49 protein-coding genes, 1 tRNA gene, 4 pseudogenes, 1 riboswitch and 1 other annotated feature (1 of these 56 running past the window's edge) are annotated in these 57671 nt (G+C 59.6%); of the genes and pseudogenes, 25 read left to right on the forward strand and 29 right to left on the reverse strand.

Annotated elements, in window-relative coordinates:
• The first annotated feature begins 50 nt into the window (after positions 1 to 50).
• Positions 51 to 127: transfer RNA gene (locus GVK95_RS11240), tRNA-Met, on the forward strand.
• 384 nt (positions 128 to 511) lie between these two features.
• On the opposite strand, the gene GVK95_RS11245 is transcribed toward GVK95_RS11240, so the two are convergent.
• A complete protein-coding gene (locus GVK95_RS11245; RefSeq protein ID WP_159949559.1) occupies positions 512 to 1150 on the reverse strand; it encodes a hypothetical protein in 639 nt (212 codons plus the stop codon).
• A 40-nt stretch (positions 1151 to 1190) separates the two neighbouring features.
• On the opposite strand from GVK95_RS11245, the pseudogene GVK95_RS11250 reads away from it, so the two are divergent.
• Positions 1191 to 1466, forward strand: a pseudogene (locus GVK95_RS11250) (helix-turn-helix domain-containing protein); the annotation flags it as partial.
• 468 nt (positions 1467 to 1934) lie between these two features.
• Here GVK95_RS11250 and GVK95_RS11255 read toward each other — a convergent pair.
• The gene (locus GVK95_RS11255; RefSeq protein ID WP_159949561.1) at positions 1935 to 2681 is read right to left on the reverse strand and encodes a glucose 1-dehydrogenase; all 747 of its coding nucleotides are present in this window, start codon (positions 2679 to 2681) and stop codon (positions 1935 to 1937) included.
• Between the two features lie 99 nt (positions 2682 to 2780).
• Here GVK95_RS11255 and GVK95_RS11260 point away from each other — a divergent pair, with 99 nt between their 5' ends.
• The 8 genes and pseudogenes from GVK95_RS11260 to GVK95_RS11295 form a co-directional block, all read left to right on the forward strand.
• A complete protein-coding gene (locus GVK95_RS11260) occupies positions 2781 to 3146 on the forward strand; it encodes a helix-turn-helix domain-containing protein (RefSeq protein WP_159949563.1) in 366 nt (121 codons plus the stop codon).
• A 314-nt stretch (positions 3147 to 3460) separates the two neighbouring features.
• Positions 3461 to 3945: pseudogene (locus GVK95_RS11265) on the forward strand (transposase); the annotation flags it as partial.
• Between the two features lie 168 nt (positions 3946 to 4113).
• The gene (locus tag GVK95_RS11270) at positions 4114 to 7173 is read left to right on the forward strand and encodes an AAA family ATPase (protein ID WP_159949565.1); all 3060 of its coding nucleotides are present in this window, start codon (positions 4114 to 4116) and stop codon (positions 7171 to 7173) included.
• A gap of 43 nt (positions 7174 to 7216) precedes the next feature.
• Entirely contained in the window at positions 7217 to 8395 is a 1179-nt protein-coding gene (locus GVK95_RS11275; RefSeq protein WP_159950259.1) for a YcaO-like family protein, read from the forward strand.
• A gap of 8 nt (positions 8396 to 8403) precedes the next feature.
• On the forward strand, positions 8404 to 9171 hold the full coding sequence (locus tag GVK95_RS11280) for a TfuA-like protein (RefSeq protein WP_159949567.1): 768 nt from the start codon (positions 8404 to 8406) through the stop codon (positions 9169 to 9171).
• A gap of 35 nt (positions 9172 to 9206) precedes the next feature.
• Positions 9207 to 10391, forward strand: coding sequence for a hypothetical protein (locus GVK95_RS11285; protein ID WP_159949569.1), 1185 nt, complete (start codon positions 9207 to 9209; stop codon positions 10389 to 10391).
• Between the two features lie 17 nt (positions 10392 to 10408).
• Positions 10409 to 11104, forward strand: a complete 696-nt coding sequence (locus tag GVK95_RS11290) for a hypothetical protein (protein WP_159949571.1) — start codon at positions 10409 to 10411, stop codon at positions 11102 to 11104.
• Positions 11105 to 11452: 348 nt separating this feature from the next.
• Positions 11453 to 11838: pseudogene (locus GVK95_RS11295) on the forward strand (transposase); the annotation flags it as partial.
• Positions 11734 to 11822: a sequence feature (AL1L pseudoknot), on the forward strand. Its footprint overlaps the pseudogene before it by 89 nt.
• Positions 11839 to 11970: 132 nt before the next feature.
• On the opposite strand, the gene GVK95_RS11300 reads toward GVK95_RS11295, so the two are convergent.
• The 6 genes from GVK95_RS11300 to GVK95_RS11325 are packed head-to-tail and all read right to left on the reverse strand — an operon-like array spanning position 11971 to position 18107.
• A complete protein-coding gene (locus GVK95_RS11300) occupies positions 11971 to 12495 on the reverse strand; it encodes a hypothetical protein (protein ID WP_159949573.1) in 525 nt (174 codons plus the stop codon).
• Positions 12488 to 13798: a hypothetical protein gene (locus GVK95_RS11305; RefSeq protein ID WP_159949575.1), complete on the reverse strand. Its 1311-nt coding sequence runs from the start codon at positions 13796 to 13798 to the stop codon at positions 12488 to 12490. The genes GVK95_RS11300 and GVK95_RS11305 overlap by 8 nt, the downstream gene beginning before the upstream one ends.
• Complete coding sequence (locus GVK95_RS11310) at positions 13795 to 14556, reverse strand: ABC transporter ATP-binding protein (protein ID WP_159949577.1); 762 nt, start codon at positions 14554 to 14556, stop codon at positions 13795 to 13797. Before GVK95_RS11310 ends, GVK95_RS11305 begins: the two co-directional genes overlap by 4 nt.
• Positions 14553 to 15605 carry an iron ABC transporter permease gene (locus GVK95_RS11315; protein ID WP_159949579.1) on the reverse strand — a complete coding sequence of 351 codons (1053 nt, stop codon included), beginning with the start codon at positions 15603 to 15605 and terminating at the stop codon, positions 14553 to 14555. Before GVK95_RS11315 ends, GVK95_RS11310 begins: the two co-directional genes overlap by 4 nt.
• A 1-nt stretch (position 15606) precedes the next feature.
• Positions 15607 to 16692: an ABC transporter substrate-binding protein gene (locus GVK95_RS11320; RefSeq protein ID WP_159949581.1), complete on the reverse strand. Its 1086-nt coding sequence runs from the start codon at positions 16690 to 16692 to the stop codon at positions 15607 to 15609.
• A 50-nt stretch (positions 16693 to 16742) separates the two neighbouring features.
• Positions 16743 to 18107 carry a hypothetical protein gene (locus tag GVK95_RS11325; protein WP_159949583.1) on the reverse strand — a complete coding sequence of 455 codons (1365 nt, stop codon included), beginning with the start codon at positions 18105 to 18107 and terminating at the stop codon, positions 16743 to 16745.
• A 106-nt stretch (positions 18108 to 18213) separates the two neighbouring features.
• Here GVK95_RS11325 and GVK95_RS11330 point away from each other — a divergent pair, with 106 nt between their 5' ends.
• From GVK95_RS11330 to GVK95_RS11340, 3 genes are read left to right on the forward strand one after another with little or no spacing between them, the layout of a single operon-like run.
• On the forward strand, positions 18214 to 19278 hold the full coding sequence (locus GVK95_RS11330) for an ABC transporter substrate-binding protein (RefSeq protein WP_159949585.1): 1065 nt from the start codon (positions 18214 to 18216) through the stop codon (positions 19276 to 19278).
• 5 nt (positions 19279 to 19283) lie between these two features.
• Positions 19284 to 20342, forward strand: coding sequence for an iron ABC transporter permease (locus tag GVK95_RS11335; protein WP_244618750.1), 1059 nt, complete (start codon positions 19284 to 19286; stop codon positions 20340 to 20342).
• On the forward strand, positions 20335 to 21075 hold the full coding sequence (locus GVK95_RS11340) for an ABC transporter ATP-binding protein (RefSeq protein ID WP_159949589.1): 741 nt from the start codon (positions 20335 to 20337) through the stop codon (positions 21073 to 21075). Before GVK95_RS11335 ends, GVK95_RS11340 begins: the two co-directional genes overlap by 8 nt.
• A gap of 277 nt (positions 21076 to 21352) precedes the next feature.
• On the opposite strand, the gene GVK95_RS11345 is transcribed toward GVK95_RS11340, so the two are convergent.
• The 8 genes and pseudogenes from GVK95_RS11345 to GVK95_RS11380 all read right to left on the reverse strand — a co-directional run bounded on the left by GVK95_RS11345 (position 21353) and on the right by GVK95_RS11380 (position 30844).
• Entirely contained in the window at positions 21353 to 22804 is a 1452-nt protein-coding gene (locus tag GVK95_RS11345) for a M20 family metallopeptidase (RefSeq protein WP_159949591.1), read from the reverse strand.
• Positions 22805 to 22913: 109 nt separating this feature from the next.
• Positions 22914 to 24458: an ABC transporter substrate-binding protein gene (locus tag GVK95_RS11350; protein WP_159949593.1), complete on the reverse strand. Its 1545-nt coding sequence runs from the start codon at positions 24456 to 24458 to the stop codon at positions 22914 to 22916.
• Positions 24459 to 24495: 37 nt separating this feature from the next.
• On the reverse strand, positions 24496 to 25371 hold the full coding sequence (locus GVK95_RS11355; protein WP_159949595.1) for a serine hydrolase: 876 nt from the start codon (positions 25369 to 25371) through the stop codon (positions 24496 to 24498).
• Between the two features lie 2 nt (positions 25372 to 25373).
• Positions 25374 to 27002 (reverse strand): ABC transporter ATP-binding protein, encoded by a 1629-nt coding sequence (locus GVK95_RS11360; RefSeq protein WP_159949597.1) that lies wholly within the window; start codon positions 27000 to 27002, stop codon positions 25374 to 25376.
• Entirely contained in the window at positions 26999 to 27817 is an 819-nt protein-coding gene (locus GVK95_RS11365) for an ABC transporter permease (protein ID WP_159949599.1), read from the reverse strand. Before GVK95_RS11365 ends, GVK95_RS11360 begins: the two co-directional genes overlap by 4 nt.
• Entirely contained in the window at positions 27814 to 28758 is a 945-nt protein-coding gene (locus tag GVK95_RS11370; protein ID WP_159949601.1) for an ABC transporter permease, read from the reverse strand. The genes GVK95_RS11365 and GVK95_RS11370 overlap by 4 nt, the downstream gene beginning before the upstream one ends.
• 178 nt (positions 28759 to 28936) lie before the next feature.
• Positions 28937 to 29842: a LysR family transcriptional regulator gene (locus GVK95_RS11375; protein ID WP_159950262.1), complete on the reverse strand. Its 906-nt coding sequence runs from the start codon at positions 29840 to 29842 to the stop codon at positions 28937 to 28939.
• 55 nt (positions 29843 to 29897) lie between these two features.
• Positions 29898 to 30844, reverse strand: a pseudogene (locus GVK95_RS11380) (LysR family transcriptional regulator).
• Between the two features lie 71 nt (positions 30845 to 30915).
• Between GVK95_RS11380 and GVK95_RS11385 the strand changes: the two are divergent.
• Positions 30916 to 32337 carry an MmgE/PrpD family protein gene (locus GVK95_RS11385; protein WP_159949605.1) on the forward strand — a complete coding sequence of 474 codons (1422 nt, stop codon included), beginning with the start codon at positions 30916 to 30918 and terminating at the stop codon, positions 32335 to 32337.
• A 138-nt stretch (positions 32338 to 32475) separates the two neighbouring features.
• Entirely contained in the window at positions 32476 to 33099 is a 624-nt protein-coding gene (locus tag GVK95_RS11390; RefSeq protein WP_159949607.1) for a pyridoxamine 5'-phosphate oxidase family protein, read from the forward strand.
• 125 nt (positions 33100 to 33224) lie between these two features.
• Here the strand turns inward: GVK95_RS11390 and GVK95_RS11395 are convergent, their stop codons facing one another.
• The 5 genes from GVK95_RS11395 to thiC are packed head-to-tail and all read right to left on the reverse strand — an operon-like array spanning position 33225 to position 37697.
• The gene (locus GVK95_RS11395) at positions 33225 to 33848 is read right to left on the reverse strand and encodes a thiamine phosphate synthase (protein WP_159949609.1); all 624 of its coding nucleotides are present in this window, start codon (positions 33846 to 33848) and stop codon (positions 33225 to 33227) included.
• Entirely contained in the window at positions 33845 to 34621 is a 777-nt protein-coding gene (locus GVK95_RS11400; RefSeq protein ID WP_159949611.1) for a thiazole synthase, read from the reverse strand. Before GVK95_RS11400 ends, GVK95_RS11395 begins: the two co-directional genes overlap by 4 nt.
• 1 nt (position 34622) lies before the next feature.
• Positions 34623 to 34820 (reverse strand): sulfur carrier protein ThiS, encoded by a 198-nt coding sequence (thiS, locus tag GVK95_RS11405; protein WP_159949613.1) that lies wholly within the window; start codon positions 34818 to 34820, stop codon positions 34623 to 34625.
• The gene (thiO, locus tag GVK95_RS11410) at positions 34817 to 35863 is read right to left on the reverse strand and encodes a glycine oxidase ThiO (RefSeq protein ID WP_159949615.1); all 1047 of its coding nucleotides are present in this window, start codon (positions 35861 to 35863) and stop codon (positions 34817 to 34819) included. Before thiO ends, thiS begins: the two co-directional genes overlap by 4 nt.
• Position 35864: 1 nt before the next feature.
• Positions 35865 to 37697 (reverse strand): phosphomethylpyrimidine synthase ThiC, encoded by a 1833-nt coding sequence (gene thiC, locus GVK95_RS11415; RefSeq protein ID WP_159949617.1) that lies wholly within the window; start codon positions 37695 to 37697, stop codon positions 35865 to 35867.
• A 93-nt stretch (positions 37698 to 37790) separates the two neighbouring features.
• Positions 37791 to 37914: riboswitch (TPP riboswitch) on the reverse strand.
• A 142-nt stretch (positions 37915 to 38056) separates the two neighbouring features.
• Between thiC and GVK95_RS11420 the strand changes: the two genes are divergently transcribed.
• The 10 genes from GVK95_RS11420 to GVK95_RS11465 all read left to right on the forward strand — a co-directional run bounded on the left by GVK95_RS11420 (position 38057) and on the right by GVK95_RS11465 (position 47938).
• A complete protein-coding gene (locus GVK95_RS11420; RefSeq protein WP_159949638.1) occupies positions 38057 to 39205 on the forward strand; it encodes an HPP family protein in 1149 nt (382 codons plus the stop codon).
• A 122-nt stretch (positions 39206 to 39327) separates the two neighbouring features.
• Positions 39328 to 40074 carry a FadR/GntR family transcriptional regulator gene (locus GVK95_RS11425; RefSeq protein WP_159949640.1) on the forward strand — a complete coding sequence of 249 codons (747 nt, stop codon included), beginning with the start codon at positions 39328 to 39330 and terminating at the stop codon, positions 40072 to 40074.
• A 36-nt stretch (positions 40075 to 40110) separates the two neighbouring features.
• Positions 40111 to 41085 (forward strand): sialic acid TRAP transporter substrate-binding protein SiaP, encoded by a 975-nt coding sequence (locus GVK95_RS11430; protein ID WP_159949642.1) that lies wholly within the window; start codon positions 40111 to 40113, stop codon positions 41083 to 41085.
• A gap of 61 nt (positions 41086 to 41146) precedes the next feature.
• On the forward strand, positions 41147 to 41719 hold the full coding sequence (locus tag GVK95_RS11435) for a TRAP transporter small permease (RefSeq protein ID WP_159949644.1): 573 nt from the start codon (positions 41147 to 41149) through the stop codon (positions 41717 to 41719).
• A 3-nt stretch (positions 41720 to 41722) separates the two neighbouring features.
• Positions 41723 to 43129, forward strand: coding sequence for a TRAP transporter large permease (locus GVK95_RS11440; protein ID WP_159949646.1), 1407 nt, complete (start codon positions 41723 to 41725; stop codon positions 43127 to 43129).
• Between the two features lie 13 nt (positions 43130 to 43142).
• The gene (locus GVK95_RS11445) at positions 43143 to 44186 is read left to right on the forward strand and encodes an L-idonate 5-dehydrogenase (RefSeq protein ID WP_159950265.1); all 1044 of its coding nucleotides are present in this window, start codon (positions 43143 to 43145) and stop codon (positions 44184 to 44186) included.
• An 11-nt stretch (positions 44187 to 44197) separates the two neighbouring features.
• Positions 44198 to 45394: a mannonate dehydratase gene (gene uxuA, locus GVK95_RS11450; RefSeq protein ID WP_159949649.1), complete on the forward strand. Its 1197-nt coding sequence runs from the start codon at positions 44198 to 44200 to the stop codon at positions 45392 to 45394.
• A 2-nt stretch (positions 45395 to 45396) separates the two neighbouring features.
• Entirely contained in the window at positions 45397 to 46806 is a 1410-nt protein-coding gene (locus GVK95_RS11455; protein WP_159949651.1) for a mannitol dehydrogenase family protein, read from the forward strand.
• A 222-nt stretch (positions 46807 to 47028) separates the two neighbouring features.
• Entirely contained in the window at positions 47029 to 47505 is a 477-nt protein-coding gene (locus GVK95_RS11460) for a chemotaxis protein CheW (protein WP_113142433.1), read from the forward strand.
• A gap of 223 nt (positions 47506 to 47728) precedes the next feature.
• On the forward strand, positions 47729 to 47938 hold the full coding sequence (locus GVK95_RS11465) for a hypothetical protein (RefSeq protein ID WP_159949653.1): 210 nt from the start codon (positions 47729 to 47731) through the stop codon (positions 47936 to 47938).
• Positions 47939 to 47949: 11 nt separating this feature from the next.
• On the opposite strand, the gene GVK95_RS11470 is transcribed toward GVK95_RS11465, so the two are convergent.
• The 8 genes in view from GVK95_RS11470 to GVK95_RS11505 are tightly spaced (at most 27 nt apart) and all read right to left on the reverse strand, a layout consistent with a single transcriptional unit that may run on beyond the window.
• The gene (locus GVK95_RS11470) at positions 47950 to 49038 is read right to left on the reverse strand and encodes an alginate lyase family protein (RefSeq protein WP_159949655.1); all 1089 of its coding nucleotides are present in this window, start codon (positions 49036 to 49038) and stop codon (positions 47950 to 47952) included.
• 4 nt (positions 49039 to 49042) lie between these two features.
• Entirely contained in the window at positions 49043 to 51790 is a 2748-nt protein-coding gene (locus tag GVK95_RS11475; protein WP_159949657.1) for a tetratricopeptide repeat protein, read from the reverse strand.
• 27 nt (positions 51791 to 51817) lie between these two features.
• Positions 51818 to 52453, reverse strand: coding sequence for an alginate O-acetyltransferase AlgF (locus GVK95_RS11480; RefSeq protein ID WP_159949659.1), 636 nt, complete (start codon positions 52451 to 52453; stop codon positions 51818 to 51820).
• Positions 52450 to 53814 carry an alginate biosynthesis protein gene (locus tag GVK95_RS11485; protein WP_159949661.1) on the reverse strand — a complete coding sequence of 455 codons (1365 nt, stop codon included), beginning with the start codon at positions 53812 to 53814 and terminating at the stop codon, positions 52450 to 52452. Before GVK95_RS11485 ends, GVK95_RS11480 begins: the two co-directional genes overlap by 4 nt.
• The gene (locus tag GVK95_RS11490) at positions 53811 to 54596 is read right to left on the reverse strand and encodes a hypothetical protein (protein WP_244618751.1); all 786 of its coding nucleotides are present in this window, start codon (positions 54594 to 54596) and stop codon (positions 53811 to 53813) included. The genes GVK95_RS11485 and GVK95_RS11490 overlap by 4 nt, the downstream gene beginning before the upstream one ends.
• Positions 54577 to 55725, reverse strand: a complete 1149-nt coding sequence (locus tag GVK95_RS11495; RefSeq protein WP_159949663.1) for an alginate O-acetyltransferase — start codon at positions 55723 to 55725, stop codon at positions 54577 to 54579. The genes GVK95_RS11490 and GVK95_RS11495 overlap by 20 nt, the downstream gene beginning before the upstream one ends.
• Positions 55726 to 55738: 13 nt before the next feature.
• Positions 55739 to 57187, reverse strand: coding sequence for an MBOAT family protein (locus GVK95_RS11500; RefSeq protein WP_159949665.1), 1449 nt, complete (start codon positions 57185 to 57187; stop codon positions 55739 to 55741).
• 5 nt (positions 57188 to 57192) lie between these two features.
• Positions 57193 to 57671, reverse strand: partial view of a right-handed parallel beta-helix repeat-containing protein gene (locus tag GVK95_RS11505; protein WP_159949667.1) — the 3' portion only. 1027 nt of this gene lie beyond the right edge of the window; 479 of the gene's 1506 nt are visible here — the last part of the coding sequence; the start codon falls outside the window, past its right edge; its stop codon occupies positions 57193 to 57195.

Genomic DNA, 57671 nt, shown 5'->3' on the forward strand with positions numbered 1-57671 from the left:
CGCCAACGCAAAAACGTTGGCGTGTCGCGCAAACCAAAGTTTGCGCTTGGCGCGGGGTGGAGCAGCCCGGTAGCTCGTCAGGCTCATAACCTGAAGGCCGCAGGTTCAAATCCTGCCCCCGCAACCAGTTCATGCATAAATCGCTCATCACACCGATATAACAAGCTTAACCGCCAATCTTCCTCACCGCCTCTGTAACTCAGGGGCGGTTTTTGCGTTTAAGGGCATGACTTGAGACCCAATCTCCCTCCAGCTTACGACCGAACAGACACGCTGCTTCGGTAATCCTCCCGGCAAATAACGGGCTTCAAAAGTTGAATTTTCTCAATAAGAAACTCGTATTGTTGTATGTTTGATACATCGCTAGCCTGGGTCGCAGGTTCAAACTGGTTCAAGGCGAAACCCTACCCGTCAGTTCGGAGGGAGATCCGCCTGTCCGTATCCACGCGCTCGCGAAACGACGTAGGCGTTGGGCGCATCCACCCAGGCGAAGTGACCGCAATCGATGACCTCATGCCGGCAGTTCGGCAGTATGCGCTGGAGGAGGTCTCCATTTGACGGCGGCACGAGCGGGTCGACTTGTCCTGAGATGAACCAGCACCGGCGTGACGACTCTCTCGGCGAGCGCCGGGAGTTTTGGCAGGTCCGTCGGATAGGCGCGCACAAAGGCCGCCGCCTCAGCGAAGCGTCCATTTGCAGAGGAGAGGCGATAGTCCTCCATCACATCCTGAGGCGTCGGAACTGTTATGAGCGCCTGGATCATGCCGACAATCGGTTCAGCATCGGGACCGACGTCGAGTGCGTCTTCCGGGGCCTCAATGTTTCCTCGGTGTTGCTCGCCGAGAAGGTCCATGCCGGTCCCACCGCTCCCGACCGTGAGGGTTGCAAAACGCTCAGGTTGCTCGGTGGCTGCGAACAGGAACGCTGTCGTGCCGATGTCGGGACCGATGGCATGGCAGCGCTGGATGCCAAGTTCGCCGAAAAGCCTGAGGATGAAGCCGCCCATGCCTTCGGGAGTCAGGGCGCCGCGACTTGCGTCCGACATACCGAAGCCAGGCAGGTCGATCGCAACGAGCGGACCGAGTTCGGCAAGTTGAGGCCAGATCAGTCGGAACGCGTAAACGCTCTCTGGCCAAGGGCTGGTCAGCACGATCGGCATGCCTTTGTTGGCGCCACCACGGACGAGCCTGGAGGTCGCGCATCTGTCGCCGCGCCAATTCAGCCGAGCGGTTTAGTCCGAGACCGGGCAATCACCAGCCAAAGCATTCGAGAATATGCGCCTTGAGGCGGCTCGGGCAATATTGGAAGACACGAGCCATCCCATTGATCTGGTTGCTCAGCAAACGAGCTTCGCAGATCGCGATCGCATGCGGCGCGCGTTCATGCGGGCTTACGGTCAGCCGCCGCAAGTTATCAGACGCGCGGCCAATACTGGAATTGCAGCGGCGTGGGCAGATCAGAGATAATTGGCACTCAGGTCGTCACCGAAAACCGGACAATGAGGTAGGTCCTCATTTGATGATCAATTCGCAGCGCACCAACGATCTGATGCCGCCGACAACTTCAGTTTTATGCGCCTGTTGGAAGCAGGGCACGATCATGCGTCTTTGCTGGCCTGACCCTGCGCTTCTCGGCGCAGGAACGCCCAGTCAATCTGTTCTGCCATGGCAGGACCCAGTACTAACCCATTTCACTCGGTTCATATTCTACCCGAGGCGGAAACTGAAAGTCGTCGATCCCGGAAGCCTGTATTGGCTGATGATGTGTATCATAACTCAGCTTTATCGGTCGAACATGGACTGCAAGCTGTCGGGGAGGGGCATGTATTCCGCAAACACCTGACGGAGCCTGGCAGAGCATGCAGCATACCTTTGCCTGGAGCTCAGGGAAACGGCCCCAAGCAGGAAAGCCCGGAGCCGGAATTCCGTCGGTCGTCAGACTTGTGCGGCTCCGCCGTCAACGAACACCTCGCTGCCTGTCATGAAGCTGCTTTCGTCCGAGGCGAGGAAGAGTGCCACCGCCGCCGTCTCCTCGGGGTTTCCGACGCGACCCAGCGGTATCTGCGCGGCCAAACTCGCCAGCAACGCGTCGTCCTCTCCGGCATTTACCAAGCCCCTGACACCGGGCGTGTCGGTGGCGCCGGGAGAGAGCACGTTCACCCGAATGCCTGTCCCTCTCAGGTCCAATGCCCAGCTCCGGGCCAAATTGCGGACTGCAGCCTTTGTCGCGCTATAGACGCTGAATGCAGGCGTTCCCCTCGATCCCGTGGTCGAGCCGGTGAGAATCACGGATCCCCCGGCCTGCATGAGCGGCAGGGCCTTTTGCACTGTAAACAGCGTTCCCTTCACGTTGACGTTGAACGTCAGATCAAACGACGCCTCGTCGATAGCGCCAAGCGGCGCCATATTTCCGAGCCCGGCATTGGCGAAGAGAACGTCAATGCGTCCGCTCTTCGCACGGACCGCCGAAAACAGCCGGCCAAGGTCATCCAGACGCGAAACGTCACCCTGCACGGCAGTCACGCCGGCGCCGATCTCCTCCACCGCCCTGTCCAGCTCTTCCTGACGACGGCCGGTAATGAAAACCTCCGCGCCTTCCGCTACAAACCGTTTGGCCGTCGCCAGACCAATGCCACTGTTGCCACCGGTTACAACGGCGATTTTTCCTGCAAGCTTACCCATCTCTATCTCCTATAAAATGATGACCGCCCGAAGATAGAGACTTGCTTTTCGTCCTTCCAGTATGCACCTTTTGGTAAGTATCTAATTGGAGTATCCAAAATGGAAAAACCGGGCTTTGTCTGCGGACTGGACGCAGCCTTGGCTGTCATGGGCGGCAAATGGAAACCTTTGATCCTGTTCCACCTTGCCCACGAAGCCCGACGCTATGGTGGCCTGAGGCGCGCCATCGGCAATGTCAGTGACAAGATGCTCATTCAGCAACTCAAGGAACTGGAAGCTGACGGGATCGTCGAGCGATTCGACTTCAAGGAAATCCCGCCGAAAGTCGAGTATTCCCTGACACCATTCGGCCAGACGCTTGCTGGAGCCTTGAAGCCGCTCTGCGCCTGGGGAGTGGACCATATGACCGAAGTCGAAAAGCTCATGCTACGCCGCCACGCTTCTGACATGGAGAGAGTGGCCTGACCGTCAGAATAATCCAGTTTCGAGCATGATGAAGCCGTTCAAGGCGCGGTCCAGCCGCTCGTTCGGGTTAAGGGGGACAGGCAGATCGATCCGCCACCCTTGATCGGATATTGATCGCGCGACGTTGCCCTTGCTGAGCGCTGCGACCGTGGATGAACGGCCGCAGATCCTCACTTGCTGTCGGCGGTCTAATGGAGTTTCCGTAGAGTATTTGTTACTTCCTATGGTGCTCCCGCTTTGATCCCCAAAAACTGGATCGTTTTTGATTGGAGTTTTCCGCGCTAAATTCCCGGCTGGGAACAGGAGCGGAAACGATGAAAGCATCGAACTTTTCGAACGCCCAGAAGGCGTTCATTCTGAAACAGGGTGATGACGGCGTGCTTGTGGCTGAGATTTGCCGAAAGGCAGGCATCAGCCAGGCGACCTACTTTAATTGGCGCAAGGAATACGCGGGTCTGCTGCCCGAGGAGATGCGCCGACTAAAGGCGCTTAAGGATGAGAATTCCAGGCTGAAGAAGATTGTCGCCGATCTGGCGCTGGATCGGGAGATGCTCCAGGACGTCATCCGGCGAAAGCTCTGAGGCCTGCCCGCAAGCGTAAGCTGATCGACGGGATGCTGGTGGATTGGGGGATATCGATCCGGCGGGCCTGCAAGGTCCTGATGTTCGACAACCTGAGCTATCACCACAAATCCCGAAGAACCGGGCAGGTCCCTCTCGAAAGACGGATCAGGGAGATATGCGAGATGCGGGTGTGCTATGGATATCGCCGAGTGCATGTCCACTTGCGCCGTGATGGCCATCAATTTACGGCGAGATTGCCGCCCGACTTGAAATGACCTTGGCTCTTGGCTCAGAGCAAAGTTGCAATAGGATTCCTGGGAGCGGCGGGGAACCACTACGCTAGTGCCCGTCACATATGCTATATATTCTGCATCCGAAATACACGCGAGCCGTAGGAGTGGCGGATGCTCGAAAGTCGGGTCAACAAACTACGACAACCGGCGAAACCTTCACGTCGCAAGGCGCGCCCCTTCGAACATGCTGGCGAGCGGCGGATGGTAACCGCCCTCTGTTTCGATCTCGTCGGGTCTACGGGACTTCTCCAGCGCCTCGACATAGAAGACTATCAGGAATTGATGGCCGCATTTCAGAATGCAGCGAAACAGTCAATAACATTTCATTCCGGCGTCATGCTACTCGAGGCCGGCGATGGCGGCGTGGCACTGTTCCCGGATGCCCTGGGCGCGAAGGATGCGGCATCGCTCGCCATTCGCTCCGGTCTTGGGATCGTCGAAGGCTGCGCGCGCGTTGGTCGGGACATTTTGCGTGACGACTTGCATGTGCGCGTCGGGATCGCGACATCCGTGGCGCTTATTCAAGAGACGCAGAACGGGCCGGTTGCCGCCGCGGCACTGGCAATAGCCACCCGTCTGCAAGAGATTGCCCCACCGGATGCCGTTTTTGTTTCGGAAGAGACACGTGACCTGGCTGGCAGGTCGCATGCTTTCGTTTTCGAAGGCGACAGGGTTCTCAAGGGCTTCACGCTGCCGGCAAAGGTGTGGCGTGCACTTGGACACAAGATCGAGGTCAACCGGTTCTACGCGTTCGGTCGTCTTGGTGGTCCGTTCATTGGCCGCGAAAGCGAGTTGAGCACGATCGCCGCCTGCTGGGAAAGAGTCCCCGTGACGGGTGGCGAGATACTCCTGCTCGAGGGAGATGCCGGCATTGGAAAGTCGCGCCTTTTGCGGGAGGTCCGAAAGATCACTCGCAACCAGCGATCAGGGCTGTTTTTCTTTCAGTGCCTGCCAGGGGGACATCGGGCGACGCTGCATCCTTTGTTGAACACTTTTACCGGCGCAGCATCCGGACAAAACGACCAGCCGGGTCTGTCGGCTTCTGCCGTGGCCGCCGCTTTCGAACGAAACGGAATTCGCGACGTCGAAGCGATTGAAACATTTTCACATTTGCTGGGTGCCGTTGGACGAAATCACGCGCTTGCCGATATCGGCCCCAAAGCCATTCGGGAAAGGGCGCGTCGCGCCGTGTTTCGCGTGCTCGCAGCCTTGTGTGCGAACGGGCCCATGGTCCTTGCAGTTGAAGACATCCACTGGATCGATCCAACCTCGAAGGATTTGCTGGTCGAAGCCGCTCGGCTTGTGCGCCAATTTCCGATTCTCCTCGTTGCGACCTCCCGTCTCGGGTTTGGGACGGATTGGCTAGATGCAGCCAACCCCACGCGTCTGATCCTGCTCCCGCTTGATCGTGACGAAACCCGGCAGGCAATAGAGGCACGATGGCCTGAGCAGCGGCAGGCTATGCTTCCCGGACTTTACGACGTCATCGAGAGGATATCCGGCGGTGTTCCTCTCTTCATCGAGCAAATTGGCCAATGGGTTTCGGAGAACGTTGACGCCGACACGATGAACCTGTCGGAGAACGTTACACCCAGCAATGTGTCAGCATTCGAGGAAATATTGAATGCGCGCCTCAACGATCTGGGCACTGCGAGGGACGTGGCGCGAGCGGGAGCCGTTGCGGGCAATCGGTTCACGCTGTCGCTCCTTCGCGCGCTGTTGCCAGGATTGGGTAAGACCTCGTTGGCCAAAGCCGCTGATACCTTGACCGACGCTGGGTTCCTAATGCGGATCAGGACGCGAGGGCACATCGCCTACGGTTTCCGGCACGCTTTGGTCCAGGAGACTATTTACAAGACGCTCTTGCGCAAGCAGCAGCAGGCCTTGCATCGGCGCCTGTTCGTTGCCGTCAGTCGAAGCCGCCAGATGGCTGCGTGGATCGACACCGGAACGCTGGCCGAACATGCGGAACGCGCGGGGCTCCACGAAAACGCCATCGATCTGTATACTGCGGCAGGGAGGGAAAGTTCGAGCCGATCGGCGATGATAGAGGCGCGTAACTATCTGGAGCACGCCTTGGCAATGTGCGACCGCTTGGGCGAAAAACACACAATCGAACCTTATCAGCTGTCCGCGCTGACTTTACTCGGTCCTATCCTGACCGGCCTTGTCGGACAGAATTCGCTCCCGGCACGCAAGCTCTATGAAATTGGCGTAACCATCGCCCGCCGGCAGCCGATGGAGGATCAATCCAGGTGGTTTCCGATCTACTGGGGTTGGTGGCTGACAGGATCGGATTTTCGCATCATGCACGATCGTGCTTTGCAGGTGCAGGCAATGCTGTCCGGGGTGGACGATCCGGAGATCAAGCTGCAAGTCAACCACTGTATCTGGGCCATTGATTTCAACCTCGGCAACCATCGAGAGACCCAGTCCGCGATCAATGCGGGAATGGCGCTTTATGAGGAGCAATCGGCTAAGACCAGCCGAACGTTGTTTGGCGGCCATGACGCGAAGGTATGCGGCCTCGGGCAACTGGCGCTTTCGCTGTGGCTCACAGGGCAATCGAAAGCCTCTGACACAGCGCTTTCGAAGATGGTCGCTTTCGCGGACCGGATATCGCATGTGCCAAGCAAGGCGCATTCGCTGGATACGGAAGCCGTGTCGGCATTTTACCGGGAGGACCATGGGCGTCTGGCCGAAATTTCCGAAAGAATGGCCAATTTCGCGAAGCTGCATGATATGCAGTCGCTGTCCGGCTTGTCGCTGCTCTTTGCCGGATGGGCTCTTGCGCATAGCGAAAGCCTCGACAGCGGGCATGCAATGTTTGGCGAGGGGCTGTCGCTCCTTAAAAGCCTTGGTACCGTGGCAGATCTGCCGATCTATCTCTACATGCACGCCACTCTGCTCGGGCTTGCTGGAAAATTTGAGCTCGCGGTCGAGGTCACCAATGACGCGATCGAAAAGGCCAGGGAGACCGGTCATGCCTATTGGCTCGCCGAGCTTTATCGTCGCCGAGCGGTTCTTCACGCGCAGCTTGCCCCAAACAACGGTTCCATTGCCGCTGACCTTCGCTCGGCTGTAGAGTTTGCTGAGCGCCAAGGTGCCAAGGCGCTTCTAACGCGGGCGAGACGTTCAATTCAGGAGCTAGGCGTTGCCGGTCAGCTTTGATCCCACGGGTCTGAAGACGAACGATCCGTCAGATATTGACGGGATGCTTGCGCGTTTTCACTGCGCCGTGGTTTCCGGCCTTGGCAACCCCCTGCCGTCACCTCCAGATCTCGAAGAGACCACGCAATGCCTGCGTGCTGTTCTACCACTCTGCCGTCGTGCGCGCATCACTCGGCTGGGCGATTTGACCGGACTTGACCGGATCGGCCTGCCGGTGGCTCAAGCCGTTCGACCCGCGGCCCTTTCTGAAGTCACGTCACTCGGACGGGGCCTGTGGATGGCGTCGGCGGCAGTGGGGGCGATTATGGAATCGCTTGAGCGGTTCTATGCAGAAGCCATCCCTTCGGAGCTTGTCTTCCATGCGACGGCAGATGAAATCAAAATCGCTGACGGCATGTTTGAAAATCTCCTGGTACCCGATCGCCGGAGCAACTGGCGGGCAATGATGATACCCTGGGTCACCGGCATCGACATAGCGGCAGGTATTCCCCATCCAGTCCCGCTAGAACTCGTTCATACCTGCTACACGGATCCCCCACTGGCCCAGGATGGCATCTTCGAGCGCACGACCACGGGTCTCGCCTGTCACATGACTGTCCTCGATGCGTTTCTGCATGGTCTGTTTGAATGTATCGAGCGGGACGCTATCGCTCGCGCGTTTGTTACGCACGGCTTCTTTGATCGAATGCGCATTTCTCTGCTGGGCCTGGGGGAGGGAGTTGATCATATACTGTCTGTTGTGGGCGAGCGCCCCATTTCTTTCGGTCTTTGGCTCGTCCCTTCGCCGGCAAATGTCCCGGTGGTCTGGTGCCAGACGATCGAGACAGGCCCTGGCGAGCCTATCCTTGCTCTTCCGACCGAGGGCTATGCCGCGGGGACGAGCGTCGCGGCTGCGGCGGTGAGTGCGATGCTTGAAGCGTTGTCGGCACGCGCGGGGGCTATATCGGGTGCGCGCGACGATCAAACCCGGAAGCACTACAAGCGCAGTACCGACGCCATCGTCGCCAAAGCCCGCCAGCTAATTCTTATGGATACGTCCGGGTTGCCGCATCCGTCAGTTGACGCGCTGGCCGTTCCGGATCTCGGCTCGCTCATCGATAGGGTACTGTCCGCCGGTATGGGACCCATTTTGGCTGTCCCGGTGGGAGCGGATGTCAAAACCGGCGTCCAGTGCATAAGAACCATTCTTCCTGGAGCCACTCCCTTTTCAATCCTGCGGTGAGTGTTCATATGGTCGATGCAAGCGCGGAAGGTCCGATCGTGGTGTTTCTTGGCCCGACGCTTCGTTTGGCCGAAGCTGAGCGGGTGCTGGATGCCATCTACGTCCAGCCGGCCGCGCAAGGCGACATTCTACTTGCTGCCCACGCATATCACCCACGGGCGATGGTCCTGATCGACGGCCAATTTGAGGACAGGCCGGCTGTCCGACACAAGGAAATCCTCTGGGCGATGGCGCAAGGGATCGTCGTGATCGGCGCGGCAAGCATGGGTGCGCTTAGGGCCGCTGAACTCAATGAATTCGGCATGATCGGTGTCGGCCTGATCTACCGGTGGTATCGGCGCTGGCGAATGGCGCCCGACGATGCAGTCGCTGTTCTCACAGGCCCGCCGGAACTTGGCTTTATCCCTTTGACGCACTCCCTGGTCGATCTCCAAAGGACGTTCACCAAACTGGCACGCCAGAATTTCTTAATCGCCGCAGAGCGCGACGTGTTGACAGAAATTGCACGAAACACGAACTTTCGAGAGCGCCGTTTCGAGGCGATCATGCGGGATGCGGGGTACCGGGAGGAGCGGGTCAACGAGCTGTACCATCATTTGGTGGGACAAAAGAGACTGGACGCGCTCCTGGCCCTGCGGAATGCACGGATCCTGGTAAATCGGGACCGTAAGGGGTTCGCGCGCAGCGCGTGGGTTGCAACGAACACCTTCGTCCGGGATCTTGAGGCTGGCGGCATTGACTCAAAATTAGTAAACTCTTATAAGTTAAATTCCTAGTTGCGAGTTCTTCAATCGGGGGGGGCATATGTGCGATGCGCCTGCTTCTGGACGATTCCCTCGACTCCTCGAGTGCGCATGTCGGCACGCGCTTCTGGATCTATCCACAGCCTCCCTTCATTCCCGGATACGAACAGCCCGATCGTGTGTGGCTGTCGATACAACGCGATGAAATCGGCGAGGGCCCCAGTGACCTTTCCATGTATATCGCCGATCCACTCTATGAAAAGCAGCCCTACGGCTTCGCGACCCTGCCGCCATTCGACGGAGCAAAGCGCCCACCGGTGAGGCCGGGGCCGGACCGTCACTTCGACAATATCGATCCAACCTCGCGTCCTTTCCTTGCCGTTCACGCTTATGCCTGCGTACGTTTCGTTCTCGACATCTGGCAGAGTTATCTGGGGAAACGCGTTCACTGGTTTTTCGACCAGACCTTTCCAAGGCTTGAAATCGTGCCATTTGTCAACTGGGACAACGCCCAGGCGGGCTACGGCTTTCTGGAACTTGGGTGCTCCGACGTCGACGGCATACGAAGGCCTTACGCGTTGAATTTCGACACGATCGCGCACGAGGTCGGGCATCTGATTATGCTGTCGGAGACGGGCGTGCCAACCGCCACATCGCCCGACAGCGACTTCTTTTCCTACTCCGAAGCCTTTTCGGACTGTGTTTCGCTGATCTCGCTGCTGCATTTCGATTCCGCGATTGACCGGCTCCTGCGGAGAACGAGAGGCAATCTGCTGCTTTACAACGAACTGAACCGCTTTGCCGAAACAAGCCCCGAGACGCAGATCCGCCTGGCAACCAATTTCCGGCAAATGTCTGCAGTGACGCGGGAGGTGCATGATCGCGCGTTGCCGTTCGTCGGTGCGATCTTCGACAGCATCGTTGCGCTTTATCATCGCGAACTGGTCGCGAAAGGTTGCGCCGACAAGCGGCTTCTGGAAGTCGACCTCCGGGACCTGGCATGGGACGAATTTGATACGTTTCGTCAGGCGACGGCGGAGGCATTCAGTGCCAGGCCATTGTATTTCAAGCAGGCGCTGACGGCCGCACGTGATGCGGTGGGCACGGCCTTGGCGGCTTCGCTGAATGCACTTGATCCGAGCATGCTGCGACTGGACCAAGCGGCAGGCGCGGTCATTGCCGCTGCGGACGGGCCTGCGGCCGAACTGCTGGCGGAGAATTTTAAGTGGCGTGAAATCATCGGATCGAGGTAAAGGCAAAGGAGAGTGCGATGAGCGACTGTAGCAGTCATCCCGGTGTGGGGCCGATTCTGGAAGGTCTGTCCGAGCCGGATTATCTGTCTTATAATCCGAGTGAAGTGCGCCTCTACGGCAGGCCCGCCATCCATCGGCCAATTTTTAAGCTTTCGGATGAGACTATCAGCAGTCAAATCTCTGAAAAATTGCAAGGGCTTACCGTCGAGTCTGCGGAGATGCGGAGAATTGTTGAAGCGGTCAAAGAAGTGGCTGTCCTCAAAATCACCAGCGATGAAATATTCGGCATAGTCAATCAGCAGATCGTTTTTGCTATTGTCGATCACAATCTCAAGCTCCAGCAACTTCCCGTCGATATCGGCGTTCCATCGAAAAATTTCCGGGGCGATGACGGGCGTTATATAAAGAGCATTGGCGTGATTTACGGCTATGCCTATGAGGGGCATTGCTACACGTTGCCAAAACCTCAGATCATGTATTTGCCGGAAGAAGCGCATGCCATCAAAGGTGGCGATTGCGGCTGCGATTGCGGCTATGTTCCCGAACTCGGCTATGTCGTGTGGCAGATAGACAAGCTCGAACGCGTCGTAGCACTCGACGTCCGCTCCGACGATCTCAAGACGCTGGTGCTGGACGAAAACATGCCAGGCAATCGCTCGCCACTCGCCTATGCGCAGACGATGGCCTTGGCCCCGCAACGGCACCGGGACTGATGGGAAGGATTCACGCAGGTTGTGCCCGCTAGCAGGTGATCTTTTGTCGTAAGGCTTATGAGGCGAAAACTTCAGATGGAGTTGCCTTGCCTGTCTAAGCTATTGGAATATAAGACACTGAATGCTGTAATTTGATTTCTTCCAAGTGGAGGGGTTTTGCAAGCCTCGGTGCGATCAGGCCCCCGAACCAAATTTTAAAAACACCTCCGCACAGCACGCGGAGGTTTTTTGTTTTTAGGTCAGGTATTTAAGACGATATTGGACCCGGGCCCGCCGAACCGACGGATAAAGACCTTGAACCGCCCCGGCTTTGCCGGAGGCTCCAACTTCTGAGAAAGTGGAGCCACTATGAGCACGACAACGAACAAGTTTTCAGCTGAAGTCCGTCAACGTGCCATTCGTATGGTGCTGGATCACGAAGCAGAACACTCGTCCCGGTGGGCTGCCGTTTCATCTATTGCGGCCAAGATTGGCTGCTCGCCAGCCACGCTGCACGAATGGGTGAAGAAGACCGAGGTCGACACCGGCAAACGAGCAGGCCTGCCGAGCGATGTGGCGGAGAAGATGAAGGCTCTGGAACGGGAGAACCGGGAGCTTCGTCAGGCGAATGAGGTTCTACGCAAAGCCTCGGCGTATTTCGCCCAGGCGGAGCTCGACCGCCCTCTGAAGCGATGATTTCCTTCATCGACGAACACCGCTCCGTGCTCGGCCACCGCCGACTCCTGGAGCCCATCGGGAATATCCCGCCAGCCGAGGCCGAAGAACGATACTACGCGATGCTGGACGCGCCAGCCAGGGCCGCATAATTTAAACCAAACGGTCTCCGGCAAAGCCGGGCCGGTTCAATATGAGCGAGGCGCCGCCTGCTACTTGCCATCCAAAGCAACAACGGACGCACTGTAAATCTGCTCCGCTGCGACTTGCAGCAATCGGTTTGCCATTTCAGCTTTCAGAGCTTCGTGGCGCGCAACTTCCTCCTGTGTCTTGTCCTTCTTGGCGCCCAGTGTCACGAACTCCTCTCGGACATGCCCAGGCTTTATTATCGCTTCCACCGCTTTATCGCGATAGGTGAAGCGAAACACATATGGCCCCGGATGGTCGTTGATCACATCCTTGCCACCAATCGACTTGTCAACGACAAGGCGTCCGTCAGTCAGGGCGCGCGTTACCATCTCGAGCGCGTCCCGGCCGCCGGGACCGGAGAATGCGGTCAGTACCGAAACTTCCCGCCTTTCCAACGGCATATCGGACAGCAGTGGAAACGCTGCCTGCATCGCTTTCAGCCCATGCACCACGCCACCGGGAAACCCGCCGCCGTGATAGGCGTTGATGTCGTTAAAGGAGAAGGTAAGGTCCTTGCCGTTTTCACGGACGGTAATGGTGTCATACATCGAGATAAGCCTTGAGGTTCGGTACGAAGCGATCGAGGAACCGGGTTGTGGCCGGCATGAAATGTGAGCCGTGATGGAACATCGGATCGAGGGAGGAAATGATCATCCGGCCGGGCGTTGAAACTGTGTCCTCGTAGAGGATGGCGCGGCCTTCGCCATCGTGCGCAAGCACGGTAGTACCTTCCGGTGGAACGAACCAGCCGTGCAGGTGCCATGTTGCCTCCCTATGGCCGATACCACGCATAAGCGGGTGATCTGCCGCGGCATCCGTCACCCGGACCCCGAGATCGGCCGAGGGATCGAGCCACCACCACCAATTGGTCGGTGTGGCGGTGAATTTGATGGCGGGTAGCCAGAGATCCGACCTGCTTTCGCCGAGCGCGACGACGGTTCCACCCGACTGCAGATGCCGCATAATAGTTGCTTTCTGGGCAATCATGCGGTTTGCCGGCGTGCGGCACGGAACCCAGAGAACATCATCCGGCTGCAATAGCTCTGGAAGCTCTTCCGGCGCGCAGATGATGTCGAAGATCGTTGTATGGGCCGGGCCTTCGAGACTGCGAATGTTGTAGTAGGTGCCCGAGGTCGGCGCGACGATGCGCCTTCCCTTGCTGCTGGACATGCGCATACCGCCATAGTTCTCGGAAGAGGCTAGCGGCAGGTTTTCTGCAGGACGAGCGGGAGAGACCGGCCACGGGTTGAGACAGGTTCCGCCATTGGCCCATTCGATGATGCGACGGGTAAGCTCCGGCGCTAGGTTCCATTCAAGCCCCATCGAGCCAAGATCATTTCCGGCATGGGAGAAGATGCGGCCACCCTGCGGTCGTGCCCAGACCCAGTCGACCGGAACATTGGCCGCGCCCAACCCGTTGATCGCTGCCGCTCCGTTCGGCAGGGGATTGCAGCCGCGCCCATAGAAGCCGGCGACACCCTTGTTGGTCTCCAGCATCTTCAGGTCTATGGCTTCAAAAAGTGGATGTGGATTGATCGGGGAAAGATCGAAATCGGGCCGCTTCGGATCGGCGATAGGGCGATACTGTGCCACGCCATCGACCAACGGCCGGACGAAGTGTCCATTGAAGAACCAACGTCCGCCTGCGTCGAGAAAGGCGGTGATCGCATCCTTGATCGCCAGCATGGCATTCTGGTCGAGTTGATTGTCGGTGACCAGTCCCTGATGGGCCAGTAGAATATCAGCCGTAAGGTCTGCCTGCGCGACGATTGTCACCTCGCCACGCGCTGCCGCTTCCCTCACGGTATCGGAAGGTTCGTCGAAGGAGGATTTCAGGTAGATCGTGGTCATGCCGCGACCCCTATGCCGGAGAACGCGGGCAGGATGGCGCGACGCGGTTCACCGGTCGGGCCAGTCACCTCGACCCAGCGCATCGGCACACCGTAGAGTTCGGAGAGAAGGTCAGGCTGTATCATCTCGGCGACGGTGCCGTGCACCTCGTGTCCGCCCGGCATCATGAGAAGCACATCGTCGGCGGAGGCCAAGGCATGGTTCGGATCATGTGTGGAGAACAGGATCGCCTTGTCCCGGCGCAGCCTCAGTGTGTTCAGGAGTTCGAGCGTGCGTGACTGGTTGCCGAGGTCGAGCGCCGACGTTGGCTCGTCGAAAATCAGGGCAGGTGAGCCAGTGGCGAGCGCGCGGGCAATCAAAATCATCTGCCGTTGGCCGCCGGACATCCGGTCGTAGCGCAGATCCGCCAGATGGCATGCACCCAGTTCGACCAAGGCTGCCTCTGCCGAGGCGCGGTCATCCGCCGAAGGCTGGCCGAACAGGCCAAGCCTTGCTGCACGGCCCATGACGACAACCTCCAGCCCTGAGAGCTTCGCCTGCGAAGCGCCGTGCTGCGGCACGTAGCCTGCGATCTTCGGTGCGGTTCGTGCACCTTTTGCCAGCGGCTGGAAGCCGAGCAAGGCACGCAACAGGGTGGTCTTGCCACGTCCATTGGGGCCGAGAACCGCCATTGTGCGACCGACGGGCACGTTGAATGTGATACCGGAAAACAGCGTGCGGCTGCCGAAGGAAACGGATGCGTCGGTAAATCCGATCATGTGTGGTTCGTCTCCCTGAAATGGCGTCGCAGCAGCACGGCGAAGACCGGGGCGCCGACCAGCGCGGTCAACACGCCGAGCGGGATTTCAGCCGCCGTCAGCGTCCGGGCCATGGTGTCTATGAAGGTCAGATAAGCCGCGCCGAGAAGCGCCGAGGCCGGTATCAGTGCTCGGTGGTCGTCACCAACAAGGATGCGTGCAGCGTGCGGCACGACGAGGCCGATCCAGCCGACAATGCCGGCGACCGCGACCGACGTGCCGGTCATCAGCGAAATCGCAACGAAGATATACCAGCGTTCCCGGTCCGGATTGACACCGAGGGAGCGGGCCTCTTGTTCCTCGAGCGCCAGCAGGTTGAGCCGGTAACGCAACATCCAGACAACGAAGAGGCCAAGGCCCATGCCCGGCAAGGCAAGCCAGAGGCGTGGCCAGGTGGCGGTCGAGAACGAGCCCATCAGCCAGTAGACGATGGCGGGCAGTGAGGTGTTGGGGTCGGCGAGGAACTGCACGACGGAGACCAGTGCCGCAAACAGCGCGCCGACGATCATGCCGGCGAGGATCACAGTGATAACTTCGGTTCGCCCGTTGATGCGTGCGAGAAGCCCGACGATCACCAGCGCTGACAGGCCGAGGATGAAGGCCATGCCGAGCAGAACCACGCCGGAATAGCCAAACAGGATGGCGAGCGCGCCGCCGAAGGCGGCACCCTGGCTGATGCCGAGCACCTGCGGCGAGACCAGCGGATTGCGGAACACGCCCTGTAGTGCCGCGCCGCCGACGGCGAGAGCCGCGCCCGACAGCGCCGCCAGAAGCACGCGCGGCAGACGCACGAGCAGCACGATGCGTTCGTCCATCTGGGTCGGCGCGGCATCCGGGTTGAGGATCGCCGCGAGCAGGATCTCGCCGATCCGTGGCACTTCGACGGAAAAGCGCCCTGCGCCGATCGCAAACAGCATGCTGGCGATCAGCGCCAGCACCATGAGCCCGAACGTGCCTATCCGAAAGCCGATCAGATTTCGGCGTCCGCTGTCCATCGCCGCCATCGCCATCTTACTTCGCCTTGAACTGGGCGTAGTCGGTGGCGTCGCCCTGCATGCCGATCCACAGGATGCCGTCGATGTCCTCGTCGGTCAGGTCGTAGTTGTAGAGTGTCTTGTAGGCCGTTTTCATCTCGCCGCGCAGATCGTACTGGAAGATGTCGGGATGCATCAGATTGGCCAGCCACATCCAGGTCAGCGGGCTTTCCTGGTTCGGCGGATCCCAGCGATAGCCGCCCAGCGGCAACTTGTAGACACGCTTGTCCTGGGCGGCCTTGGTCAGCGACAGGATCGGGTCGTCATAGATCCGCTCAAGGCCGAGCTTGGCCTCGAAACTGTTGAGGAGAATGACGTCGGGGTTCCATTCGGCGATCTGCTCGGGGCTGATCGTCGTGCCCTGGCCCTCGAGATTGGCCGAGACGGAGATGGCGCCGGCCAGATCGACGTAGAAGGCGGCATAATTGCCCTTGTCACCCGACGCAGTCAGGCTTTCCAGCGCGCGGCCGAGATACAGGATGCGCGGCTTCTTCTCGACCGGAATGTCCTTCGACCGAGCGGCCATTTCGGCGGCCACCTGGTCGCGCCAGCCATTGATCATCTCGGCGCGCTCGGGCTTGCCCATCGCAGTCGCCACCATCGCCTGGTACTGCTTGGTCTTCTCTTCCGAACCGTAGGAGATCAGAAGGGCATTCAGGCCGGCATTGACGATCGGGTCGACCAGGTCCGGGCCGCGATCGGCCCACTGGATCACCAGTTCAGGATTGGTGGCCGCCAGTTCCTCGACGTTGGGAATGAAGTTCGGCGCAGTGATGTCGGAGGGTATGTCCTTGGCTTCGGGAAATATCTTGCCCAGTACACCTTCGACGATTGCCGACTTGGCAGTCGGGTTCATGCCGACCAGTTTAGAGGTTCCGCCGTCCATGGCGATGATCGTCGAGGCCATCGGGATCGGGATCGAGGCGATCCGCTCTGCGGGCTTTGTAAGCGTGACAACGCGGCCTTCATGGTCGGTGATGGTGATTGGGTCGGCGAGCGCTGGGATGGGTTGGAGGATGGCGAGGGCTATTCCCGCGATAGCGATGGGAATTCGGATGGTCATCGAATGTCTCCAAAAAATGGATTGAGTTGTGTATGGGAGCGGATGGTTCATTAGCGGGCCGCGGCCGTGAAGCGTTGTGGGCGGTGGCAGTCGCACATGACCCACGACAGGTTTGGGTAAGATGGTCTTTCCGGCTTCGGGGTCGTGCCTCTTGCGGCAACGATGCCGTTGCAGATGTCGCGCAGCAGGCAGGGGCCGTGCTGGCCATGATCTGGATAACGCACGATGCTGTCGCCGTTGTGCATGACCAGGTAGCCACCCTTGTCGTCGGAGGTCGGGTATTTCCACAGCCAGTCCGCAGGTTTGGGGTCGTCGGCAGGGCCGATGTCGGTCAGCCAGATGGCGCCCTCCGGCATGTCCGTCCAGCCGCGCGCGTATTGGCCGAAAATGCCCTGCCAGCCGTCGAATTCGTCGCTGACATTCGAGAAGAAGCCGAGCGGGTCCTGCCGGACGCGTACTTTCAGGTTGGTGAAAGGGCGTGGTGCAACCGTGCGGAACGTCGACATGAATGGCAGCCACGCAATGGCCGGCTGGCTCGACAGGATGAGATGCCCGCCGCGCTCCAGAAAGGCGAGAAAATCGGCGGCCCTGCTGCGCAGGAATATTTCGTCCGTGTTGTTGGGGATGTAGATGAAATCGGATTCCCGCAGCACGGTCTCATCGAGATCATAGAGACCGTGGTAGCGAAGGGTGATGCCAGTTGCCTCGAAGGTTTCGGCCAGCCCGGGCGGTTCCCAATCCCAGGTGCTGTCAAGCGCCCGCAGATAGGTAAGGTTCAGTGTCTTTCTTTCCCGGTCGATCCCGAGTTCGCGATTTAGCCATGGATAGAATGCTTCGAGGAACCGGGTGGTGGCCGGCATGAAGCGCTCGCCGTTGTGGCCGTGCGGATCGAGCGTTGTCACCATCAGGCGGCCGCCGCCTTGGAGATTTCGGAAGTCCATGAAGAGGCTGAGGCTGTCGTCGTCAAGCGTCAGGATGTGCTCGGCGTCGGGATGTTTCTCCAGTGCTCCCATCCAGTGCCAGCTCATGTCCGCAAGTGAAATGGCGTCGCAGATCGGATGCCGAGGCTCCGGCTGCCGGACCTCGAGATAGGGATTGGGGCGTGTCCACCAGAGCCAGTCTCGCGCGTTGACCGGCTGCCATTTGAGATCGACCACATCAATGATGTTCTCGATGTCGCGGATCGAAAAAACGATAAGAAAGCCGCCATTGCGGACATAGTCGTTCAATTGCCGGGCGTGCGCTCTCAGCTCGACGCAATCCATGACATCCGGGATGATGATGGCGGCGTAGGCGCCCAGATCATGCCGATCCAGTTCGCGAAGATAGAGCATGTCGTCGAGCAGATGGGCAAAGTCCTGGAAGCTGCGCACCTGCGCGGCGTTGCCCCATGTCACATAGCCTATCTTTCCCATGCCCCATCCAATTTTTACCTTGCCATAGGTGGCAGATATCTAAACTTGACATAAATAGTCAATATATCATATCAGGTCCGCGACATAACAATGCGGGGCAAAGATCATGAAGACTGTTGTTTTTACCGGCCTTGCGGCAATGCTGGCGGTTTCGGTCGCTCACGCCGCTGACAAACCGATCAGCTTCGAGGATCACCGCGGGCAGAAGATCGAATTGGCAGCGCCTCCCGAGCGGATTGCGACGATCATCCGGGCAGCGCCGTTCATCTATTATTCGGCCGATCGCACGACCGATCACATGGTGGCGGTGAACGCGGATTCGATTGCCCGCATGAAGAACTTCGTCTATGCGGACCTCATTCCCGAATTGCTTGAGCTCGACGGAACGGCTGCCCGCGACGGCTTTGCCCCGAATGTCGAGGCAATCCTGGCAACAAATCCGCAGCTGGTGATCCAGGCCATGCACAACCCGGACCTGATCGAGCCACTGGAGCGCGTCGGCCTGAAGGTTGCCGCCTGGGGGTGCTGCTCGGAGCAGCAGCGCCTTGACTACATTACCATGAGCGGCATCATTTCCGGTCATCCGGAACGGGCAGAAGCGACGCTCAAGCTTCACTATGATTCCAACGCGGCGATGAAGGCGAAGTTCGGTGAACTGGCGGACGACAAGAAAGTCAGCCTCGTCTATATCGAGAAGCTCGGCGACCAGATCCAGGTCGTTGCCAATCCCTCGCAGGATTTTTCCCTGAGCGGCATCAAGAACCTGGCGGCGGACGATAGCGGCGAATGGTGGAAGAATGTCGACGTGGAGCAACTTTTCACCTGGAACCCGGACATGATCATCATTCCGGCCCAGGCCGTGACGCTCAACCCGTCCGATTTCTATGCGCATCCCTTGCTTTCCGGTATGGATGCGGTGAAGAACAAGCGCGTCTATAAGGTGCCTAAGTTCAACGCCTCGCCAGATTCCCCGGAACTGTTCCTGTCGGCCGTATGGCTCGCGATGGTTGCTCATCCGGAAATGGGGCCGATCGACCAAGACTTCCGCAAGACTGTTCGCGATGCCTACGTGACGATCTACGGTCGCGAACCGGACGACGCCCTCGTCAACCGTATTCTTGAGTTGGAGGCAAACAGCCAGGCTCCCGGATACGCAGCCCTGTTCAAGTAATGTCCATGGTCTCGACCAGCGAGACAATTTCACGCCAGCACGGCAGGAGCGCAACGCCTGCCGTGCTGGTGCTGTTTGCAGTGCTCGTCTGCCTCATCCTCGTTTCGATCACCATTGGGCGCTATGACCTCGATGTGCTGAAGGTCATCCGCATCCTTGCCGACAATCTGATGCCGGCGAGCAACTCCGACTGGACGGTGCTGGAGGAGCAGGTCGTGGAACTCGTGCGCCTGCCTCGGATCCTGGCCGCAGTGCTGGTTGGCGCCGGGCTTGCGGCATCAGGTGCCGCTTTGCAGGGCCTGTTTCGCAACCCACTGGTCGATCCGAATATCATTGGCGTCACCAGCGGCGCCGGCTTTGGCGGGACGCTGGCCATCCTGTCGGGTATCTTCGGTTATGGTCTTTTCACCATTGCCTTCCTCTTCGGGCTGGCAAGCGTCATGATTGTCAAGGTGCTGGCAAGTTCGCGCGGCAGGACGTCCGTTCTGGCACTTGTGCTGGCTGGCGTCATCATTTCCGCCTTCTTCGGTTCGGCGATCTCGATCGTGAAGCTGCTCGCCGATCCCCACCAGAAACTGCCGGCCATTACCTACTGGCTGATGGGCAGTCTGGCGTCGACCAATTACGAAGACCTTCTGCTGATGGCGATGGTCATGGTTCCAGCGTTGGCAGTGATCTACCTCATGCGGTTTCAGATCAATATCATCTCGCTTGGCGAGGAGAAGGCGCGGGCGCTTGGATCACCGGTCGCGACGGTTCAGTGGGCAGTCCTGGGTGCAACCGCCGTCATCTCGGCCGGCGTGGTGGCCTGCTGTGGAATCATCGGCTGGGTCGGCCTCGTCATTCCGCATGTGGCACGGGTCATTTCGGGGCCTGACCATGGCCGTCTGCTGCCGGTCTCCATCCTGCTCGGGTCGATTTACATGCTATTGGTCGACAACATCGCACGAACCGCCACAACGGCTGAAATTCCGGTCGGAATCATAACGTCGTTGATTGGCGTTCCGGTTTTTGCCGTCCTCCTGCGGCGCATGCAGAGCAGAGGAGGCTGGAAGAGTGATTGAAGTCCGCAATCTGTCTGTGGAACGCGGCGGCCGACCGGTCCTCGAAGGATACGATCTTGCCATTGCCAACGGCAGCGTCGTGGCGATTCTCGGTGCCAATGGTGTCGGCAAGACCAGCCTGATCAATACCATCGCGGGTTTGCTGCCGCCGAGCCGAGGCAAGGTCTATTGCCAGGCCCGTATCGGCTACGTGCCGCAGCTTTTCGATGTCGCTTTCGATTATTCCGTCACCGACATCGTTCTGATGGGACGGGCCCGTCAGCTCGGCTTGTTCGGGACCCCTCAACAACGAGACTACGACGCCGTCCACCGGCAGTTGACCATGCTCGGTATCAATCATCTTGCAAAACGCTCGTTCAATGCGCTGAGCGGCGGCCAGAGGCAGCTTGTCATCATTGCCCAGGCGCTCGTGTCGGAATGTGAGGTTCTGATCCTCGACGAGCCCTGTTCCGCGCTCGACTATCACAATCAGGCCGTGGTCATTTCGGTTCTGGACCGGTTATCGCGCGAGCACGGCATGACCGTGCTGTTCACCACCCATTCGCCGCAACATGCGTTGGAAATCGCCAGCGACGTGTTGTTGATGTATGGCAGCAACGAGTTCGACTTTGGCCCGACGGCTCGCATTCTCTCGGAGACGAGCCTTGCGCGGCTATACGGGGTCGAGGTCCGCAAGGCTTCGTTCGACAGCGACGACAGCTTCACTTACGCTCCCTTGTTTCGAAACGGCTAGGCTCACTTCTCCTGCCACCAAAGGGCTTCAGGTTCGATTTCGTTCAAGGCTGCCGATTTTTAAAGTCTATGTCCCATCAGGCCTCCGCAAGCAAATATCCCTGCGATCCCAATAAAGCTCTCTCGTGGGGCTTTTTGCGTTTTTGGACTATCACCTCGACACGTCGAACGTGAACGAAATCCAAAACATTGACCTCTACCCAACACTCTTCCGGAAACTGAAGGGAAATCGGGTCTGAGCCAGGCATCGGAAAGGACGATCCGCATCGGCAGAAAGCTTATGCATAGACTACCGTGTCCGGCATCACAGATTCCGGTATAGGGCAGATGTAGGGCTGATCACTGATTTTCTCGAGCCACTCCGCTTTCGCGTTGGCCAGCAATTGCGGTGACGTTGCGAGGTCAAGCCCGGTTGCGGCCATTGCTTTTGCGGCATGGATCATTGCCTTGTGGGCGGCGGGGCTGCGGCCTTGTGCAACCACCTGCCAGGTATGCGGATTGGTGCCGATCGCCCATGCAGGCGCCCAGCATTGCGCGGTCGGCGTGACGCGGCTGACATCGCCGACATCGGTCGAGCCGGCGCGGAAATGCGACTGTCCTTCGAAATCACGCAGGCCCAGATGCAGCGGTGTCGTGCCATCGATCTTCTCGTTGGAAAAGACATCCTTGTTGATCTGGTAGAGCCGGATGCTGCTGCGGATCGCCTCGCCAGAAAACGTCGCCTGGATCCCGGCCGCAAAATCGATGTCCTTCTGGTCAAAAGGCACAGGGCCGATCGAAACCAGATTGGCATGGATGGCGTTTTCAAGCGTCAGATTGGGCAGGAGATTGGTCGCGGCCGTATCGAAGACGATCTCGACTTCGGTTTCTGTCATCATCGCGGCTCCACGGGCCACTTTGTCGATGCGCTCTGCCAGCGCTAACGCTTCCGACATTTCCGGTGCGCGCACCAGATAGAGCACTTCCGCCTTGGCCTGCACGACATTGGCGGCGCGTCCACCTGCATCGGTGATCGCATAATGCACGCGGCAATCCTGCGGCATGTGCTCGCGCAGGAAGTTGACGCCAACATTCATCAGTTCGACGGCATCGAGTGCCGAACGCCCGAGATGGGCGGCATTGGCAGCATGGGCCGCCACGCCCTTGAAGCGGTAGTAATATTCGAGAACGGCGAGATTGTTGGTCGAACGCACGCCGTTGAAGGGGGCGGGGTGCCAGGTGAGCGCCGCATCGACATCGGCAAAGGCACCGGCCCGAACCATGAATGTCTTGCCGGAGCCGCCTTCTTCGCCTGGGCAACCGTAATAGCGGACAGTGCCCGGCAGGCCATTGGCTTCCAGATGTTTGGCAAGCGAGATGGCCGCCAGCATCGAGCCGCTGCCGAGAAGATTGTGGCCGCAGCCATGGCCGCTGGCACCCGAGGCCAGTTCTTCCTGTTTGGCAACGCCGTCTTTCTGGCTCATGCCGGCCAGCGCGTCATATTCGCCGAGAAAGGCAATGACCGGCTTGCCACTGCCATATTCGCCGATGAAGGCTGTCTTCATGCCGGCAATGTCCTGGCGCACCGAAAAACCGTTCTGCTTCAGCGTGTCGATCAACAGGTCCGAGGATTGGACTTCCTGGAACTTCAGTTCGGCAAATTCCCAGATCCTGTCACTGAGCGTCGTGAATGTCGGCGCAAGGTGATCGATGGCCGTGGTGAGCGATTGCAGGGCGGCGGTATCGGGCATGCTATGTCCTCGGGAAATCAGGTCTGTGGCGCAGGAATTGATGTCCGCTGATTTTGACTGCGGACGAGCGGGTGGCGCGGCGTCCATGGACGCGCCACCCGGCTTCACTTTACTTGTCGAGCGAAACTTCCCAGAGGCGGGCATTCGACTGCCAGACCGGCTGGCCCTTGAGTGCCTTGGTCGCGCCCCAGACGTCGATCATGTCGTAGAGGAAGATGCCGGGCATTTCCTGGAGCATCAGTTCGTGGAATTCGTCGAAGATCGCCTGACGCTTGGTCGTGTCGATTTCCGCATAGGCCGCCTTCATCAGTTCGACGGCCTTCGGATTGTCCCACATCAGCGAGGCATTCTTGTCCTTGTCGCCGACATAGAAGCTGTACATCAGCGCAGGATCGAGGCGCGGTGCCACGGACTGCGAGATGATCTGGTAATTGCCGGAGCGGCGGCGGTCGACCTGGGTCGCATAATCGAGCACCTCGATCTGCACGTTCAGGCCGATCTGCTGCAGCATTGCCTGGGCAATGACGGCGGCCGGGAAGCTCGGCACATTACCGCGCTTGTTGGCGATGATGCTGATCGGTTCGCCCTTGTAGCCGGAGTCAGCCAGTTCCTTCTTGGCGGCTTCCAGATCATAAGGCAGGCGCTTCTGCTGGGTTTCGCTGAAATACACCGAGTCCGAGGCAACCATCGAGCCGTTTGCCTTGCCGGTGCCGTTCGATGCTGCGGCGACCAGTTCGTCGAGATCGAGTGCCATGGCCATGGCGCGGCGCACGCCGGGCTTGCCCATGATCGGATCGCGGGTCTGGATATAGAACAGGTTCTTGCCGTTGTTCTGCGAGATGATGACCTGCGCGGTTTCGCTCTTTTCGAATTCAGGGATCAGGTCGGGCGAGATTTCGGCCGTATCCAGAACGCCGGACTGCAGTCCGGCCTTCACCGTCGAAGCATCCGGAATGACCATGAACTTGATGCCGTCGACCAGCGGCCGCTTCGAGCCGACCATGCCATCAGGCGTGCCGTCATTGGTCGGGGATACGTAACCGTCGAACTTGGCGAGATGGATATATTCACCCTTCTTCCATTCGTCCCACTGGAACGGACCGGTACCGATCGGCTTGTCGAACGCGCCGTCGGCAGCCACGGATTCAGGCGAGATCATGCCGGTATAGCCGCATTCCGGCCGCGACATCAGTCCGAGGAAAACCGCCGACGGCTTGTCGAGCGTCATTTCGACGGTCGTGGCATCGGTTGCCTTGATGCCTGTCACCTTCAGGGTGGCGCTGCCATCGAAATCCTTCAGGCAGGTCCATTTGGTCGCGGGGTCGAGATAGCGGTTCCAGTTCCAGACGACGTCTTCGGCGGTCAGGGTCTTGCCGTTGTGGAATTTCACGTCAGGGCGCAGCTTGAACGTATAGGTCAGGCCATCGGCCGACATGTCGACGGACTGGGCCAGAAGCGGCTTGACCTCGCCATTGTTGGCATAGCCGACAAGGCCTTCGACGATGTGCAGGATGACGCCATCGGTATTGCCGTCGCGGTTGACGCCGGGATTGTTGCTGCGCAGATCGGAGCTCTGGGCGATGACGATATCACGGGCGGTGGAAACACCGGCAAGCGACATCAGGATCGTTCCGGCCAGGAGAATGGTCTTCATGTTCTACCCTCTTTTTTGTTGAAGTTTGTCTGTGTGTTCAGGCTTGGAATTCGTCCCAGCAGGCGCGTGACAGCCTGCCGATGGTTTCGAGAGACATCGTGTAGCCCGGCGTGCCGTCGGGCATTTCCTGCGGCACCTGATCGGTGAAGGCAGCGATGATGTAGAAGGGTTTTCCGTCGCGGTAGACGATGCCGGCATTCATCCGGCCGCGTTTGCCCGTGCCGCCCTTGTGGGCGACGACGGTGCCGAATGGCAGCCGCGACGGAATGGCATAACGCAGGATCTGGTTCTTCAGGGTCTGCAGCGCATAGGCGCAGAGTTCCTGCGACGTACCGAGCTTGGCCGCCGCATCCGGCGAGGTCTGGGCATCCAGGATCGCCTGCAGCAGGAACAACTGGTCGCGTGCCGTGGTGGTGGTGACGGATTTCAATGTGTGATCCGGCGACAGCGCCAATGGCGGGATGAGGAAACGGTGATGCGTATCGCTCATGCCGATCGACTTGCAGTAGCTGTCGACCTCTTCCAGCGTCAGCCGCTCGAACACCATCTTGGTGCAGACATTGTCGCTCAGCACCATCATGCCGGTGATGGCATCGCGCAGCGAAATGATGATGCCGGGCGTCATGTAGCGGAACATGCCGCTGGCGACCTCTTCGGCGAAGCGGGCCTCGTAGGTGATCTGCTCGTCGAGGTCGAGGCGGCCATCATGCACGGCCTTCAGCGCTGCCATCATGATCGACGTCTTGCGCGTGCTGGCCGAAGGTGTCTCCTCGTCGGCACCACGGTCGTATGTCTCGCCGGTCAGCAGGTTGCGGATGCTGAAGCGCGTCGTGAACCTCTGCGCGTCGCAGACGGCGTTGAGGCGTTCGGCCGAGGTTCCGGCCGCTGTGTTCGATGTCGTGCTGTTGGTCATTGTCAGTTCTCCAGGCGCCATTTCAGTTTGACGCCGCCGGTCTCGTTGAGATCGAGTGCGGGGATGGCCGAGAGCAGGCGCCGGGTATAGGCCTCCTTCGGGGTGTCGAAGATCGTGTCGCGATCGCCCTGTTCGATGATCCGGCCGTCCTGCATGACGACGACGCGGTCGGCCACCTGCTCGACGACGCCGAGATCGTGACTGATGAACAGGCAGGAAAAGCCGTAGCGTTTCTGCAGATCGGAAAAGAGCGTCAGCACCTGCGCGCGCACGGTCACATCAAGTGCCGAGACCGGTTCGTCGGCGATCAGGAAGCGCGGCCGGCGGGCGATGGCGCGAGCGATTGCCACGCGCTGTCGCTGGCCACCGGAAAGCTCATGCGGATAACGCAGCGCATAATCCGGCCCGAGACCGACTTCCTCCAGCGTCTCGTAGGCGCGCTTCTTCTTGGCGGCGCGATCAATGCCGGGCACCAGCCGAAGGGCTTCCTCGACAAGCGCCAGAATGGTCATGCGCGGATCGAGCGAGGAATAGGGATCCTGAAAGACCATCTGGCAGTTGAGCCGGTAATCCTGCCAGTCGGCGTCGCGCTTGCGTCCCTGAAACAGGATCTGGCCCTCGGTCTCGTTGACCAGTCCGGCAATGGTCCGGCCCAGTGTCGTCTTGCCCGATCCCGAACCGCCGACCAGCGCCACGACTTCACCCTCGTGGATATCGATCGAGACGCCGTGCAGGGCGCGTTTGGGTGTGCCCTTCTTCAGCAGCGACTTGCGGCCGGGATAATCGACGACGATGTCGCGGGCCGATACCATCGGCGCCGACGTGGTGTCGATGGTGCGAACCTCGCCACGGATCGGCAGGGATGACAGCAGCTTGCGGGTATAGGCATGCTGCGGCGTCTCGAGGATCTGCTCGGTGGTGCCGGCCTCGACGATCGCGCCCTTTTCCATGACCACGATACGGCTGGTATAACGCGCCACCATCGGCAGGTCGTGGCTGATCAGCAGAACGGCGGTGCCTTCCGCCTTGGTCAGTTCGACCATCAGTTCCATCACGTCGCGCTGGATGACCGCGTCGAGCGCCGTTGTCGGCTCGTCGGCAATCAGCAGGGCGGGTTTCAGCAGCATGACTGAGGCCAGCATGATGCGCTGACGCATGCCGCCGGAAAACTCATGCGGATAGGCGCTCAATGCCCGTTCCGGCTCGCGAATGCCGACCCGCTCCAGCATGGCGAGGATCTTTGTGCCGCGTTCCGCCGGCGTGTCACTGGTATGAAGGGTCAGACCCTCTTCCAGCTGGCGGCCGATGGTCATCGACGGGTTGAGCGACGTCATCGGCTCCTGGAACACCAGGCCGATTTCGGCACCACGCATCCGGCGCAGATCCGCTTCGCTCATCGAGGTGATGTCGCGGCCCTTGTAGATGACCTGGCCTGCGACCTTGCGAATGGCCGGCGGCAGAAGCGAGATCAGTGCACGGGTGGCAAGAGACTTGCCGGAACCGCTTTCGCCGACGATGCCGAAGATTTCACCCGCCTCAAGGTCGAAGCTGACATCCTTGACCACTTCGACACCGCGATGCGCGACCTCGAGCGTCAGATTGCGCAGGCTGAGAAGTTTTTCCTGTGTCATTTCAGACCTCGCATGCGGGGATCGAGTTTGTCGCGCAGTGCATCGCCGAGCAGGTTGATACCAAGCAGGGTGAGGGCGATGCAGAGACCGGGGAAAAGCCCGAGCCACACGGCCTGTTCGATGAAGGGGCGGCCAGCGGCCAGCATATTGCCCCAGGTGGGAGCCGGTGGCGGAACGCCCAGACCGAGGAAGCTGAGGGCGCTTTCCGACAGGATCGCCCAGCCGAACATCGAGGTGGAGAGCACAGTGATCGGCGCCAGGCAATTCGGCAGGATATGCCGCAGCATGGTGTAGATCTCGCTATTGCCCATGATCTTCGAGGCTTCGATGAATTCGCGTTCGCGCAGCGACAGAACCGCACCGCGGACGACACGCGCCATCGACGGCGTATAGGCGATGCCGAGTGCGAAGATGATGCCATACTGGTTGGCGCCGAATACCGCGAGCAGGCCGAGGGCCAGGAGGATGCCGGGAAAGGCCAGCAGCGCATTGTTGATCGCCATGATCACGCCATCGATCCAGCCGCGGGCATAACCGCTGATCATGCCGATCAGGGTTCCAACGATGGCGGCGAAGCCGACGGTCAGGCAGCCGATCCAGACGCTGGCGCGCGCGCCGATCATCAGGCGGCTGGCGACATCGCGGCCGAATTCGTCGGTGCCGAGCCAATGGGCGGCGCTGGGGGCTGCAAGCCTTGCGGTGAAGCTCAGCTTCATCGGGTCGTAGGGCGTCCAGAACAGGCCGATGGCGGCGACGATCAGCAGGATGGCAACGAGCACGCCGCCGATCAGGCCATTGAGGGTAAAATGTTTCATTCGGCCACCACACGCGGATCGAAGAGGGGATAAAGAAGATCGACGATCAGGTTGACGACCACATAGGAGAGCGCGACGAACAGCAGACATCCCTGGATGACCGGGTAGTCGCGCTGGAAGATGCTGTCGACCATCAGGCGGCCGAGGCCGGGAATGGTGAACACCGTCTCGATGACGGCGATACCGCCGAGCAGATTGCCGAGGATCAGGCCGATCATCGTCCAGGTCGGACCGAAGGCATTCTTGAATGCGTGCTTCCAGAGAACGGCGCTTTCCGACAGGCCCTTGGCCCTTGCATGGGTGATGTAGTCCAGGCGCAGAACTTCGAGCGTCGAGGCCCGCGCCATGCGGATCAGAACACCAGCCTCATGGATCACCAGCGTCATGATCGGCAGGACCAGATAGAGCAGGCCGCCGACCAGGTTGTCGCTGATCGAGACATAGCCGAGCACCGGCAACCAGCCGAGCTTCAGGCCGAAGAAGAGCAGCAGCAACAGGCCGAGCCAGAAGGTCGGGATCGACAGCAGAACCGTGGCCGTGCCGACCAGCGCCAGATCGGTGATGCTGTTCTGCCGCCAGGCGGCGATCACGCCGGCCGGAACCGCGATCAGGCTGGCGAGGATCACCGCAATGATGACGATTTCGGCCGACACCATGAAGCGCGAGACGACCAGTGGCAGTATTTCCTCGTCATTGACGATCGAGCGGCCGAAATCGCCGGTCAGAACATTGCCGCTCCAGACGAGGAACTGCTCCGGCATGGATTTGTCGAGGCCGAGTTCGGTGCGCATCTCGGCGACCTGCTCGGGCGTCGCCATGTCGCCAAGCATGAGGGCAGCCGGGTCACCCGGAATGAAGCGGATCAGCGCAAAGACCGTGATCGAGACGATCACGACGGTCGGCAGCGCCATCAGCAGACGGTTGAGTATGAATCTAATCATCGGTTCCCCTGAACGCGATTGTCGGGGCCGGATCTCGAAGTCACCGGCTGCTTATGCGGCGACTATGAGCGATGAGAGTTTTTTGTGCAATATTATGCAGTTTCATCATAGTCTTATGCAGATCGTGCTCGCCGCCAGGTGATGCTGGATGCCTGTGTTAGCATTCATGCTTTTGTTTCTATTCGACTTTCTGCGATCTTTCGATCTGACGCTTCAACGCGGCCATCAAGGCTTTTGCAGCAAGTGACGATGGAGCTGCCGCAGGCTTTGCCAGGCCGAAATCCTGTGTCGTGACCGGAACGAACGGTCGCTGCACGATCGGCAGGTGACGATAGAGATTGGCAAAGAAGCTGCTGAGGATAGCAATGCCGAGCCCATGCGCAACATAGGCGCAGGCCGAGCTGTTGGTATGTGTCTCGATCTTTACATTCTGCTTCACGCCGGCGCGCTGGAACGTCTGGTCGAGCAACATGCGGGTCGGCCGCTGCCGGCCGATATGGATCAGTGGCAGGCCGCGCAGGTCTTTCGGAGCAATTTCGGGAAGGGCGGCGAGCGGGTGATTTTCGGGCAGTACGCAGACACTGGTGCCGGTTGCCACCTTCTCCATTTCGACACCCGGCCCGATCTGTCCTTCGTAGCGCAGGAAGCCGAAATCGATCACCTGCTGTTCGATCAGCTGGGCGATCACTGATGTTGTTTCGAAAAATGTCTCGATGCGCACTGTGGGAAATTCCCGCGCATAATCGACCAGCATGGCCGGTGCAAAATTCTCCCACATGCTGTTCGGCAGACCTATGCGCACCACTTCCGGACCAGCAGCACCGCTACGCAGATCCTCGGCCAGCCCGGAGAACCGGCTCAGCCCGAGCAGAATGTTTTCCGCATCGCGCGCCAGAATGCTCGCTTCCGGTGTTGCAATGAGCCGCCCCTTGTCGCGGTCGAACAGCGTCAGCGACAGATCGGATTCGAGCTGCTGCAGCAGACGGCTGACGCCGGACTGGCTGAGCCCCATGCTTTTGGCCGTGGCGATGGTCGAGCCGGTTGCAAGCAGGGTCTTCAACACTTCGAGCTGTTTGAAATTGATCATCGGAGGGCGCGGTCCTGTGGCCAGTCGTGGCGTAGAAACAGTATGTTGCCTCTCATGTCCACTCCGCCAGATAGCGCAAAATGGGGCCCGCGGATTTCGGTAGCGGCACACGGTCGGAACTGACAATTGCATAATCGACGCCCAGGACCGGTTCGAGCGGCAGGAAGGCCAGCGGCATCGTCCGGTATTCCAGCGCGAGCAATTCGCTGACGATGGCGATACCCAGGCCCTCTGCCGCCAACGCGCAGGCGCAGCCGACCGAATGTGCCTCTATCGACGGTCGCTGGCGCAGCCCCTGCTGGTAGAACAGCGCTTCCAGTTCATGCCGGACCGGCCGTTCACGGTTCAACAGGATCAAATCCTGCGCTTTCAGGTCGGGCACTGTCAGTCTCGGTTTTCCAGCCAATGAATGGTCGCGGTGCATGACGCAGATATTGCTCGACGACAGCCGGTGCTCCTCCCGTAGTCCAGGTGTTGGCGACGGCAGGCGGGTGAAGCCGAGATCCGCATGACCGTCCGCGACCATGCGCTCGATCGCCACGTAGTTGCCGGAGGCGACCTCGATGCGGACAGGCCCGTTCTCGGCAAGGAAGCGCTTGATCAGGCGGGGCACCAAAGTCACAGAGAGGCTGGCCGGGAAGGCGAGGCGCAAAGGGATCTCAAGAGATCGACCATTCTCGAGTTCCAGTGCCGTTACTTTCAGCGCAGTCAGGCGGTCGGAGATCGCCCGGATTTCCGGACCGAGCTGCAGGCCTTCGCGGGTGGCCGAAAGCCGGTTCTTGTCGCGGTCGAACAGGCGTACGCCAAGATAGAGTTCCAGCTGGTGCAGCAGGCGGCTGGCGTTGGATTGGGAAATGCCCAGATCGGCAGCTGCCGCAATGGTCGAGCCGGTGGCGGCGATCGCGTCATAGGCGTGGATGTGCTTGACGCTGATCGTGATCTCGTTGCCCTGCGTCATTCTTTCTCCCAAAAACGAATAGAATCACCCGCAAACTGCATAAGATTGAACGACAGGTCTGAGCCTTACATTATTGCAGCCAGTCTCAAAGACATTGCAAGGGTATTGGTGAATGGCAACAGTATTGGAAAGAATCGCGACACAGGTGTTTTCGAGAACGGCCTTTTCGGGTCTCGCCACAACTCGCGCTCAGCAGGCCATCGTCGATACGATCGGCTGCATGGTGGCAGGAGCCTTTGATCCGACGCCTCAATCTGTCGCGAAGGCCTTTCTCAACGAAATCGGACCAAACGGGGTCTCGATGGTGTTCACCGGTGGGCGTGCATCGCCCTCTATCGCAGCTTTGGTCAATGGAACTGCGGCACATTGCCTGGATTTCGATGATAACTTCCATCCCGCCCGCGCCCATGCATCGGCGGTGCTGGTGCCAGCATTGCTGGCTATCGCATCGGCTGACGATGCCATATCCGGTCATCAGCTTGTCCGGGCCTATCTTGCGGGCCTCGAAGCGCAGGCCGCGGTCGGTTTCGGCGTCAACCCGTCCCATTACAATAAGGGTTGGCATGCGACTTCGACGGTCGGTTGCATCGGAGCGGCAGCTGGCGTGGCAGTTCTGCTTGGCCTTGATGAAGTAGCCGTCGCGCAGGCCATGAGTATCGCGACCAGTTTTGCCGCCGGTCCGAAGGGCCAGTTTGGAACACCCGTGAAGCCACTGCATGCTGGCATGGCAGCGCGCAATGCGGTCGACGCGGCGTATCTTGCGCGCGCGGGGATAACCGGCAAACTGGACATCCTGGAGGGCCCACAGGGCTTCCTCGGTCTGTTTGGTGGCGCGGAACAAGCGGGATGGAGTGCGCTCTCCTGGGACGAGAGCCATATTATAGAAACGCGGGGATTGGTGACCAAACTCCATCCTTGTTGCGCCTCTACGCATCGTGTGATCGACGCTGCCCGCGACTTGCAAAAGGAGCATGGCTTCGTGCTCGATGATGTGCGACGCATCGATACGAAGGTGGGTCGGTCCGCCGTCGACAATCTTGCTTATCCAGATCCCGCGGATGAAATGCAGGCACGGTTCTCGATGCAATATTGTCTTGCCGCTGCTCTTCTTCAAGGTGGACTTTCTCTTGCGGATTTCACGCGAGAGGCGATCTTCCGACCGCAGATCCGTCGCCAGATGCCGAAGATTTTTATGAGCGCCTTCAGCGTAGAGGAAGAGCGCGGCGCAGAACGCATTGCGCACCAGGTTTCTGTGACTCTGCTTGACGGGCGAACGGTACGGACCGAGCGGCTCCATGCCAACGGTGCCATTGCGATGCCTCTTACCGACGCTGAACGCCAGTCAAAATTTTTGGATTGTCTGCGCTGGGCCGGTGTGGAGGACGACGGTATCGAGGGAACTCTGGCGGATATCGGATGTGTCACTTCCGTCAGGGAGAGGCTAGGGTCCCTGGAAGATTTATTGCGAGCACACCAGAGCCCGCTGAGCTTGGCCAGTTCAACAGACCGGTGCCCTCAAATTATGATGCGGTGATGGAACGTTAGCAGCGTGCGCAGCAGGCCGCACGAGATGCTGGCTGAGAGTATTTGCGGCATGGCCTCGGATGCTTGGAGCATGATATGACACTGCAGCCAGCAGAGTTGTGTCCTAAACGGTGTAGGGAGAAAATCAGTGCCATACCATTTTCTGGAGGTGGCTGTGACCCCGAGCGTTCGGGCAGCGCAGGCCGAAATGGGCGCCGACCAGATCTGGCTGGGGGACCACGATCGTCCCTCCGATCGCTTCACGGAAAACGAGGTCGCCTTTATCGAGCAGCGTGACAGCTTCTACATCGCCTCCGTTTCCGAAACGGGTTGGCCCTATGTCCAGCACCGTGGCGGTGCGCCCGGTTTCCTCAAGGTCATTGATGACCAGACTCTGGCCTTTGCGGATTATCGCGGCAACCGCCAATACATCAGCACGGGCAATTTCGAGGAAAATGATCGCGCCTGCCTGTTTCTGATGGACTATCCGCGCCGGGCTCGTCTCAAGATGTACGGGCATGTCGAACGGCTGGCGCTCGATACAGACCCGGCGCTGACAGAGCGTGTTCAGGATTCTGGCTACAAGGCAAAAATCGAACGGATCTTCAAAATCCGTCTCGAAGCCTATGACTGGAACTGCCCGCAGCATATCACGCCCCGCTATACACAGCAGGAGGTCGAGCAGGCAGTCGATCCGCTGCGGCAACGGTTGGCTCAGTTGGAAGCGGAAAATGCGATGTTGCGCTCACGGCTGGAGGGCAATGAAAAATGACGGATGCATCGCGACCACTCCCGGCTCCATGATGTGCGGCGGCTTCTGTTGTCCACGAGGCCTAAGGTCTCCGTGGGACGGCCATAGTCATTTTGCCGATTTCAACCGATCGTTCCTCACTATCATCAATCCGGTCCGTTAATCTGCCGAATGGCCGAGGTCTGCTCGATCCATCGCTTCGTTTGCGCTTCCGGATCCTGGTTTTGCGCGATGTCGGTCACAACGGCGGCGATATCCGCGCCGTTTGCAAACACACCCGAAAGCCGATCAACGCGTAAGCCGCCGATCGCCACAAGTGGCAAGGCGCCGATCCTGCTTTTCCACAGGGCAAGTTTTTCCAGACCTTGCGCTGGCCAGTTCATCTTTTTCAATGTCGTCGGATAGATCGGGCCGAGTGCGACATAGTCGGGGGCAAGGGCAAGGGCTGTCTCCAGTTCCGCCTCGTCATGGGTCGAAATGCCGATTTTCAGGTTGGCCTTGCGGATCGCGTTGATGTCTGCGTCGGCCAGATCCTCTTGGCCGAGATGGATGAAATCGCATCCTTCGTCGATGGCAGTCTGCCAATAATCGTTGATGATCAGCTGGCAGCCATGCCGCACGCAGATTTGCCTGGCGCGGCGGACATGATCGCGTAGCTTGGGCGGATCGATATTTTTCATGCGCAACTGCACGAGTTTCACGCCGCAGGGCACCAGCCTTTCGATCCAGTCGGCGCTGTCGACAATCAGATAGAATGGGTCAAGTTTCATGCAAATACTCCCTTGCCGATCACCGGGGTTGAGGGAACGGCCATGTCGCGGGGCTCCAGCATGCCCGCCTGATAAGCTTTGTGCCCGGCAGCAATCGCCTCCGCGAAGGCTTGTGCCATCATCGGGGGATCAAGAGCGCCGGCGACCGCTGAGTTCAGAAGCACGGCGTCATAGCCAAGCTCCATGACGATTGTCGCATGGGATGGTCTGCCGATGCCGGCATCGACGATCAGCGGTATATCGGGAAACTCCGCCCGCATGGCTCGCAATGCGGTCTGATTTTGCGGCCCCATGGCGCTGCCGATCGGTGCGCACCAGGGCATCAGGACCTTGCAGCCGGCCTCCAGCAGCTTTTCCCCGACGACCAGGTCGTCGGTCGTATAGGGAAAGACGTGGAAACCTTCCTGGCTCAGGATGCGTGCAGCTTCAACCAGGCAAAAGACATCGGGCTGCAAAGTGTCCTGGTGGCCGATGACCTCCAGCTTGATCCAGTTGGTGGCGAAGATTTCACGCGCCATTCTTGCTGTCAGGACGGCTTCCGATGCGCTATGGCAGCCGGCGGTGTTGGGCAGGACATGCACGCCGAGATCCTTGACCAGCTGGAAGAATGCGCCGCCCGCCTTGCCGCCGGCGGTTTCGCGACGAAGCGATACGGTGAGGATGTCGGTGCCGGATCGGCGGATTGCTTCGGCAAGAATTGCCGGTGACGGATAGCGCGCCGTGCCGAGCAACAGGCGCGATGAGACCTCAATGTCGTAGAGCGTTAGGGTCATGTCATCCTCCCTGCATCGGCGAAAGGATCTCGATCCGGTCGCCTTGCGTGAGTTGGTGTCGAGAGCGGTCCTCGCGATGGACAAGGTCGCCATTGACGGCGGTTGCCAGCCAGTCGCCTTCGTATTCAAGTGCCGTCAGCAGTTCCGCAAGTGTTGCGGCCGTACAGTCCTTCGGCTCGCCATTGACGGTCAGCCTCATGCGAATTTCCTTTCACGATTGGTGTGCCGTTGCTCAAGCCGATCGGCGACTTCCTGCGCCATCGCCGGCGCCAGCAGAAAGCCGTGACGATACATGCCGGCAACGGCCAGACCCTCCGGCGTCTCGACTACGCGGGGGACGTTGTCGACAAGGGCGGGACGGATGCCTGTGCCTGTTTCGGTGACACGCGCCTCGCCGAATGCAGGGTGCACGGCAAAAGCCATGTTGAGCAGTTCCATCAAAGATCGGACCGCTATCGGACCACTGTCTGCGGCCTCGATCATCGTTGCTCCAAGCATGAACAGATCGTTCCCCCGTGGCACGACGTAGAGAGGATGGCGCGGATGGAGGAGGCGGACTGGCCGCGAAAGGGTGATATCCGGAGTGTGCAGATAGAGCATCTCGCCGCGCACGCCACGCAGACCAGGCAAGGCGCCAATGGCTGCCGCGCCGGTGCAGTCGATGATGCAATTGCCGGCATTGCCGTGGCCGCCATCCCCAGTGCCAGTGCCAGCGCCAGTGCCGGTTCCATGGAGGGCGGATGGCGTCATCGTTTTGTCGCAAGAGAGACGGAACACGGTGCCACGTTTTTCCAGGTCCTCATACAGTCGCCGCATTGCGCGGCGGGGATCCAGATGCGCCTCGTCGGCAAAGAACAGGCCCTTGTGGAAACGTCCCGCCAGGTCCGGCTCCAGGGCGGCGATGGCTTCGGCATCCACCCATTCATAGCCCTGCGTGCGCGTTGCAAAACGGCTGAGCTCGGGCATGTCTCTCGGCTGGGCAAGGACGAGTGTGCCCTTGCTGATCACGTCTGCGGGCATTTTTTTGCGCCACCAATCCAGACCCCGGAGCCCAATCTGCAAGACTAGATCCGGCGCGGCTTCCCGTTCGCAATATGGCGCCAGCATGCCGCCGGCGAAGTGGGACGCGCCATGGCCAACTGCACCGGCGCGTTCGTGCACTTCGACCGAAAAGCCACGGTTCACCAGTTCATGGGCGGTGACGAGGCCGGCAATGCCGGCCCCTCTTATGACAAGGGTCATTTTACTCGCCCGCCTTTGGCTGGGTTGTCTCGCCCAATGGCATGTAGAGCTGGCCACCCTGGCGAAATTTTTCCGCCATCGCGGCCAGGCCTTCCTTCTGCGCTTCCGCGCGGATGTCGTGCGAGATCCGCATCGAACAGAATTTGGGGCCGCACATCGAGCAGAAATGCGCGACCTTGTGCGCCTCCTTCGGAAGCGTCTCGTCATGGAAGGACCGCGCCGTATCCGGATCGAGCGAGAGGTTGAACTGGTCCTCCCAGCGAAACTCGAAACGGGCGCGCGACAGGGCGTCGTCTCGAACCTGCGCCGCCGGATGACCCTTGGCGAGATCGGCGGCATGGGCCGCGATCTTGTAGGTGATGACGCCGACTTTCACATCGTTGCGGTCGGGCAGACCGAGATGTTCCTTCGGCGTGACGTAGCAAAGCATGGCCGTGCCGAACCAGCCGATCATGGCGGCGCCAATGCCGGACGTGATGTGGTCATAGCCGGGAGCGATATCGGTGGTCAGCGGCCCGAGGGTATAGAAGGGGGCCTCGCCGCAGACCTTCAACTGCTTGTCCATGTTTTCCTTGATCTTGTGCATCGGCACGTGGCCGGGCCCTTCGATCATGACCTGGCAATCCTTGGCCCAGGCGATCTGGGTCAGTTCCCCCAGCGTCTCCAGTTCGGCAAACTGCGCGGCATCATTGGCGTCGGCGATCGAGCCGGGACGGAGCCCGTCGCCGAGGGAGAATGACACGTCGTAGGTGCGGCAGATGTCGCAGATTTCGGCGAAATGCTCGTAGAGGAAGCTCTCGCGGTGATGATGCAGACACCACTTGGCCATGATCGAGCCGCCGCGGCTGACGATGCCGGTGACGCGGTTGACGGTCAGCGGGATGTAAGCGAGCCGGACGCCGGCATGGATGGTGAAATAATCAACACCCTGTTCAGCCTGTTCGATCAGCGTGTCGCGGTAGACGTCCCAGGTCAGGTCCTCGGCAATGCCGCCGACCTTTTCCAGCGCCTGGTAGAGGGGGACCGTGCCGATCGGCACTGGCGAATTGCGGATGATCCAGTCGCGGATGTTGTGAATGTTGCGGCCGGTGGACAGGTCCATGACCGTGTCGGCGCCCCAACGGATCGCCCATACCATTTTTTCGACCTCCTCCGCCATCGAGGAGGTGACGGCGGAATTACCGATATTGGCGTTGATCTTGACGAGGAAATTGCGGCCGATGATCATCGGCTCCAGTTCCGGATGGTTGATATTGGCCGGGATGATCGCGCGGCCGGCAGCGACTTCCATGCGGACGAATTCCGGCGTGACATAGTCGGGGATATGCGCCCCGAAACTTTCGCCGTCACGAGCCATTGTCTCGCTTACTGCCTTGCGGCCGAGGTTTTCGCGTATCGCGATGAATTCCATTTCCGGTGTGATGATCCCGGCCCGGGCGTAGGCGAGCTGGGTGACCGCTTTGCCGTCTGCTGCGCGCAAGGGCGGGTGGCGCACGGGAAACTCCGGCGTCAACCGGTCGCCGGAGACGAAGCCGTTGTCTTCCGGCTTGATATGACGACCTGTATAGATTTCAACGTCTGAGCGGCCTGCAATCCAGGCAGTGCGGTTGCGGGGAAGGCCTTTGTCGATCGCGATCGTCGTCGCCTGATCGGTATAGGGGCCGGAGCTGTCATAGAGGTTGACGGGCGGCTCGCCCGAGGTCGGATGAAGCGCTATCTGGCGCATCGGGACGCGAATATCCGGGTGGACTTCGCCTTGCAGATGGATTTTTGTCGAGGCCGGAAGTGGTCCGGTTGTGACTTCGGGTTTGGCAAAATTTTGGGCAATGTTCATCGTGAGGCTCCAAGTTTGATGTTGGAGACCCAGTCATGTCAGCCGGAAAGATGGATAGACGCCTGCCACGCCCATTCAGAATGGACTCGTGGCATTGCAGCGCTCGCACCGTCCCTACGCCAGTATGAACTGGATCAGGTTCAACGGGTCACTGCGCTGCTTTCGAAAAAGCTCAGCAGACTCTCAGCCCCTTGACGGGACCCCCCTGGTGAATGCGCTCAGGTTAAGAGGACAAGGCTTGCTACGTCAAGTGCCGATCCGCAAGTGTGGGGTCAATGTCGGCGTGCCTTTGGCGGTGACGGTGGGGATATGTCTGTGCTAAGCGCGCAGCGGTTCCTCTCGTTTGTCCCGGGCACGTCATGACGCAACAGCATCACTGGTTCTTCCGATTGATCCCCGAAGCCGCGACCGTCAGCTACCGGGAGCGGGGGCGGGCGGTTGCCGGCGCTTTGATCGGCATCCTGGTGACCGGTCTCTTCGGCCATTTGTTCGCCGACGGAAATCCAGGTCTGCCGGCGCTGATCGCGCCGATGGGGGCCTCTGCCGTGCTGTTGTTCGCCGTGCCATCCAGTCCCTTGGCCCAGCCCTGGTCGATCATGGGTGGCAATGTCGTGTCAGCACTGATCGGGGTCACGGTCGTCAAGCTTGTGGCGGATCCATATCTTGCCTCGGCCTTGGCCGTCGGCCTGGCGATCGCCGCCATGATGGCGCTGCGCTGCCTACATCCACCGAGCGGCGCCATTGCCCTGACGGCGGTCCTCGGCGGTCCGCTCGTGCATGCCATTGGTTACGAATTTGTCGTCTGGCCGGTGGCGGGGAACTCGCTTCTCTTGCTGTTGCTCGCGCTTGCATTCAACAATCTGACCGGCCGCCGCTATCCGCATATGCCGAAGCCGACGGTGTCCGAACACGGTACGTCTGATCCGCCGCCGGCCGAGCGCATCGGCTTTACTCGCGCCGATCTCGACGCGGTGCTGCGGGAATACGACGAATTTCTCGATATCGATCGGGACGATCTCGAAAATATCATTCGGCGCACGGAACTCCGCTCCTACCAGCGGCGCAGCGGCGATACCGTCTGTGCGCAGGTGATGTCGCGCGACGTTATTGCCGTTGCACCTGATGCCTCCTTGCAGGAGGCTTTGACGCTGTTGCGCCGTCACCACATCAAGGCTTTGCCGGTGACCGACGACAATGCCCGAGTCATCGGCATAGTCACGCAGACGGATCTGCTCGACAAGGCCGAATGGAGCAAGGGGCGGCCGGTCATCGGCTTTCGCCGGCGATTGCGTCTTGCGCTTTCCGGTGCGTCCGCACCAAACGGCACGGTGCGCGATATCATGACAACGCCGGTCCGTACGGTTCTTCCCCAATCTCCGGTATCGGCGGCAATTGTCACTTTTGCCGAGGAGGGACTGCACTATCTGCCGGTGATCAATGGCGGAAACCGTCTGGTCGGAATCATTTCGCAAACGGATGTCCTGGTGGCCATGCTGGCCGACAAATAGGCCGTTGCTGATTTGTGCGGACACTGGACTGGAATGCGATTGACAGCTCTCGGGTCGCGGGTGTACGACTGACCAAATTGGTATGACCACTTGGCCACCTGTCCAGAAGGACGCAGCAGACCATGATTTTTTCTGCCGTGGAATCGCGCCGCCTGTATCGGCAGGTGGCGGACCAGATGCGAGGCCTGATCGAACGCGGCGAATTGCCGGCCGGATCCAGGCTGCCGGCGGAGCGTGATCTGGCGCAAAAGCTCGGCGTCTCGCGCCCGACCATTCGCGAGGCATTGATCGTGCTGGAAGTCGAGGGTTTCATCGATATCCGCATGGGCTCCGGCATCTATGTGACGGCACGCAAGGTGCCGGCTGCCGATTTGCCGCCGGAGGATTTCGAAGGGCCGTTCGAATTGCTGCGCGCGCGGGCCGTGGTCGAATGTGCAGTGGCGGAGGAAGCCGCAAGGCTGGCCAAGCCCGAGCATATTCTGGTGCTCGACGACAATCTCGCCCAGATGGCAGCATCTCTCGATGACCGTCGCCTCGCTTTGGCTCTTGATCGCGATTTCCACGTGATCGTTTCGGGTATCATCGCGAATGCCACACTGAACCGTTTCGTCGGCAGCATTCACGATATGCGCATGACACCGTATTTCGAGAAACTCGCCAGCTATTTCGAAAATAGCGATACCTGGCGGGCCGCGATGGAAGAGCATCGTGCCATTCGGGATGCGATTGCAGCCGGTGATCCTGTCGAAGCCCGGGCCGCCATGCGCGCCCATCTTGATCAATCACAGCTTCGCCTGTCGGAAAGTTTCGAGGAGGAAACGACCGACGGTTCGATACCGGCCGCATGGAGGCGTGCCGGCGGCATCTAGCCGATCCACTGACTTTCAACCTGGGAGGAGAATGAAATGAAGTTCAGACTGAAAATGCTATTGGGCGCGACCGCCGCCGTTCTGGCCACTGCTTTCACCGCACATGCGGAAACCGTGCTGAAGTGGGCGCATGTCTACGAGACGTCGGAACCGTTCCACACCGAATCCGTCTGGGCGGCCGAGGAGATCGGCAAGCGCACCGAAGGACGCTACAAGATCGATGTCTTCCCGGCATCACAGCTCGGCAAGGAAGCCGACCTCAACCAGGGCCTGAAACTCGGCACGGTCGATATCATCATTTCGGGTTCGAGCTTTGCGGCGCGCGAATATGCACCGATCGGCGTGACCTATTATCCCTATACGTTCCGCGATCCGGCACATCTGATCGCCTATACCAAGAGTGATGTGTTCAAGCGTCTCGCCCAGGGCTACGAAGAGGCGTCCGGCAACCACATTGTTGCCGTTACCTATTACGGAACACGCCACACCACCTCGAACAAGCCGATTGCCAAATGCGCCGACATGGCCGGCCTGAAGATCCGCGTGCCGGACGTGCCTGCCTATCTCGCCATGCCGCGTTCCTGCGGTGCGAACACCACGCCGATCGCGTTTGCCGAGGTCTATCTTGCCTTGCAGAACGGCACGGTCGAAGCGCAGGAAAACCCGCTGACCACGATTGAAGCGAAGAAGTTCTACGAAGTTCAGAAGCACATCGTGCTCACCGGCCACATCGTCGATCATCTCAACACGCTGATTTCGAAGAGCCTCTGGGCGCAGCTTTCGGATGCCGACAAGCAGATCTTCACCGAGGTGATGCAGCAGGCGGCCGAACGCAGCACCAATATCATTGCCGAGCGCGAGCAGGCGTTGGTGGCGACGTTCAAGGAACGTGGGATCGATGTTGCTGAAGTCGACAAGTCCGACTTCGAAAAGACCGTGATGGAAAAAGCGGCCATGGAAGACTTCGGCTATGTCAAAGCCGACTGGGAGGCGATCCGCGCCGTCAAGTGATCCGTGTGCCGGCTCTTCCAAGGATGAGCCGGCATCTCTTCCTCTTTCGCGGATGTCTGTCATGTCAAAAGAAATCCATACGCCGATTACAGCGGAGGAACTTGCTCATTCCTTCGATGAAGCTGCGCCCGATATCGATATCTCGCATTACGCTATCGAAGACTGGGTCACGCTTGCCATTTTCTGGCTCATGGCGGGGTGCGTCTTCCTGCAATTCTTCACCCGCTACGTGCTCAACAATTCCTACGCCTGGACGGAAGAAATTGCGATCAATTGCCTGATCGCCGTGGTCTTTCTCGGGGCAGTGATGTGTGTGCGTGTGTCGCGCCATATCCAGGTGGACGTGCTCTATCATTACGTTCCGGTGAAGGTGGCACGAGCGCTTGCGATCTTTGTCGATCTCGTGCGGATCGGTTTCTTTGTCTACGCCTGTTGGCTGATGTGGCGCTACGTGTCGATTGTCGCCGGCGAGCGCATGGTCACCGTCAACCTGCCGCGTAACATCGTTTTCTACAGCGTGATGGCCGGCTTCGTGCTGATGTTGTTCCGCTCCATCCAGGTATTCATCGCCAATCAGCGGCGCGGGTATTCCGTGCTCGAGCGGCCGGAAGAATTTCAGAAGATCGAGGATTGATCCATGCTTCTGCTCGTTGGTTCCTTTCTTGTCCTGATGGTCGTCGGCGTGCCGGTTTCCATCTCCATGGCTGTCGCCTCCGTCCTCTATCTCGTCTTTTATAACGTCGCGCCCGATATCATCGCCGCGCAGCGGATGATTGCCGGCGTCGAGAGCTTTCCGCTGCTCGCCGTCCCCTTCTTCATCCTCGCCGGAAACCTGATGAATTCCGCAGGGGTCACCGGCCGCATCTACTCCTTCGCAGTCGCGCTTGTCGGCTGGATGAAAGGCGGCCTGGCGCAGGTCAATATCATTGGTTCGGTGATCTTCTCCGGTATGTCGGGGACAGCTCTGGCCGATGCCGCCGGCATTGGCACGATCGAGATCAAGGCGATGAAGGATCATGGCTATCCGGTCGAAGTCGCCGTCGGCGTCACTGCTGCGTCGGCCACCCTCGGCCCGATCTTTCCGCCGTCGCTGCCCTTCGTGATTTACGGCATGATGGCGAATGTCTCGATCGGCGCTCTGTTCATGGCCGGTATCGTTCCGGGTGTCGTGATGACGCTTTTGATGATGATCACGGTGGCGATCTTTGCCTATCGGCGGGGATGGGGTGCTGACACGCCTTTCGAGATGAAGCGGCTGCTGTCGGCCTCGATCGAGGTGATGGTGGTGCTGGCCGTGCCGCTGTCGATCTATGTGCTGATGCTTGCCGGTCTGTCGATGAACATCGCGGTGGCCGTTGCGCTCGTCGTGCTGCTGGCGGCCGACTGGTATTTCGACTTTTCGGCCGTCATGGCGCTGATGACGCCGGTAATCCTGATCGGCGGCATGACCATGGGCTGGTTCACGCCAACGGAAGCGGCGGTTGCGGCCGTACTGTGGTCGCTGTTCCTTGGCCTGGTGCGTTACCGCACGATGACGCTGAAATCGCTGTCACGAGCGACCTTCGACACGATCGAGACAACGGCATCGGTGTTGTTCATCGTGACGGCGGCTTCGATCTTCGCCTGGCTGCTCACGGTAAGCCAGGCTGCACAGATGTTGTCTGGTGCCATGCTGTCGATCACCGACAACAAGTGGGTGTTTCTCATCCTGGTCAACCTGCTGATGCTGTTTGTCGGCTGCTTCCTGGATACGATCGCCGCGATCACCATTCTGGTGCCGATCCTGCTGCCAATCGTGTTGCAGTTCGACATTGATCCGGTGCATTTCGGTCTGATCATGACCCTGAACCTGATGATCGGGCTGTTGCATCCACCGCTCGGCATGGTGCTCTTCGTGCTCTCGCGTGTCGCCAAGCTTTCGGTCGAGCGGACCACCATGGCGATCCTGCCCTGGCTCGTGCCGCTGTTCATCGCTCTCATCCTGATCACCTTTGTTCCGGCCGTAACGCTCTGGCTGCCAACAAAGCTCGGTCTGATCCGCTGAGGGAGATGGAATGATGCAAACGCGCCTTGCCCGGCTTTATGGCCAACGTGATCTCAAGGTTGAAACGGCCGATGTTGGCGAGCCGGGCGAGGGAGAGGTCCTGATCAAGATGTCGGCTGGCGGCATCTGCGGCTCCGATCTCCATTACTATCAGGATGGCGGCTTTGGCCCGGTGCGTGTTCGCGAACCGATCATTCCCGGTCATGAAGCGTCGGGATATATTGCTGCCCTTGGCAGTGGCGTTTCGGGGCTGGCAATCGGCGAACTGGTGGCGATCAATCCCAGCCAGCCTTGCGGCCACTGCCGTTTTTGCCGCGAGGGCATATCGATCCATTGCCTCAACATGCAGTTCATGGGCAGTGCAATGCGTCTTCCGCATGCTCAAGGCATGTTTCGCGACTGGATGATCGTTCCGTCGCTTCAGTGCTTCCCGGCGGGCTCCCTGGTCACAGCCGGAGAAGCCGCCTGCGCCGAGCCGCTTGCAGTTTGTCTGCATGCGGTGGCGCAGGCTGGCGATCTTTCGGGACGCACCGTCCTTGTCACCGGGGCCGGCCCGATCGGAGCGCTGGTCGTGGCGGCTGCGCGCCATGCCGGTGCTAGCGCGGTGGTGGTTACCGATCTCGCCGATGCTGCGCTTGAAAGAGCCAAGGCGATGGGTGCCACCAGAACGATCAATGTTCGCCACGATCCAGGCGCGCTTGCTCCTTACGAGGCGGACAAGGGGCAATTCGATGCGGTCTTCGAATGTTCGGCCGCGGAGCCGGCGCTCAGAACCGCAATCGCGACGGTACGGCCGCGCGGCCTGATCATACAGGTCGGCGTGACTGGCGATATAACGCTTCCGCTCAATGCATTGGTCGGCAAGGAACTTCGTCTCGTCGGATCGCAGCGTTTCGATGTGGAATTCGGCGAGGCCGTTCGCCTGATTGCCGACCGACAGATCGACGTTCGGCCGATCATTTCGCACAGCTTTCCGATCGATCAGGCGGTCGCGGCCTTTGAACAGGCGGGCGACCGGTCGGCTGCCTGCAAGGTGCAGCTCAGTTTTCTTCGCTGAAGGGGTTTCTCATGCGACATACATGGCGTTGGTTCGGACCGGTCGACCGGGTGAGTGTGCAGGATGCGGCGCAGGCCGGAGCGCTTGGTATCGTCAGCGCTCTGCATCACATTCCGACAGGGGAGGTCTGGCCGGTCGAGGAGATCGCCAAGCGCAAGGCCGAAATTGCGGCGGGCGGGCTGCAATGGGATGTGGTGGAAAGCATCCCGGTCTCCGAGAGTATCAAGACGCAGACGGGGCCGTGGCGCGAGCACATCGCCCACTGGCAGGAGAGCTTGCGGCGGGTGTCTGCGGTCGGCATCAAAACCGTCTGCTATAATTTCATGCCGGTGCTCGACTGGACCCGCACCGACCTGCGCTGGACGGCACGACACGGTGCAAAAGCCATGCGCTTCGACCGCATCGATTTTGTTGCTTTCGATATCCATCTTCTGGAGCGGCCATCGGCACCAGACGACTATGATCCGGAAACCCGTGAGCAGGCCTTGCAGCGTTTCCGCGGGATGACCGACGAACGCAAGCTCGGCCTTTCCCGCAATGTCGGCGCAGGGCTTCCCGGTTCGGCCGACGGCTACAGCCTGCCGCAGCTTCGCGCGCATCTCGCGACCTATGCCGGCATCGATCGCGACAGGCTGAAGCGACATCTCGTCGATTTTCTCGCGGAGGTCACTCCCGTTGCCGAAGAGGTCGGGATCAATATCTGCGCCCATCCGGACGATCCACCATGGGCGCTGCTAGGTCTTCCGCGCGTTCTGTCGACTGCCGACGATTACGCCGATATGTTCAAGGCGGTCGACCGTCCTGCCAGTGGCATGACTTTCTGCACAGGTTCGCTCGGGGCGCTCGCTGCCAATGACCTGCCGGCCATGGTGCGCCGGTTTGCACCCCGTATCCATTTTGTCCATCTGCGCAATGTCCGGCGCGAGGAGGATCGCACGCCCTGTTCGTTCTACGAGGATGAACATCTCGAAGGGGACACCGATATGGTCGCGGTGATTGCCGGACTTGTTGCGGAAGAAAAGCGACGCAAGGCCGAAGGTCGCCCGGATTACCAGATCCCGATGCGACCTGACCACGGGCAGGAAATCCTCGATGACCTGACGCGTGGCGCCCAGCCCGGCTATCCGGCAATCGGACGCTTGAAAGGCCTCGCCGAACTGCGCGGCATTGAGCGCGCTTTGTCACATCTCACTTACGGATTGTCCTGATCATGCTGCTGTCTTCATCTTCCGCATTGGCTGGCGAGGTTTTCACGCCGGGTTACGATCGCGCCAAGCTCAAACCCGGTATCGTCCATATTGGCTTTGGCGCCTTTCATCGGGCGCATCAGGCGGTCTACACGGACAGCGCGCTTGCAGCCTCGTTCGGCGACTGGGGTATTGTCGGCGTGAGCCTGCGCTCGTTTGAGCCGATCCGCGATTTGAAGGCACAGGATCATCTTTTTTCAGTGATTTCGCGCGATGCATCGGGGGCCGAACCGCGCGTCGTCGGCTCGGTCGTTGGCGGTATTTCGGCTGCAAACGATCGCGACGGCCTGCTGGTCCTGCTCGCCGATCCGGCAATCCGCATCGTTTCGTTGACGGTCACGGAAAAGGCCTACGGTTTCGATCCCGCATCGGGAGGGCTTGATCGTCGTCATCCAGCCATTGCCGCAGATCTTGTGACGCCTGGTGCACCCGTTGGTGTGATCGGTTTCCTGGTGGAAGGGCTTGCGCGGCGCAAGCGGGCAGGTGTGCAGCCGTTCACCGTATTGTGCTGCGACAACCTGCCGACCAATGGTCGGGTGGTCGAACGCCTGGTGCTGGAAATGGCACAGGCCCACGATCCGGCGCTTGCCGGCTGGATCGCTGCGGAAGGTGCGTTTCCTTGCACGATGGTGGACCGTATCGTTCCTGCGGCAACGGATGAAACCCGACGCCGCGCGGCCGATCTGCTCGGGGTTGAAGACAGGCTGGCACTGGATACCGAACCCTTCATGCAATGGGTGATCGAGGATCGCTTCGTTTCCGGTCGGCCTGAATGGGAGCGTGCGGGCGCTTTGTTCGTCGCCGATGTCGAGCCGTATGAGAAGATGAAACTCCGGATGCTGAACGGTCCGCATTCGATGATTGCCTACCTCGGTCAGCTCAAGGGTCTTGAATATGTCAAGGATGTCATGGCGGTGCCGGACTATGCCGAGCGCGTGCGCCGGCATATGGCAGCAGCAGCACTGACGCTGGATCCGGTGCCGGGCATCGATCTTGATAAGTACCGGGAGCAGTTAATCGAGCGGTTTTCCAACCCGACAATTGCTCACCGCACGAAACAGATTGCGATGGATGGGAGCCAGAAGCTGCCGCAGCGTATTTTTGCAGCGGCAGTCGATGACCTGGCAGCGGGGCGTGATGCAGCTGTCTTTGCCGAGGCAACAGCGCTCTGGATTGCCTACGTCATGCAGAACCCGCAGATCGAGGATCCGCGGGCTCCGGAATTGCGGCAAGCCTCCGGTGCTGTGGATCCCGCCGATCCATCCGCGAGCTTCTTTGCTCTACCCGGTTTGTTGCCACGGCGACTGGCCGAGGGTCGCGAATGGCGGGATCTCGTCAATAGTGCGCTAAATCTGGAGTTGCGAGCGGCTTAGAGGCGCCGGATTGCCATTGGCTGGGTTATTCGCCGCCGGCATTAATGGCTTATCAATGGAATTATCATTTACTAATCCTAATAGACCGATTCGTTTTGCGGTTTCTTCCGAACAAGGGATCTCTGTCACAGGCGGCGGAGACGGTGTTGGCTCGGGAGCGGACAAGCAAGCTGGCATTTTGGTTGCGGCTGCACGTCGGCAGCACCTTGGGAGGACATGCAAATGAACTTGACTTCAAACTCGAATGCCGCCGACTCGTTGGAAATCATCGCGTTTCGCCTGCACGAACAGGAGTTCTGCGTGAAGACGACGTCCATCCGCGAAATCCGTGGCTGGGCTCCTGTCACACCCATTCCGCATTCGCCCTATGAAGTGCTTGGGGTGATGAACCTGCGCGGCACCGTGATCCCGATCGTCGATCTGGCGGTAAAGCTCGGTATGCCGGCCGCACAGGCGACCGAGCGGAGTGCGGTAGTCGTGACCGAAGTCAACGGCATGACCGTCGGACTGCTGGTCGATGGCGTATCGGATATCCTCACCGTTGCCGGCAGCACGCTCCAGCCGCTTCCGGCGGCCACAGGCCCGAGTTCAGCCTTCTCGGATGGTATCATCGCGCATGACAAAAGCATGATCTGCTTCCTCAGCCTTGAGCGCATGTTCGGCGATGACGACCCTTCCGGCTGGGGCATGGCGGCTTAATCCGCCCACTTTCATTTTTCACCTGTTCCAAGTTGACGCGGTGCGCAGAGATTGCGCGCCACTGTTTGGGTTTTGTTTGCCATGTTGGCAAACATGGTGCCACCGGTCCCGCGCCATCCACAAGGAATTGCGACTTTTTTAAGTGTTCAGGGCCATTGTTGGCTTCTGGATGCTAGAAAAACACTCATCTTTGGCGCATGATATTTTCGGAGGAACGGGGAAGGTGACGCATTCTACTCATACTAATGCCGAAGATCTGATTGGCCGTCTGCAGGAGGCGCTTGCGGGCACGCATGGTCGTGATTTCTCGATCGATGCCGTGCGTTCGCTCGTCTCCATGGAAGTTGGAGAGTGGAACGACGACCGTGGCCCGCAACCGATCAAACAGGTTGCTCCGCTGATCGGCCACAAGATCCGTCTCGTTTCCGAGTAAGCCGTTCTCCTTCAGCGGATCGCTGTTATGACACAGCTTGTTCGCTTGTTTCCATACAACGCCGTGACATCGCCGCCGAGCTTGGAGTTCGACAGCGGCCGCAGGTCGGCGAACTCGCTTTCCATCTTCTTGTCATTGCTCAACGCGACATAGGGTTCGAGCCATCCGAGCGACGATGTGTTGTCCTTCAAGCCAGGCTTCACCGTCTGCTTGATGCCGGTGATTTTCTGAACGATGGTTGGATCCTTCACCCCATTGAGCGAGAAATTCGCCATGGTTGCCAGTTTCGCCAGATCGGCCCCACCCTTTCCATAGCCCGCAGAGCAAAGCCGTGCGATCGACGTGACCAGCGGCGACATGGCATGCAGCTGGTAGTGCAGTGCATATTGTTGCCGGTTCATCTCGAGAGGCAGGCTGCCATCGGTCGAGGCACCGGCAATCATTGTCCGGTTGCTGAGAATGGCCCAGTCGGTCAGCGGTTTGTCTTCGTTGAGGATGCCGACCTCGCCAACCGCAAGGCTTGCCCAGGCGCGCAGGTTGTTGCGGGCCGCCCCCTTCGTTGCGTCATTGTCGAAGAAGTCGACCGTGGCGCGAGCCCGTTCCAGCAGCCATTTCTCGATGACCCGCTGTCTGTCGGCCACACCGCTGACCTGGTTACGGCTCTCTGCATAGGCGATGGCGATGCCGCCGACACGGGAGGGGACGGAGAGTTTGGCATTGTCCGTCTTCATATCGCTGAGTGCGTTTGCCGAGGCCCATTGGTACACGGCATTGATGACGCAGCGCTGGTATTCCGTCCGGGTGGCCGCATCGGTTTCCTTGCCCGCCTTGGTCACCTGTTTGGCCAGGTTCTGAATAAACAGATCGATCGGCTTCAAAGCCTTGGTCACAGCAGCGTCGGAATCATCGTCCAGATCGGATCGGGTTTTGGAGTTGGCCTCATAGCGACTGCCGAAACCGAGGCTGATCACTGGTGTGGGTATCGAGAAGCAAGTTTCCTCTGCCGCATTCGCAATGGATGCATTGCCACCCAGTGCTATCAGTGCGAGCAGTGATACGGCGGCAATGTCGTATTTCCGTGAAGTGGTGAAATCGGTCAAAGGGTCAGCCCTCCGTTCCAGCTTTGGTCAGCATCAAGACATGGGTGGCTTCGGGATAGCCAGCCTCGGCCGACTTCGCCATCCAGTATTGGGCGGCATCAAGCGCGGGCTTGGTTCCCGTGCCGTAGGCATAGGACTGCGACAGCAGATACATGGCTTCGGCATCGCCCGCTTCGGCCGCCTTCTTCAGCCAGGCAAATGCATCGATGATTGCCCGACTTTCCTTCGGATCATTGCGCAGGAGCTTGCCCAGTTCGCGCATGGCGACCGGCTGTCCGGTGTCGGCAGAACGCTGGTAGAGATCCCTTACATTGATCCTGAGGTTCACTTGACGCCTGATTTCAGGCTTCATGTTGGCCAACATGAGGAGTTTTTCGGGCATGCTGTCTAGGTCTGAGCGCTGAACGAGGTCAACGAAGATGTCGCTTGCCGCCTTCGGGTCGTAAGCATCACCGGCATTGTTGGCATAGTATTTCACCAGACGGTAGAAGGCCGCCGGTTCGCCGCCGCTGCGTGCCTCGGCGTAAAGATCGAGCGCCGTCTTGTTGGTGTCGGGCGTGTTGAGCTCCATGTACATGTCGGCGATCTTGACCTTGCGCCAGGCATCATCGGTTGCGATATGGGATGCGATTGCAAGCCAGCGCTCGGCATCTTCGCGGTTGTGGCGCATGGCGAATTCGGCGAGCGACATCGAGTCATCGTAGTCGCAGCGTTGCGAGCCGATGGCACGCTGATAGAAGAGCTCGCGCGTCGCGTTGTCCTCGGCATTCTCGGCAAGCAGCAACTGGGCGGCCATATCTCCCTTCTGTTTCATCACGTCGCCGTAGTAGCTGACTGTTGAGGAAAGTGGGTTGAGGCCTTCGCCATCCAGTTCTTCCAGAAGCCGAACGGCACGGCCGTAGCCGCTTTCCGCCAATGGCTTGAGTATCTCCTTGGCGAGCTGCACACTGTCGCGGTCGCTGGCGTAGTTTTCGATGAGGAAGCGTGCAAAGCTCAAACCGGCGTCGACGCTCATCGCTTCGCTGGTCAGCCGGATGCTCTGCTTGGCTTCGGTCATCCGACCTTTCTCGACGTTCTGCTTGAAGTCCAGCAATATGGCCTCGACGGTTGCGCCGCGACGCACCTCGGCGCGAGCCTCCCAGAATTTCAGGACCTGATCCGAATAGCCGGCACTTTTCAGATAACGTTGGTACAGCGCCAGGGCGCTGACTCGACCGTAGAGTGCCTGAGTCTGGATTGCCGCGATGACGAGCGGGTCTTTCAATTCCGGCAGGTGATCAATCTGTTCAGCCTCGAGATTGAGCGTCTTGTTGCCGGCACCCGCTTCGATGTCGGACCAGTAGGCGGCGGCCTGCAGATCAGGACCCTTGGGATCGATGCACAGATAGATGCGCCGCAATTTGGCAATGGCATTGATTTCACCATTGCTCTGGATCGCCTGGCTCAAGAGGTCGGTCGAGCGCGCCAAGGTCGCAGCATTCGGCTGTTCGCGCACCAGCAACTCGGCCAGATCGATGCCACCTTCGATATCACCGCGCTTCACGGCCTCTTCCAGCAAAGGTTTCACTTTTTCCGCGGATTGCCAGACCCCCTCCCGGTTCTGAATCAGGCGTGCAAGGCGAGTGAAGGCCCAAGGCGGCGGGTTGCCACGGGCGATCAGCTGGCGGAAGGTCTTCTCGTAGGACGCCATGTCTGGCGCCGAGGTATCCTTGGTTTGCTCAAAGAGTTGGGCCTGCTTGACCAGGCCCGCCTGATTGCCGGCTTTCTCGGCAATGCCGTAGTAATGAAGCGCTTTTTCCCGATCACGCTCGACGATTGCACCATCGGCATAGAGCCGGCCGAGTTCCAGGATCGCGGCCATGTTGCCACCGTCTGCTGCCATCGTCAGATATTTCACGAGAACATCATTGTCCTTGACGATCTTTTCGCTGAGCAGATTGTATTCGGCGACTTCCCAGGCGGCGGATGTATCGCCGAGGTCGGCTGCAAACCTGTACCAGGCAAGGCTGACATTCGGGTCACTCTTGACGATCTCGCCACCATCGTATTCACGCGCAACGCGGCCGATACGGTCGCAAATGCCCTCGTCGAGCACACCGACCAGCGAACCGAAGGCCATGTTGACGGCCAGTTCCGGTTCGATTTCCCATTTGGCGATCTTTTCGCCGTTTTTGGTCATGCGAGCGAGGTCGAGGATGGCATCTGCGTTTCCGCCATAAGCCGCCTGGACCTTGAGTTCGAGGCCTCTGGTCCGATCGGTTTCGATACCCTTGCCGTCGATAAGGTAGTCAGCAAGCGTATTCAGCGATCCGGCAGGGTGCTCTTTGTTTTCCAGAAGCTTGCTGACAAGCCCTTGTTCCCGAACCGTTTCACCTTCGCCCATGGCCAGCATCAGTTTAACCGTGTCGAAAAGCGCGTCCTTGTCGCTGTAGTCCCGCTTAATGGTTGGCAAAAGCTGCTGCATGCGGGTGAGGATCGGCTCGAAACGTCGGGCGTCGATATCGCGCAAACGGTTCATATCACGCGTGATGGAATAGGTTTCGCGCTTGGGCAGGGCCTTGCGATCCCAAGCGGTCCAATCAACGATCATGTCTTCGTCGCGGATACGCGGCGTGCAGACTGCCGATTTGGGGACGTCGATGTCCGGTGGCAAGAACCGGACATCGATCGGCTCGCTTCTTCCCGGAGTTCCGGTGGCAACCGTCATCACACCTGCCATGAGCAGCGATTTAACCAGTTTTCCAATCGTCATGATAAACCTCCGGGCCTATTTCAGGAATTAACGCGCAATAGTGCTAGGGACGGCGACTGCCGTGACGTTGTCGCCCGTGCCGGTGACCACGATTGTCACACCGGCAAGCCGCTTGAATTCGACAGCGTCGATCTTGGCGATTTCCTTTTCGCCATCACGGACCACGAGGTCGACTTTCAGCGGGGCTCGCAAGGCAACCGACTTCGATGCACCGCTGTCGACATCCGAGACGGCGTCGGATCCGGCTTTGGGAACGAAGAGATCGAGCGCTGCCTTTTCCGTAAGGTTGTAGAGGGTCAACGTTGCCTTGGAAGGATTCTTCGTCATGTCGTCTTCGACCGTGACGACACCATCCTGGGTGATGACGGCCGAGTAGAATTTTCCGGCTGCCGCTTCCACGCTTGCCTGGCGGAAGCTGGATGACACCGCGATGTCGCCGGGTGCTACCGCGACATACGGCGAGACGCCATCGTTCAGCTGGCTGAACGAACTGTTCTTGACCGAGGCAATCGATGAGCCAGGTGCAATGACCCTGACGAAGGCCGAATTCGGATCGATCGGCTTTTCATACAGACCACCGTCGTCGGCCAGGGATGGCAGAGCGAAAGCAAGCGTTGTTGCCATTGATACCAAAGTGAGATTGAAGCGGGTTTTCGTCATCATGACTCTTCTCCGAGTTTCGTCTTGCAGACAGAGAGGGAGGTGTCTTCGCCGACAGGAGCATCGAACGAGACGGCGACCTTGCTGAACGATCCGGCAGGAAATCCGCCCAGCGAGAAGTAATAGCGACCGGTGGAGCGCAGACGGTCGCCGCGATCCATGGCGCGGGTGCGTGTCTGGCCGTCGGCGCCGGTGAACTTGAAGGTAACATTGCGGCTGGTGTCTGAGCCGATGTCGGCCAGCAGAACCTCATTTTCACTCAGCTTGACCTGGGCAAGATCTGCTTCGACGGTCTTGCCATCGACCGATGCGATCGTCAGCGGCGGGCTGCATTCGCCAAGGGATGCCGCAATGATTTCTTTCCACGGGGCCGCGCCGAACTGGCCGAGATTGTTGTAGATCGGGTTTTCCCAGATCAGGAAGCGTGGTCGCTGTTCCTGGAATTCCCGCGACGTGATGTAGGACAGGATCGAGCCGAACTGGTTGCCTCCCGAGATCGAATAATTGTCCACCGGGATTTGGGTCCAGTGTTCCAGATAGCCGGAGAAATTGCTGATCGGCTTGTCGGAATAACTGGTACCGATCAGTGCTATTGTGGCTTCTTCACCGCTGCCGAAAATGTCCACGGAAGCACCGTCGGTGGCGGCTTCTTCGTTGCGTACCGCGCGGTATGCATGCGCCGTTACCTTTGGGACATTCGAGACGCAGTGCTTCTGCAGAAGCTCGCGCATGCTTGAATACTCGGGATCCGGCTTGACCTCTTCCATGGCGAACTGCACTGGCGTCACATCGGCATAGGCGGGCAATTGCTTCATGCGTTCGGCGATCGCTTTGGCAGCTACGCTTGCACCATGGGCTGTCCAGTGGAAGTCTGACTGAAAGAACGAGTGTTCGCCGAAGCTGTTGATGTTGTTCTCGCGCATCGGCGATGCGATATCGACCGCCGCCACATCCCTGTCGCTCAGGCGGCGAATGATATCGCTGTAGATCTGCATCGCGATATCGGCGTCAAAGCCATAGAGAGAAGCCTTGGCCGGCACGAGTTCGGGCAGAACCTGCGATTTCGTCGGCAGAGGCACGTAAATCAGTGTCGTCCCCTTCTGCTCGAGCGCCTTTGCCATGGCCGCCAAGTTGTCAGCGGTCTGGTCAGTGAATGCGTGTTGAAGGCGAAGATCCGCCAGAATACGGAAGAACATGCCGTCCTTGCCTTCGATCATCTGCAGATCTGAAATTTCCTCCAGATTGCGGCAACCGTAGGCGGATGATGGCTCTTCGCCGGTCTCTGCCCAAGCAGCGGAGGCGCTGGACAAAGTGAGTGTGGCGAGCACGCCAGCCAGATAGCCGCAATGTTGTCGGGTGGTCATGGTTGTACCTCCGCATGTTCTTCTGAGGGTGGGTTCTTCAGCGTTGCCAGTATGTTGCCGGCGGCGGCCTTGATGCCGATGCTGCCGCTGTTTTGGGCGATGGCCAGATAGCGGCCTGCCTGTTCCATCTGTTCGGGTGTGCGTTCCCTGTTGGAAAGCAGCAGCACGGCGAGCTTGAACGCCGTTTGGCCATTCTTTTCGCCCGGCCCGGACGAGAGCAGTGCCTCAAGTTCGTCGCGCTTTTCGCCGAAAGGGCGGCCTTGACTGTAGAAGCTAACAAGCCCGTCCACAGCCTTTTCATTGCCTTTTTTCGCCTGGGCGCGCAGGACGGCTTCAGCACTTTTCAGATGGGCGGGCCGGAATTGTACGTCTGGTCTTCCCAGCAAATCGAGGATGTGGCGCACCGCATAGCCGCGTCCTTCGAAGGCGGCGATGGTGAAATAGTGCAGGGCATCCGTCGTGAATTTGGGATCACTCTCCTTGACGATCCGTTCGGCAAGTCTGAAGGCACCGATGCCGTCACCGGCATCGGCGAGGGCCTGCAGTTGCCGATAGCTGATGGGCTTGTCGGCGAGCAGGTCCTTGCGGACAGCTTGTAATTCGAGGGGCAGTTTCGACGCAGGTCCGGTCGGGGCCGGTTTGGGTACGACCACCGTCTCTTCCGCCTTCGGCCGCGGGAAGAACGGCTTGACGCGAGCGACACTCGGCTGGGCCGCAAACGTGCCGGCACACAAGACGAGGACCGCGAGCGGGTACAGATACTTAGACATTGCTTTCTCCAACCGGGCCGTGATGTCCGCCTGTGCCGGAATTGCTCTTGCGCTTCCACAAGGTGTCCGTGCCGAGATAACGGACCGGGAATTCCCAGACGATCACGCTTGGTGGCGTCTCGGCGAGCACCTGGCCCTCGAGCAGGTCCATCATCGGCACGCCTGGGCCAAGGCCTTCCTTGGCGACATTGACGACATCGGAAGACAGTGCCTGGCGGAGGAAATCGGCGAAGGACCAGTTTTCATTGGCGCTGTAGCTGGTTCCGACCAGCATGACAGGGATGGATGCGTCGCCACCGAATATGTCCCCGCCTCCTTCCGCTGGCGCTACCGAGGTTCGATAGATCGGAATACTTTCGGGCTTCAGGCCGACGCGCGGAGCATAGTCGGGGGAGGTGATGTATTTGGTCAGGTCGCCCCAGACTTCGACCGGGGCTTGCCAAGTGGCCGTGACCTGCTCGGCGGTGAGCAGGATGCCGCGTTGCTGGAATGTGCTTTGTACCGCTTCCGCCGTCACCTTGGCACCTGCCGGTGTCCAGTGGGTGTCGGATTTCAGGAACATCTCGTCCTGCGGCTTGGCTGCGAGCATGGCGGTGCGTGTATCGACAACCGTCATGCCGGCCTGCGTGAGAGCGGTCGAGAAGTCGGCGTAGGCTGTCACCATGGCGTCGTTGCGCATCATCTCCGGCAGGTGCTCGGTATAGATGTCGGACTTCGCCGGCAGCGGTACGATGACAAGTTCGATGCCGGCGTCGGCCAGTTTCTTGCGCACTTCGCCAATCTGGCTGACCGCCGCCTCGATCTCCGTCGATTTGACGCGTTTGAATTCCTCGCCGGTGAAGAACCAGCCGTCGTCACCGACGATCACGCCTTTGCGGCCGGAGCCGAGCAGCGCATAGCGGGCGTTGCCGATAACGCCGACAGCGGCATCGCGGTGCGGCAGTTCACTCTTGTAGAGCGCATCGAGATCGCGGGTGGCTTCACCGTCGATGACGTAGGAGAGCGACAGGTCGTTGACCTGGGCGGCCTCGGCCTTGCTGCCTGCAGCGGCGAAGATCATCGACGAGTTGGCATAGATTGCATAACCGAAGAAGACGGTCGGAAGAAGCAGTGTCGCGGTGTGCTGGCGAATGCTGGCCATGTCTTATCTCCTGTCAGAACTGGAAGTAGAGGAAGGGCGAAACCGACTGTTCCGACAGGCGTGCCACGGTCACGACGAGAAGAAGGCTCATGGCAATCGGATAGGCGAGCGAGGGAATGGCAACGGCGGTCCCATTCGGAGAGACCGAGAAGCCATGCGCTTCGATCCCGTTTTCGGCATCGGTCAGCTTCTTGAAATAGGGTTCGGCGAAGACTGCACCGATGGCGAGTGCGAGGAAGAGCAGGTTTTCCCGCGTGACATTGGCAAGGAACTCGATGCTCGGGTTCACGCCGTTGAGGCCGATCATGCCGCCGTAGACAGTGAAGGCGTCGCCAACATCGGCAGCCCGGAACATGACCCAGCCGATCAGCACGAGAACGAGGGTGACGGGCAGGGCGATGGCGCGGCTCGGGACGTTCCTGGCCCAGCCGGTGTAGCGTTCGCAGGCAAGCCATGCGCCGTGCCAGGCGCCCCATAGGACATAGGTCCAGGCCGCGCCATGCCACAGGCCGCCGAGCAGCATGACGAGGAACAGATTGATGTAGGTGCGGGCAGAGCCTTTGCGATTGCCGCCAAGCGGGATGTAGAGGTAGTCGCGCAGCCAGGTGGACAGGCTGATGTGCCAGCGCTGCCAGAACTCTGTGATCGACAGGCTGAGATACGGGGTGTTGAAATTCTGCTTGAAGCGGAAGCCCATCATCAGCGCAAGGCCGATCGCCATGTCCGAATAGCCGGAGAAGTCGAAATAGAGCTGGAGCATGTAGGCAATGGCGCCGAGCCAGGATTCCACCATCGTCGGATTGGCCATGGCAAATGTCTGGTCGGCAATCGGGGCGACGGTATCGGCGATCAGAACTTTCTTCGACAGGCCGATGGTGAAGATGTAAAGGCCGGAGGTGAAGATCGGCAGGCTGTGTTCGCGCTTGATGAACTGGTCGGTCAGGTCACGGAATCGCAGGACCGGGCCGGCGATCATGTGTGGGAAGAGGGCCATGAAGGCGGCGAAATCGACGAAGCTGCGGGTCGCTGGGGTGTCCTTGCGGAAGACGTCGACGATGTAGCCGATGGCGTGGAAGACATAGAAGGAAACGCCGATCGGCAGGATCAGCTGCCAGTGATAGCCGAGGTTCTCCGGCGTGGTGCCGATGAGGGCGGCAAAACTGTCCATGAAGAAATTGAGATACTTGAAGATGCCGAGCACGATCAGGCATCCGATGATACCGATAACCATGGTTGTCCGGGCTCTCGCTTCTCCCTCCCACCTGGCAATCAGCAATCCGCAGCCATAGGCCCAGGCGGTGACGGCGATAAACAGCAGCAGGAAGTCGGCGCGCCACCAGCAATAGAAGATGTAGGAGCCGATCAGGATCGTCCATGAGCGCAGCCGATCCGGTGTCAGGTAGTAGGCCACCAGGAAGAGCGGTAAAAACAGGAACAGGAATGTCTCGGATGAAAAGACCATCGGTTTTAACTCCCTGACTGGCAGTCCGTCCGCGCGGACGACTGTTCATTGGCGTGGATTATGAAGGGTTGGGCAGCAGCGTCTGTGGACGAGATGCGCAGAAGTTGCGGCACGTAGCTGGCAAATTCACCGTCAAGCAGGATGGGTGACTGGCCGGCGAAATCATTGCCGGTCAATGCTACTTCGCTCGCCGAGCTGCCGTGCAGGCCGGATCTGTTGGCGATAAAATGGTTGTCGTCGATGGTGAGTGCGGCTTTGGGACCCTGCTCGGTTACCGAGATGCCGGGTCCAGAATTGCTGATCAGCTGGTTTTGCGACAGCGCCAGCTGATCGCTGGCGCGAACCTTGATGCCGACCTGGCGATTGCTGACAACCATGTTGTCGATCAGCTCGACACAGGTGCCACGCACGACCGAAATGCCGCCACGGCCATTGCCCGAGAGCAGATTGGCCGAAACCTTGATGTCACGAACACCGTTGGCCA

The organism is Rhizobium sp. 18065 (assembly GCF_902706095.1).
In the GTDB taxonomy this organism is placed as follows: Bacteria; Pseudomonadota; Alphaproteobacteria; order Rhizobiales; family Rhizobiaceae; genus Allorhizobium.

What these genes read in the sequence shown, in the direction of transcription:
- GVK95_RS11255 (WP_159949561.1), bottom strand. Translation starts at nt 2,681, where the DNA reads ATGGGTAAGCTTGCAGGAAAAATCGCCGTTGTAACCGGTGGCAACAGT.
- GVK95_RS11260 (WP_159949563.1), top strand. Translation starts at nt 2,781, where the DNA reads ATGGAAAAACCGGGCTTTGTCTGCGGACTGGACGCAGCCTTGGCTGTC.
- GVK95_RS11270 (WP_159949565.1), top strand. Translation starts at nt 4,114, where the DNA reads ATGCTCGAAAGTCGGGTCAACAAACTACGACAACCGGCGAAACCTTCA.
- GVK95_RS11275 (WP_159950259.1), top strand. Translation starts at nt 7,217, where the DNA reads ATGCTTGCGCGTTTTCACTGCGCCGTGGTTTCCGGCCTTGGCAACCCC.
- GVK95_RS11280 (WP_159949567.1), top strand. Translation starts at nt 8,404, where the DNA reads ATGGTCGATGCAAGCGCGGAAGGTCCGATCGTGGTGTTTCTTGGCCCG.
- GVK95_RS11285 (WP_159949569.1), top strand. Translation starts at nt 9,207, where the DNA reads ATGCGCCTGCTTCTGGACGATTCCCTCGACTCCTCGAGTGCGCATGTC.
- GVK95_RS11290 (WP_159949571.1), top strand. Translation starts at nt 10,409, where the DNA reads ATGAGCGACTGTAGCAGTCATCCCGGTGTGGGGCCGATTCTGGAAGGT.
- GVK95_RS11300 (WP_159949573.1), bottom strand. Translation starts at nt 12,495, where the DNA reads ATGTATGACACCATTACCGTCCGTGAAAACGGCAAGGACCTTACCTTC.
- GVK95_RS11305 (WP_159949575.1), bottom strand. Translation starts at nt 13,798, where the DNA reads ATGACCACGATCTACCTGAAATCCTCCTTCGACGAACCTTCCGATACC.
- GVK95_RS11310 (WP_159949577.1), bottom strand. Translation starts at nt 14,556, where the DNA reads ATGATCGGATTTACCGACGCATCCGTTTCCTTCGGCAGCCGCACGCTG.
- GVK95_RS11315 (WP_159949579.1), bottom strand. Translation starts at nt 15,605, where the DNA reads ATGGCGATGGCGGCGATGGACAGCGGACGCCGAAATCTGATCGGCTTT.
- GVK95_RS11320 (WP_159949581.1), bottom strand. Translation starts at nt 16,692, where the DNA reads ATGACCATCCGAATTCCCATCGCTATCGCGGGAATAGCCCTCGCCATC.
- GVK95_RS11325 (WP_159949583.1), bottom strand. Translation starts at nt 18,107, where the DNA reads ATGGGAAAGATAGGCTATGTGACATGGGGCAACGCCGCGCAGGTGCGC.
- GVK95_RS11330 (WP_159949585.1), top strand. Translation starts at nt 18,214, where the DNA reads ATGAAGACTGTTGTTTTTACCGGCCTTGCGGCAATGCTGGCGGTTTCG.
- GVK95_RS11335 (WP_244618750.1), top strand. Translation starts at nt 19,284, where the DNA reads ATGGTCTCGACCAGCGAGACAATTTCACGCCAGCACGGCAGGAGCGCA.
- GVK95_RS11345 (WP_159949591.1), bottom strand. Translation starts at nt 22,804, where the DNA reads ATGCCCGATACCGCCGCCCTGCAATCGCTCACCACGGCCATCGATCAC.
- GVK95_RS11350 (WP_159949593.1), bottom strand. Translation starts at nt 24,458, where the DNA reads ATGAAGACCATTCTCCTGGCCGGAACGATCCTGATGTCGCTTGCCGGT.
- GVK95_RS11355 (WP_159949595.1), bottom strand. Translation starts at nt 25,371, where the DNA reads ATGACCAACAGCACGACATCGAACACAGCGGCCGGAACCTCGGCCGAA.
- GVK95_RS11360 (WP_159949597.1), bottom strand. Translation starts at nt 27,002, where the DNA reads ATGACACAGGAAAAACTTCTCAGCCTGCGCAATCTGACGCTCGAGGTC.
- GVK95_RS11365 (WP_159949599.1), bottom strand. Translation starts at nt 27,817, where the DNA reads ATGAAACATTTTACCCTCAATGGCCTGATCGGCGGCGTGCTCGTTGCC.
- GVK95_RS11370 (WP_159949601.1), bottom strand. Translation starts at nt 28,758, where the DNA reads ATGATTAGATTCATACTCAACCGTCTGCTGATGGCGCTGCCGACCGTC.
- GVK95_RS11385 (WP_159949605.1), top strand. Translation starts at nt 30,916, where the DNA reads ATGGCAACAGTATTGGAAAGAATCGCGACACAGGTGTTTTCGAGAACG.
- GVK95_RS11395 (WP_159949609.1), bottom strand. Translation starts at nt 33,848, where the DNA reads ATGAAACTTGACCCATTCTATCTGATTGTCGACAGCGCCGACTGGATC.
- GVK95_RS11400 (WP_159949611.1), bottom strand. Translation starts at nt 34,621, where the DNA reads ATGACCCTAACGCTCTACGACATTGAGGTCTCATCGCGCCTGTTGCTC.
- thiS (WP_159949613.1), bottom strand. Translation starts at nt 34,820, where the DNA reads ATGAGGCTGACCGTCAATGGCGAGCCGAAGGACTGTACGGCCGCAACA.
- thiO (WP_159949615.1), bottom strand. Translation starts at nt 35,863, where the DNA reads ATGACCCTTGTCATAAGAGGGGCCGGCATTGCCGGCCTCGTCACCGCC.
- thiC (WP_159949617.1), bottom strand. Translation starts at nt 37,697, where the DNA reads ATGAACATTGCCCAAAATTTTGCCAAACCCGAAGTCACAACCGGACCA.
- GVK95_RS11420 (WP_159949638.1), top strand. Translation starts at nt 38,057, where the DNA reads ATGACGCAACAGCATCACTGGTTCTTCCGATTGATCCCCGAAGCCGCG.
- GVK95_RS11425 (WP_159949640.1), top strand. Translation starts at nt 39,328, where the DNA reads ATGATTTTTTCTGCCGTGGAATCGCGCCGCCTGTATCGGCAGGTGGCG.
- GVK95_RS11430 (WP_159949642.1), top strand. Translation starts at nt 40,111, where the DNA reads ATGAAGTTCAGACTGAAAATGCTATTGGGCGCGACCGCCGCCGTTCTG.
- GVK95_RS11435 (WP_159949644.1), top strand. Translation starts at nt 41,147, where the DNA reads ATGTCAAAAGAAATCCATACGCCGATTACAGCGGAGGAACTTGCTCAT.
- GVK95_RS11440 (WP_159949646.1), top strand. Translation starts at nt 41,723, where the DNA reads ATGCTTCTGCTCGTTGGTTCCTTTCTTGTCCTGATGGTCGTCGGCGTG.
- GVK95_RS11445 (WP_159950265.1), top strand. Translation starts at nt 43,143, where the DNA reads ATGCAAACGCGCCTTGCCCGGCTTTATGGCCAACGTGATCTCAAGGTT.
- uxuA (WP_159949649.1), top strand. Translation starts at nt 44,198, where the DNA reads ATGCGACATACATGGCGTTGGTTCGGACCGGTCGACCGGGTGAGTGTG.
- GVK95_RS11455 (WP_159949651.1), top strand. Translation starts at nt 45,397, where the DNA reads ATGCTGCTGTCTTCATCTTCCGCATTGGCTGGCGAGGTTTTCACGCCG.
- GVK95_RS11460 (WP_113142433.1), top strand. Translation starts at nt 47,029, where the DNA reads ATGAACTTGACTTCAAACTCGAATGCCGCCGACTCGTTGGAAATCATC.
- GVK95_RS11475 (WP_159949657.1), bottom strand. Translation starts at nt 51,790, where the DNA reads ATGACGATTGGAAAACTGGTTAAATCGCTGCTCATGGCAGGTGTGATG.
- GVK95_RS11480 (WP_159949659.1), bottom strand. Translation starts at nt 52,453, where the DNA reads ATGATGACGAAAACCCGCTTCAATCTCACTTTGGTATCAATGGCAACA.
- GVK95_RS11485 (WP_159949661.1), bottom strand. Translation starts at nt 53,814, where the DNA reads ATGACCACCCGACAACATTGCGGCTATCTGGCTGGCGTGCTCGCCACA.
- GVK95_RS11495 (WP_159949663.1), bottom strand. Translation starts at nt 55,725, where the DNA reads ATGGCCAGCATTCGCCAGCACACCGCGACACTGCTTCTTCCGACCGTC.
- GVK95_RS11500 (WP_159949665.1), bottom strand. Translation starts at nt 57,187, where the DNA reads ATGGTCTTTTCATCCGAGACATTCCTGTTCCTGTTTTTACCGCTCTTC.